This is a genomic window from Serratia sp. (in: enterobacteria), assembly GCF_051654945.1.
Lineage (GTDB): Bacteria > Pseudomonadota > Gammaproteobacteria > Enterobacterales > Enterobacteriaceae > Chania.
The window spans coordinates 1-57,671 of record NZ_JBOFZA010000091.1; the positions used below are offsets into that span (position 1 = coordinate 1).

General features: G+C 54.9%; 52 protein-coding genes and 1 tRNA gene (1 of these 53 running past the window's edge). 24 read left to right on the forward strand and 29 right to left on the reverse strand.

Annotated elements, in window-relative coordinates; all coding sequences use genetic code 11:
- The 9 genes from ACRDCA_RS20900 to ompC all read right to left on the reverse strand — a co-directional run.
- Positions 1–958, reverse strand: a 958-nt coding sequence (locus ACRDCA_RS20900; protein WP_438691247.1) for a beta-ketoacyl-[acyl-carrier-protein] synthase family protein, incomplete at its 3' end; no start/stop codon positions are given.
- A gap of 4 nt (positions 959–962) precedes the next feature.
- A complete protein-coding gene (locus tag ACRDCA_RS20905; RefSeq protein ID WP_438691248.1) occupies positions 963–2,360 on the reverse strand; it encodes an efflux transporter outer membrane subunit in 1,398 nt (465 codons plus the stop codon).
- The gene (locus tag ACRDCA_RS20910; protein ID WP_438691249.1) at positions 2,357–4,312 is read right to left on the reverse strand and encodes an ABC transporter permease; all 1,956 of its coding nucleotides are present in this window, start codon (positions 4,310–4,312) and stop codon (positions 2,357–2,359) included. Before ACRDCA_RS20910 ends, ACRDCA_RS20905 begins: the two co-directional genes overlap by 4 nt.
- Entirely contained in the window at positions 4,305–5,408 is a 1,104-nt protein-coding gene (locus ACRDCA_RS20915) for an efflux RND transporter periplasmic adaptor subunit (protein ID WP_438691563.1), read from the reverse strand. Before ACRDCA_RS20915 ends, ACRDCA_RS20910 begins: the two co-directional genes overlap by 8 nt.
- Before the next feature lie 68 nt (positions 5,409–5,476).
- Positions 5,477–7,627, reverse strand: coding sequence for a peptidase domain-containing ABC transporter (locus ACRDCA_RS20920; protein WP_438691250.1), 2,151 nt, complete (start codon positions 7,625–7,627; stop codon positions 5,477–5,479).
- Positions 7,628–7,651: 24 nt separating this feature from the next.
- On the reverse strand, positions 7,652–8,599 hold the full coding sequence (locus tag ACRDCA_RS20925; protein WP_438691251.1) for an ABC transporter: 948 nt from the start codon (positions 8,597–8,599) through the stop codon (positions 7,652–7,654).
- Positions 8,599–9,273: a DsbA family protein gene (locus ACRDCA_RS20930; protein WP_438691252.1), complete on the reverse strand. Its 675-nt coding sequence runs from the start codon at positions 9,271–9,273 to the stop codon at positions 8,599–8,601. Before ACRDCA_RS20930 ends, ACRDCA_RS20925 begins: the two co-directional genes overlap by 1 nt.
- A gap of 193 nt (positions 9,274–9,466) precedes the next feature.
- Positions 9,467–9,658 (reverse strand): hypothetical protein, encoded by a 192-nt coding sequence (locus ACRDCA_RS20935; protein WP_438691253.1) that lies wholly within the window; start codon positions 9,656–9,658, stop codon positions 9,467–9,469.
- A 464-nt stretch (positions 9,659–10,122) separates the two neighbouring features.
- Complete coding sequence (gene ompC / locus ACRDCA_RS20940; RefSeq protein WP_438691254.1) at positions 10,123–11,232, reverse strand: porin OmpC; 1,110 nt, start codon at positions 11,230–11,232, stop codon at positions 10,123–10,125.
- A 1,211-nt stretch (positions 11,233–12,443) separates the two neighbouring features.
- Here ompC and ACRDCA_RS20945 point away from each other — a divergent pair.
- The 3 genes from ACRDCA_RS20945 to ACRDCA_RS20955 all read left to right on the forward strand — a co-directional run bounded on the left by ACRDCA_RS20945 (position 12,444) and on the right by ACRDCA_RS20955 (position 17,115).
- The gene (locus ACRDCA_RS20945) at positions 12,444–13,529 is read left to right on the forward strand and encodes an efflux RND transporter periplasmic adaptor subunit (RefSeq protein ID WP_438691255.1); all 1,086 of its coding nucleotides are present in this window, start codon (positions 12,444–12,446) and stop codon (positions 13,527–13,529) included.
- Entirely contained in the window at positions 13,529–16,609 is a 3,081-nt protein-coding gene (locus ACRDCA_RS20950) for an efflux RND transporter permease subunit (RefSeq protein ID WP_438691256.1), read from the forward strand. Before ACRDCA_RS20945 ends, ACRDCA_RS20950 begins: the two co-directional genes overlap by 1 nt.
- 131 nt (positions 16,610–16,740) lie before the next feature.
- Positions 16,741–17,115: a lysozyme inhibitor LprI family protein gene (locus ACRDCA_RS20955; protein ID WP_438691257.1), complete on the forward strand. Its 375-nt coding sequence runs from the start codon at positions 16,741–16,743 to the stop codon at positions 17,113–17,115.
- Between the two features lie 42 nt (positions 17,116–17,157).
- Here ACRDCA_RS20955 and ACRDCA_RS20960 read toward each other — a convergent pair whose 3' ends face one another.
- Entirely contained in the window at positions 17,158–17,379 is a 222-nt protein-coding gene (locus ACRDCA_RS20960) for a hypothetical protein (RefSeq protein ID WP_438691258.1), read from the reverse strand.
- A 235-nt stretch (positions 17,380–17,614) separates the two neighbouring features.
- On the reverse strand, positions 17,615–18,529 hold the full coding sequence (locus tag ACRDCA_RS20965) for an EamA family transporter (protein WP_438691564.1): 915 nt from the start codon (positions 18,527–18,529) through the stop codon (positions 17,615–17,617).
- A 172-nt stretch (positions 18,530–18,701) separates the two neighbouring features.
- On the opposite strand from ACRDCA_RS20965, the gene ACRDCA_RS20970 reads away from it, so the two are divergent.
- Both ACRDCA_RS20970 and ACRDCA_RS20975 read left to right on the forward strand, forming a co-directional pair.
- Positions 18,702–18,920, forward strand: a complete 219-nt coding sequence (locus tag ACRDCA_RS20970; protein ID WP_438691259.1) for a hypothetical protein — start codon at positions 18,702–18,704, stop codon at positions 18,918–18,920.
- Between the two features lie 2 nt (positions 18,921–18,922).
- Positions 18,923–19,246, forward strand: coding sequence for a low molecular weight protein tyrosine phosphatase family protein (locus tag ACRDCA_RS20975; protein WP_438691260.1), 324 nt, complete (start codon positions 18,923–18,925; stop codon positions 19,244–19,246).
- A gap of 13 nt (positions 19,247–19,259) precedes the next feature.
- On the opposite strand, the gene ACRDCA_RS20980 is transcribed toward ACRDCA_RS20975, so the two are convergent.
- The 5 genes from ACRDCA_RS20980 to ACRDCA_RS21000 all read right to left on the reverse strand — a co-directional run bounded on the left by ACRDCA_RS20980 (position 19,260) and on the right by ACRDCA_RS21000 (position 25,490).
- Positions 19,260–20,567, reverse strand: a complete 1,308-nt coding sequence (locus ACRDCA_RS20980) for an amidase (protein ID WP_438691261.1) — start codon at positions 20,565–20,567, stop codon at positions 19,260–19,262.
- Positions 20,568–20,799: 232 nt separating this feature from the next.
- Positions 20,800–22,110, reverse strand: a complete 1,311-nt coding sequence (gene hisD, locus ACRDCA_RS20985) for a histidinol dehydrogenase (protein WP_438691262.1) — start codon at positions 22,108–22,110, stop codon at positions 20,800–20,802.
- A gap of 3 nt (positions 22,111–22,113) precedes the next feature.
- Positions 22,114–23,253, reverse strand: coding sequence for an ester cyclase (locus ACRDCA_RS20990; RefSeq protein ID WP_438691263.1), 1,140 nt, complete (start codon positions 23,251–23,253; stop codon positions 22,114–22,116).
- Between the two features lie 198 nt (positions 23,254–23,451).
- The gene (locus ACRDCA_RS20995; RefSeq protein WP_438691264.1) at positions 23,452–24,423 is read right to left on the reverse strand and encodes a nuclear transport factor 2 family protein; all 972 of its coding nucleotides are present in this window, start codon (positions 24,421–24,423) and stop codon (positions 23,452–23,454) included.
- On the reverse strand, positions 24,420–25,490 hold the full coding sequence (locus ACRDCA_RS21000) for a LacI family DNA-binding transcriptional regulator (RefSeq protein WP_438691265.1): 1,071 nt from the start codon (positions 25,488–25,490) through the stop codon (positions 24,420–24,422). Before ACRDCA_RS21000 ends, ACRDCA_RS20995 begins: the two co-directional genes overlap by 4 nt.
- A 403-nt stretch (positions 25,491–25,893) precedes the next feature.
- Between ACRDCA_RS21000 and ACRDCA_RS21005 the strand changes: the two genes are divergently transcribed.
- The 16 genes from ACRDCA_RS21005 to ACRDCA_RS21080 all read left to right on the forward strand — a co-directional run bounded on the left by ACRDCA_RS21005 (position 25,894) and on the right by ACRDCA_RS21080 (position 42,802).
- On the forward strand, positions 25,894–27,093 hold the full coding sequence (locus ACRDCA_RS21005) for an MFS transporter (protein WP_438691266.1): 1,200 nt from the start codon (positions 25,894–25,896) through the stop codon (positions 27,091–27,093).
- Positions 27,094–27,188: 95 nt separating this feature from the next.
- Positions 27,189–28,517: a histidinol dehydrogenase gene (gene hisD / locus ACRDCA_RS21010; protein WP_438691267.1), complete on the forward strand. Its 1,329-nt coding sequence runs from the start codon at positions 27,189–27,191 to the stop codon at positions 28,515–28,517.
- A 5-nt stretch (positions 28,518–28,522) separates the two neighbouring features.
- On the forward strand, positions 28,523–29,287 hold the full coding sequence (locus ACRDCA_RS21015; RefSeq protein WP_438691268.1) for an SDR family NAD(P)-dependent oxidoreductase: 765 nt from the start codon (positions 28,523–28,525) through the stop codon (positions 29,285–29,287).
- Positions 29,284–30,012: an alpha/beta fold hydrolase gene (locus ACRDCA_RS21020; RefSeq protein ID WP_438691269.1), complete on the forward strand. Its 729-nt coding sequence runs from the start codon at positions 29,284–29,286 to the stop codon at positions 30,010–30,012. The genes ACRDCA_RS21015 and ACRDCA_RS21020 overlap by 4 nt, the downstream gene beginning before the upstream one ends.
- Entirely contained in the window at positions 30,009–30,800 is a 792-nt protein-coding gene (locus ACRDCA_RS21025) for an HpcH/HpaI aldolase family protein (protein ID WP_438691270.1), read from the forward strand. Before ACRDCA_RS21020 ends, ACRDCA_RS21025 begins: the two co-directional genes overlap by 4 nt.
- Before the next feature lie 14 nt (positions 30,801–30,814).
- A complete protein-coding gene (locus ACRDCA_RS21030) occupies positions 30,815–31,993 on the forward strand; it encodes a cupin (protein WP_438691271.1) in 1,179 nt (392 codons plus the stop codon).
- 165 nt (positions 31,994–32,158) lie between these two features.
- Positions 32,159–32,890, forward strand: coding sequence for a FadR/GntR family transcriptional regulator (locus tag ACRDCA_RS21035; protein ID WP_438691272.1), 732 nt, complete (start codon positions 32,159–32,161; stop codon positions 32,888–32,890).
- A gap of 98 nt (positions 32,891–32,988) precedes the next feature.
- Positions 32,989–33,876: a 2-dehydro-3-deoxygalactonokinase gene (locus tag ACRDCA_RS21040; RefSeq protein WP_438691273.1), complete on the forward strand. Its 888-nt coding sequence runs from the start codon at positions 32,989–32,991 to the stop codon at positions 33,874–33,876.
- A gap of 11 nt (positions 33,877–33,887) precedes the next feature.
- The gene (locus tag ACRDCA_RS21045; RefSeq protein ID WP_438691274.1) at positions 33,888–34,535 is read left to right on the forward strand and encodes a 2-dehydro-3-deoxy-6-phosphogalactonate aldolase; all 648 of its coding nucleotides are present in this window, start codon (positions 33,888–33,890) and stop codon (positions 34,533–34,535) included.
- A gap of 4 nt (positions 34,536–34,539) precedes the next feature.
- Complete coding sequence (locus ACRDCA_RS21050) at positions 34,540–35,412, forward strand: SMP-30/gluconolactonase/LRE family protein (RefSeq protein WP_438691275.1); 873 nt, start codon at positions 34,540–34,542, stop codon at positions 35,410–35,412.
- Positions 35,413–35,438: 26 nt separating this feature from the next.
- Positions 35,439–36,863 (forward strand): sugar porter family MFS transporter, encoded by a 1,425-nt coding sequence (locus ACRDCA_RS21055; RefSeq protein WP_438691276.1) that lies wholly within the window; start codon positions 35,439–35,441, stop codon positions 36,861–36,863.
- A gap of 57 nt (positions 36,864–36,920) precedes the next feature.
- Complete coding sequence (locus ACRDCA_RS21060; protein ID WP_438691277.1) at positions 36,921–38,321, forward strand: MFS transporter; 1,401 nt, start codon at positions 36,921–36,923, stop codon at positions 38,319–38,321.
- 21 nt (positions 38,322–38,342) lie between these two features.
- Positions 38,343–40,052, forward strand: coding sequence for a dihydroxy-acid dehydratase (gene ilvD, locus ACRDCA_RS21065; RefSeq protein WP_438691278.1), 1,710 nt, complete (start codon positions 38,343–38,345; stop codon positions 40,050–40,052).
- Positions 40,049–40,954, forward strand: coding sequence for a dihydrodipicolinate synthase family protein (locus tag ACRDCA_RS21070; protein ID WP_438691279.1), 906 nt, complete (start codon positions 40,049–40,051; stop codon positions 40,952–40,954). Before ilvD ends, ACRDCA_RS21070 begins: the two co-directional genes overlap by 4 nt.
- A 42-nt stretch (positions 40,955–40,996) precedes the next feature.
- The gene (locus ACRDCA_RS21075) at positions 40,997–41,779 is read left to right on the forward strand and encodes an SDR family NAD(P)-dependent oxidoreductase (protein WP_438691280.1); all 783 of its coding nucleotides are present in this window, start codon (positions 40,997–40,999) and stop codon (positions 41,777–41,779) included.
- Between the two features lie 513 nt (positions 41,780–42,292).
- Entirely contained in the window at positions 42,293–42,802 is a 510-nt protein-coding gene (locus tag ACRDCA_RS21080; RefSeq protein WP_438691281.1) for a DUF3828 domain-containing protein, read from the forward strand.
- 242 nt (positions 42,803–43,044) lie between these two features.
- Here the strand turns inward: ACRDCA_RS21080 and ACRDCA_RS21085 are convergent.
- From ACRDCA_RS21085 to xerD, 6 genes are all read right to left on the reverse strand, one after another.
- Positions 43,045–43,118, reverse strand: a tRNA-Gly gene (locus tag ACRDCA_RS21085).
- A 160-nt stretch (positions 43,119–43,278) separates the two neighbouring features.
- Positions 43,279–44,796, reverse strand: coding sequence for a lysine--tRNA ligase (lysS, locus tag ACRDCA_RS21090; RefSeq protein WP_438691282.1), 1,518 nt, complete (start codon positions 44,794–44,796; stop codon positions 43,279–43,281).
- Between the two features lie 9 nt (positions 44,797–44,805).
- Positions 44,806–45,904 (reverse strand): peptide chain release factor 2 gene (gene prfB, locus ACRDCA_RS21095; protein WP_438691283.1). Its coding sequence is split into 2 segments (ribosomal slippage): positions 44,806–45,828 and positions 45,830–45,904, totalling 1,098 coding nucleotides; the frame shifts between segments, so codons are not numbered across the junction.
- 358 nt (positions 45,905–46,262) lie between these two features.
- Positions 46,263–47,996 (reverse strand): single-stranded-DNA-specific exonuclease RecJ, encoded by a 1,734-nt coding sequence (recJ, locus tag ACRDCA_RS21100; RefSeq protein WP_438691284.1) that lies wholly within the window; start codon positions 47,994–47,996, stop codon positions 46,263–46,265.
- A gap of 6 nt (positions 47,997–48,002) precedes the next feature.
- Positions 48,003–48,716, reverse strand: coding sequence for a bifunctional protein-disulfide isomerase/oxidoreductase DsbC (gene dsbC, locus ACRDCA_RS21105; protein ID WP_438691285.1), 714 nt, complete (start codon positions 48,714–48,716; stop codon positions 48,003–48,005).
- Between the two features lie 27 nt (positions 48,717–48,743).
- On the reverse strand, positions 48,744–49,643 hold the full coding sequence (gene xerD / locus ACRDCA_RS21110; protein WP_438691286.1) for a site-specific tyrosine recombinase XerD: 900 nt from the start codon (positions 49,641–49,643) through the stop codon (positions 48,744–48,746).
- A gap of 93 nt (positions 49,644–49,736) precedes the next feature.
- Between xerD and fldB the strand changes: the two genes are divergently transcribed.
- On the forward strand, positions 49,737–50,255 hold the full coding sequence (fldB, locus tag ACRDCA_RS21115) for a flavodoxin FldB (RefSeq protein ID WP_021179810.1): 519 nt from the start codon (positions 49,737–49,739) through the stop codon (positions 50,253–50,255).
- Between the two features lie 37 nt (positions 50,256–50,292).
- Here fldB and creD read toward each other — a convergent pair whose 3' ends face one another.
- From creD to sdhE, 5 genes are all read right to left on the reverse strand, one after another.
- Positions 50,293–51,681, reverse strand: a complete 1,389-nt coding sequence (gene creD, locus ACRDCA_RS21120; protein WP_438691287.1) for a cell envelope integrity protein CreD — start codon at positions 51,679–51,681, stop codon at positions 50,293–50,295.
- Between the two features lie 103 nt (positions 51,682–51,784).
- Positions 51,785–53,203: a two-component system sensor histidine kinase CreC gene (gene creC, locus ACRDCA_RS21125; RefSeq protein ID WP_438691288.1), complete on the reverse strand. Its 1,419-nt coding sequence runs from the start codon at positions 53,201–53,203 to the stop codon at positions 51,785–51,787.
- Positions 53,200–53,895, reverse strand: coding sequence for a two-component system response regulator CreB (gene creB, locus ACRDCA_RS21130; RefSeq protein WP_438691289.1), 696 nt, complete (start codon positions 53,893–53,895; stop codon positions 53,200–53,202). Before creB ends, creC begins: the two co-directional genes overlap by 4 nt.
- A complete protein-coding gene (locus tag ACRDCA_RS21135) occupies positions 53,892–54,317 on the reverse strand; it encodes a protein YgfX (RefSeq protein WP_438691290.1) in 426 nt (141 codons plus the stop codon). The genes creB and ACRDCA_RS21135 overlap by 4 nt, the downstream gene beginning before the upstream one ends.
- On the reverse strand, positions 54,298–54,564 hold the full coding sequence (gene sdhE, locus ACRDCA_RS21140) for an FAD assembly factor SdhE (protein ID WP_438691291.1): 267 nt from the start codon (positions 54,562–54,564) through the stop codon (positions 54,298–54,300). Before sdhE ends, ACRDCA_RS21135 begins: the two co-directional genes overlap by 20 nt.
- Positions 54,565–54,864: 300 nt before the next feature.
- Between sdhE and ygfZ the strand changes: the two genes are divergently transcribed.
- Positions 54,865–55,857 (forward strand): tRNA-modifying protein YgfZ, encoded by a 993-nt coding sequence (gene ygfZ / locus ACRDCA_RS21145; protein ID WP_438691565.1) that lies wholly within the window; start codon positions 54,865–54,867, stop codon positions 55,855–55,857.
- A 42-nt stretch (positions 55,858–55,899) separates the two neighbouring features.
- Here ygfZ and ACRDCA_RS21150 read toward each other — a convergent pair whose 3' ends face one another.
- Together ACRDCA_RS21150 and trhA are read right to left on the reverse strand one after the other, a co-directional pair.
- Entirely contained in the window at positions 55,900–56,397 is a 498-nt protein-coding gene (locus tag ACRDCA_RS21150; RefSeq protein WP_438691292.1) for a DUF2165 family protein, read from the reverse strand.
- Positions 56,398–56,628: 231 nt separating this feature from the next.
- Positions 56,629–57,303 carry a PAQR family membrane homeostasis protein TrhA gene (gene trhA / locus ACRDCA_RS21155; RefSeq protein ID WP_025122084.1) on the reverse strand — a complete coding sequence of 225 codons (675 nt, stop codon included), beginning with the start codon at positions 57,301–57,303 and terminating at the stop codon, positions 56,629–56,631.
- Between the two features lie 236 nt (positions 57,304–57,539).
- Here trhA and ACRDCA_RS21160 point away from each other — a divergent pair, with 236 nt between their 5' ends.
- A protein-coding gene (locus ACRDCA_RS21160; RefSeq protein WP_438691293.1) for an HD domain-containing protein crosses the window boundary here: on the forward strand, positions 57,540–57,671 show its 5' portion. The gene runs 477 nt beyond the window's last position; the window shows 132 of its 609 coding nt (coding positions 1–132); the start codon lies at positions 57,540–57,542; the stop codon falls past the right edge of the window.

Here is a 57,671-nt window from a genome sequence, read left to right on the forward strand (position 1 = left end):
TTTCATTCAGATCGTTGAGCGGCGTGGACGTGCCATGGGCATTGATATAATCGATATCTTCCGCCGTCACCCCGGCCTGCTGCAACGCATGCTGGATGGTTTTCACCCGGGCAATCTTGTCTTCCGCTGGCGCGGTAAAGTCGAAGGCATCGGAGTAATTGCCGTAGCCCTTGATCTCGCCGAAAATCGTCGCGCCACGCGCCAGTGCGGCTTCGCGCTCTTCCAGGCACAGTACCGCAGCCCCTTCGGACAGCACAAAGCCGTTGCGATCGAGGCTGAAGGGGCAGCAGGCCTTGCTGATGTCCTCCTGCTCGCTCGCCAAGGCGCGCAGCACGTCGATATTCCACACGGCGTTGTCGCTGCGTAGCGACTCACCGGCCCCGGCCAGCATCATCGACGCACGGCCGCTGCGGATCACCTCGGCCGCATCGCCAATGGCGATCGTTCCGGTGGCACAGGCGGCAATCGGGCTATTTTGATAACCGCGCAGCCCCCAGAACAGGCTGCAGGCTGCGGTGGCAGCATTGGGCATCGAAAGGAAGCAGCCAAACGGTGAGGCCAGCCCGGAGCTCAGGAAATCCGCATGGTTCTGATGGGTTTCATCCTGACCTGCCCAGCCGCTGCCGATGATGGTGCCACAGTCCAGCAGATCGTAATACGCCGCCGGGCTTTCCTCATGAAAGGCCATCTCCATTGCTTCGCGAGCCGCCCCCAACACCAGGCGGGCAAAACGTGGCAGGCGGCGGCGGATAGCCGCTGGGACGCCTTTCAGACTGGGTTCATCGTCGATCACCCCGAGGAAACGCGACTGGATCCCCACGGCGGACATATCGAAGTAGCGGTAGCCCAGTTGATAATCCATGATCGCCGCCCAGCTTTGCTCGGCATTCATCCCTAATGGCGTGACCGCACCGAAACCGGTAACCACCACGCGACGTGGCAAAGCATCTTTATTCATGATTTCATCCTTTTATCTCACCGTCTTGTTCCACACCGCCGCCCAACGCCAGCCACAGTTTCATGGTGGCATTGAGGTAGTTGTATTGCAGGTCTGACAAATCACTTTCAATCGTCAGTAACGCATCCTCGGCATCCAGCAGGGTCTGGAGAGACACAGAGCCAGCCTGATATTGGCTGTGAGCCAAAGCTAAACGCTGCTGGCTCAGTTGCAGATTCTGTTGCTGATTGATTTTTTGCTGCTGATAATTCAGACGCTGCGTCATGGCGTTATCCACGTCGGATAGCGCGCTATAAACCTTGCTGCGAAAGACGATCGCTGCCTGCTTGACGTCCAGACTGGATTTTTCGATGGTCAGTTGAACGGTATTCCAATTCAGGAACGGCAGTGCGACGCTGCTTCCCAAGGTTCTGGTTGGGTGGTTGAACCATTGCTGAAACAGGCTGCTGCCCGTACCAAGTGAAGCACTTAGCGACAACGTCGGATAGAAGTTCAAACGTTCCACGTCCGACCCCGCCAGCGCAGCCCGCAGGCTCTTTTCTGCCGACTGTACATCTGGACGGCGGGCAATAACCTCTACCGGTAAAGTGTTGGCTATGGGTACGGTTTGGTTAATATCCAAAGCACTGCGTTCCACCTGACGATCGGTAGGCGAACGGTTAAACAGGATCGCCAGTGCATTACGCGCCTCTTCCCGTTGCTGTTGCTTAGTGCGGTAACTATTTTCCCGGCCGATCACCGATTGCCGTGCTTGTAGCAGATCCAACTGGCTGACAGCGCCGGCATCATAGCGGGATTGCACCAGAGCCAGCGTCTGTTGGCTAATTTCCAGCCCCGCCTGTTGCTGTCTGATTTGCTGGTTAAGATTGGCAATCTGCCAATAATACTGCGCCGTGCTGCCAATTAGCGTTAGCGCGGTGTTTTGCCGATCCTGCTCCGTGGCTTCGACCTGCCACTGCGCCTGCTCCCTGGCTCGCGCCAATTTCCCCCACAGATCCAGCTCATAACTCAGATTCAGACTACTGTTGTAACTATCGGAGGAGCTTTCCCCCTGACGCAGTTTCTTACTATTGCTGAATCCGCCGGTGGCCGAGGTTACGGTTGGCGTCAGGTTGGTATTTTTCAACCCGGCAGTCAGCCGTGCCTGCTGGAGCTTCAGGCCAGCAATGGCCAGGTCGTTGTTATTGGTCAGCACACGCCCAATCAACATCGAGAGCTGTGGATCGTCGAAGTTATCCCACCAGTGGTCAGTGTGTTGCAGGTAGCCGGAGCCGGTATCCTGCACTCGCCACTCGGTGGGCACCGACAGCATCGGCCGCTGATATTCACTTTTCGTCAAGGAGCCACAGCCGCTCAACAGCAGGGGCAACAGCAGGGCCACAGGGAGTTTGTTGAAAGTCATTCGCGCGCCAGCGCCTCCGTTGGATGCAGGCGCGCCGCATTGCGCGCAGGGAAAAAGCCAAAACACAGACCGATCAGTGCCGAGAACCCACAGGCGAGCACCAACGGTGGCCAGGTAAAGATCATGGTGAACTCGTTGGTCACCAGGGAGAAAATGACCCCGGCCAACCCCGAGCCAATAATGCCAATCAGCCCGCCCAGCGAGCAGATCACCATCGCTTCAATCAGGAACTGACGCATAATGTCCGCTGGCCGTGCGCCAACCGACAGGCGAATACCAATCTCATGGGTACGTTCGGTGACCGAAACCAGCATGATGTTCATCACACCCACCCCGCCTACCAGCAGCGAAATCCCGGCAATCGCGGTGATCAGCAGCGTCATGGAGTCCGACGCCTTTTGGATAGCCTTGGTCATCTGATCGTTGGTCTGGGTAAAGAAATCGATCCGTCCGTGCGCCTGTTCCAACAGCCGTTCAACACGCTCCTGTGCTTGCTGAAGTGAAATTCCTTCGCTCACACGTAGCATGATCGATTCGATCGGCATATTGCCGGACATACGCTCCATTACTGCGGTATAGGGCATCCACGCTCCCAGGCCCATGCCGCTGTATTTACCGCCTTTACGCTCGGCAATGCCGATCACCCGATACGGTGTCCCCGCAAGCTGGACGATGCCACCTTCAGCCACCTCATCGGAATCAAACAGCGTGTCGCGTAATTCCGGATCGATGATCACTACCGGTTCCCGCTCGTCCAGATCGCGCTGGGTAAAGCCGTTACCGGAGATAAAATGCAAACCCTGCACGCGGAAATAGGCGTTGCTGATACCGGAAATCGACACCATCACCTCTTTGCCACCACGCACCGCGACCACGGTTTTGCTGACCACTGGCGATACGCTATCGACATAAGGCTGACGATCCAATAGTGCTACATCGGCCACCGTCAACGATCGGGCCAGGTCCGGGCGCGGTTTATCCCACCCCAAACCAGGGCGGATCTCCAACGTGCTACTGCCCAGTTGGCTAATTTCATTGAGGATATTTTGCCGAGCCCCCTCACCAACCGCCATTGATGACACCACAGAAGAGACGCCGATAATGATGCCTAACATCGACAGGAAGGCTCTGGCTCGATGCCCCATCAGCGCGCGCCAGGCCATCTTGATCGCCTCCTGCACGCTCTGCCAGAACGGGTTACGCCCGGTAGCGGCGGCAACCGGCGGCGCAGGCTTGGTCTCCGGTGGGACTCTCGCTTCGTTATGTTTATCGGCCACGATCTCACCGTCGCTGATTTCGATAATACGCTGTGCCTGATTGGCGACATCCCGATCGTGGGTGACGATAATGATGGTATGCCCCGAACGGTGCAGGGAGTGCAGGATCCCCATCAGTTCCTGCCCACTGGCACGATCGAGTGCGCCGGTCGGTTCATCGGCCAGAATAATTTCGGCCCCGTTCATCAACGCACGGGCAATACTTACCCGCTGCTGCTGCCCGCCGGAGAGTTGCGCCGGTTTGTAGTCCATCCGCTGTTGCAGCCCAAGCCGGGTGAGCAGGTATTCAGCCCGCGTCTGGCGCTCTGCGGCGGGCATCGCGGTATACAGGGCAGGAATGGCGACGTTTTCGCTGGCGCTCAGGTACGGCATCAGGTGGTAACGCTGGAAGATAAACCCGATGTACTGGCTGCGTAACTGGGCCAGTTGCTCACTGCTGGCAAGTTGGGTGGAGATACCCTTAATCTGCATCTCACCCTCGGTGGGCTTGTCCAGGCAACCAATGATATTCATCAGCGTGGATTTGCCCGAACCAGAAGCACCGATGATCGCCACCATTTCGCCACGCTCAATGGTGAGGGAAATGTTCTTCAACACCGCCACCGTCTGCAACCCGGAGACAAAATGGCGGGAAATACCGCGCAGTGAGATCAACGCAGGGGCTGGGTTAACCATTGCTACCGCTCCCGGTGGCATGCTGCGCCAACACCACGCGGTCGCCCTCTTTCAACCCTTCTTTCACTTCAGCAAACTGACGGTCGTTCAGGCCGATGCGTACCCAGCGTGACTCAAGCTGATTGCCGTTCATCACCTGCACCTGATAGCGATCTTTGCCCTGCTGTTCCCCAAAAGCGGCTACTGGCACGCGCAAAGCGTTCTTCGCCTGTTCGGTAATGATAAATACCTGAGCGGTCATCGAGGTACGCAGCAGACGCTTACCGTTGGCAATGGCAAACACGCCGCTGTAATACACCGCCGAGGCCTGCTGATTAGCAGAGCTGGATGAGCTACCGTCCTGCAAAGCTTCGCTTGGGGCTTCCTGGATCGAGCCCATCACGCTTTCGTAGCGCTGTTTCGGATCGGCCACCACGTAAAACCACAGCGGTTGCCCCACGCGCACCTTCAGGATATCGGTCTCCGAGATGCGGGTATGCACCGTCATGGTATCCACATCCGCCAGCACCAGAATGGTCGGGACGGTTTGTGACGATACGATGGTCTGCCCTTCTTTGGTGACGATCCCCAGCACTTCACCGTCGATCGGCGCAACGATGCGGGTAAAGCCCAGATTGGCCTTGGCGGTTTCCAACTCCATCTGTGCCTGGACGATCTGTGCGTCGTTGACCTTCAACTGGGCAACCTGGGTTTGGAACTGCGCCTGCGCCTTCTCCAGATCGCTTTTGACGCCGGAACCCGCACGATCCAACTTCAGCTGACGTGCCAGCTCCTGTTGATACTGTTTAAGCGTCGCCTGAGTCACCTGTTTTTGCGCCTGAGCGCTCTGCAGGGCAGCTTGCGATTTACGCAATGCGTTCTGTTGCAAGGTAGGGTCGATTTCCGCCAACAGTTGCCCACGGGTGACTCGGTCGCCCTGTTTCACATACAGCTTTTGCAATTGCCCGTTAACCTGAGCACCCACGCTGACCTGCAGCGCCGGTTTGAGGATACCGGTAGCCAACACGGTTTTTTCGATATCACCACGGGTGATTTCTTCGATGTCATAAGCCTTATTTTGCTTGGGTATAGCGAGATACCAGACGATCGCTACCATCAATACCACCAGACATAGCAAGACCATCGGTACCAGTCTGCGCTTATTGATGCCCATCAGTTTCAGCTTCATCCGCACACCGCCGTGGTCAGTGCCGGTTGTTCTGCAAGCGCCGTAGCAACGCTGGCCACATGGCCGTTGCTCACGCGGAATACCCGATCGAACATCGGTAATACACTTTCGCTGTGCGTGACGGTGATCAGCGTTTTATGTCGTTCACGGCAATGTGCCAGCAAGGTGGTCATTACCTGGTGCGCCGTTTCCTCATCCAGGTTGGCCGTGGGTTCATCCAGCACCAGCACCGGCCGATCGCTGTACATGGCCCGCGCCAGCAACAGACGCTGACGTTGCCCCAGAGACAGCCCGGCATGGCTTTCACGGATCAGGGCATTCAGGCCGCCCGGCAGTTTCTCGATCACCGGGGTGAGATTGAGCCCCTCCAGTGAGCGCTCAATCTGCTGATGTTTCTGCGCATTGAAGTCCTCATCAAACAGCGTGATGTTCTTCAACACCGAAGCGTTGAACAAGATGTCCTCCTGGCTTTGCAGGAAGAACAACGCGTGCACCTGTTGATAATCGAGCGGCTGGCCATCCACTATGACGTCCCCTTGCTGTGGCGGCATCAGGCCGGTCATCACCTTCAGCAAGGTACTTTTGCCCGCGCCGGATTCACCAACAATGGCAATGCTTTGCCCCGGCTTGAGCGACAGCGAAAGATCGTGCAGTACCGGCTGCTGGGCGTCATAGGCAAAGGCGATATGGTGGTAACGCAACTGCGTGGTAAACGCCGGAATGGGCGCAGGAACCGCATCGTTGCCCAGCTCCGGTGCAGAGCGTGGCGGAAACAGATCCCGGGCGCGGGTATCGATCACGTGCAGTTGGTTCTTCTGCAGGATGGAATAGAAGATTTTAGTGATGTAGGAGGTGAAAATTTCCCGCACAAAGCTATAGGCAAAGAACTCCCCCAGCGTAAGGGTGCCATTTTTCAACAGCGGCAGCGCCAGGAACATAAACAGCACCATCTCCAGGCTACCAATCATCTGATACAGGCTGTTTTTGACCTGCTCGTACATTCTCTGCTGCTGGCGGCAGGTAAACAGCGCCAGGGCGTACTTGGCAAACAGGTTCTTGCGCTGACTGGCCAGCCCGGCTGACTTGATGGTGGAAAAGCCTTGAATACTCTCCAGGATAAAGTCGCTCTGATCGGCCGTTTTGACCTGCATCTGCTGGGTATAATAACGGTCACGATAGATGGCCCAGACGCTGATCAATCCCATTAGGGTCACGCTGATACCGGACACCATCGCCAACAGCGGACTCATGTAACACATCACCGCCAAGGCAATGGCACCAATGATCCAGTTGGTTCGCAGGCCGTTATCCAGCTCGATTTTCGTCCCGGAGGCCATCTGCCAGTTGGCAAAACGGCTAAACACGTCACCCGGCGCACGTTTATCAAAGAAGTTCAGTGAATTACTGAGCAAGCGCGAGAAGCCCGCCACGCTGTTGACCACCACAAAGCGTTTGATAAAGCGCTCGGTGATCCATCGCACGCCAAAAGCGAGCAACGTCGAAACGACAAACGCCAGCAGGAAATAAAAGTAGGGGAAATCGGCTTCCCCAGGGGTGGAAAAGACCTGGTTGATGGCGCTGCTGACCATCGTCGGCATGATAAACAGGGTTAATGAGATCAGAAACGCCAGTATCATCAACCGGTAAATACCGGGAATACGTGCCGTTTCTTTCAGGCTCATGGTCTCGAACGCACGGAAACGTTTACTGCGCTGCACGCTAGCCTGTACCTGCGGATCGGGCTGGGTTTCATTGTCCAGCACCAGCGCATAACCGCTGATCTCCAGCTTTAACGCATCGATAGGCAGCAGTTGCTGACCAATTCCCGGATTCATCACGCAGACATGGTTGCCCTTGCGGTAGGCCAGCACCACATAATGGTTAGCCCCGTAATGCAAAATGGCGGGCAGCGGTATTTCCGCCAGTTCATCATGCTCAAACGCGACGGGATAAGCAGGCATCGCCAATTCGCCCATGATATCGCACAGTTTGGCCAGCGAGGTGCCATGCTGTGAGGCCGGATAACGTTCACGCAGGCTTTCCAGCGAGGCATCGATCCCCTGGGTTTCCGCCATCATGGCGATGCAGGCCAGCCCACACTCATTCGTTTCGCCTTGAAACACCAGCGTCGGGATTATCTTTTCCATGATCTGACTTCTTCAATTTCCAGTTTATTCATTGATAAAAAATAACGAATGTGAGTGCCACAGCAGCCAGTCCTCGGGGTGACGGGCGATCGACGTTTCAACTATTTCCGGCAATTTGGTTTTCACGCTGCGCGCCGGGATCGGCGGATCAATGTGGATTTTTATCTCTTTGTCGTAATACAGGTAATAAAACACCACCTGCGCAGACAGCGCCCGGGCAATGCGGATCACGCCGCTGTGCAAATTGGCCGGGCGATCAAACAGACGGCAACTGAGCTTCGCCGTTTGCGCCGTATTGGTATTGACGGTGTAATCCGGCGAGATATCCGGGAAAATCATGATATTGCGTTGATGATCGGCCGCTTCCATGATTGCACTGGTCAGATTGCCAGCAATTTCCCGGTTATCATCATGGATCGAGCAATAGGACAGGTTGACGCCCCCGAGTTCCCGTGCCCTGGCGTGATACACCTCTGCGCTCACAGAAACAATTGCCGTTGCCTGTCCTGGAAACACCCCTGCCCCCACCATGCCGGCCAGCACATCAGACACCATATGCAGCGGTGCCAACACCACCGGGTGCCCTGCCTGATGCAAAGGTTCGACGACCGCATTAAGCTCTGCCTGGCAACGTGCCAGTTGGGCTGCGACCTGAGGGCTCTTGCCATAGGTCGCGGCCAGTTCCAATATGCGGCGGCGCTGAGTGGTGCGGGCAAAACTCCCGTGGTAGTCAGCTCCGAGCAGGCATTGCTTGTTGGCCTCGGCCACGCAGGCCCGCCGACGATCGCCCCGGTTTATCAGACGCAACCCACGGACAATCGCCCCCAACCCGAGGAACCAGCGGTAATTACCGTGGCGTAACAGCCAACAGATGGCCCTGCCGTGTACTCTGCGTAACGGCACCCCACTGCGTGTAATGTTGCTGAGTGCCTCTCTCCACGCCAGATATACCCACACGGCAAAGAAACGCATTATTGCTCCAGCGGTTTGTCATGCTGTAGCAGTGACAGCAGATGATCGCCAAACTGGGTAAAATCGCGATCCTGCAGGGCCAGCCACTTCTTGTTAACGATAAACGTCGGAGTCGCGTTGATGTCGTAATGATCGGTCACTTTGGTCATATAGCTCAGCAACTCTGCCACTTCTTGTGACTGGCTGGCGGCGTTATAAGCCGTGAGATCGATACCATTTTCCGCTAACCATTTATCGCGGTTTTCAGATTTGCTCAGATCGATTTTTTCTTTGATCACGGTGTTATAAGCACTCGCACGGTGCTGTGGCTCGATACCCATTACCGTCAGGGTAGCGAACAGCGGAGCGAAACTTGCCAGACCATTGCTTTGTGAATTACTCAGATGCAGGCGGATAAATTGGGTCCCGGCTGGCATACGCGCTTCCAGCTTGGTCACGTTCTCTTCATTAACCGCACAAAAATGGCAGCCATATGAGAATATTTCGATAATGGTATTGTTTTCGGTAATCGGGCTGGATTTAACTTTTTCCTCGTCTACGGCCATCAGGGCTTGCTGCTCACTAGCCTGGTTCTGATTCAAGACGAAATAGTGGAAGTAGGCGGTGGTGACCAATGAGGAAATAACGATGATCGCCAGAGTATAAATGACAAGAAACAGAGGTTTTTTGAACATAAACCATGCGTCCTAAAAAGGCATATCAGTTTGCTCTTATAACGCAGGGATAGTGATTGTCTTATTTAGCACGTTTGCACAACTGGGAAACCAGCGGCTATTACATCCCTGTCCATCAAAAAGCACAAAACTCAAGCAGGCTGATGCGAACATCCTATCGCATCAGCCTGAAATTCATAAGCCTAGAAGGCTATTATGGCTTACCGTTGCAAAGACTTGATGCTACCTTAACAGAGGTCTTGCTGACCTCCGCACCAAACTTGTCTTCACAGGTAGTAGTTTCCATGCAAGCACCTGTATCTAACTGACCATACTTAACAATACAAGTTTTTGGGATGGTGCCGCCAACGATGGCATTTGCTTCAGCAGTATTGATCTGTTTCATAATATTATCCCTTAATATAAAGTGGTGTAAAACTGAATCTAGCCATGCCTACAGATAAGGCATAGAACAGTTCTACGCTCAATATAAAGACACAGGAAATCGTGCCTTTATTAAAACGCAGAATCAGTTTGACTGGCTTCCTAATTTCTCAGTAGTGGGCTAAGGATAGCCTGACGTTTAAAACAGATCAATAATAATTTTCAGCGCAACCAATGCCAAGTCATTAAAATGAAGGGATATTTATGCAGGATTTTTCTTTATATTAAACAAGAATGTCATTATATATATAATCTAATCGTGGAATAACCACGCTCAGACAGGGCCACAAGTACAGGATAATCCCCCATTAATAGACACAGGCATCGCGAATAAGGGAAAACAGTCAATGAAAATTAAACTCGCTGAGCAAACAGCAAGCGCAACAAAGCCCGGCACACAACTGTACCGGGCTAAATAAAACTACCTTAGAACTGGTAAACGATACCGACCGAGGTCACGTTATCGGTGTTGAGGCCGGTCTTACCGGTAAAGTCGTTCTCATCCAGCAGGTTGATTTTGTGATCTACATAGGTGGACATGTTTTTATTGAAGGCATAGGTGGCGCCTAAATCAACATACTTCACCAGGTTCTGGCTGCCAAAGCCCTGGATGTCTTTGGCATTAGATTGTACGTAGGCCACCGATGGACGCAGGCCGAAGTCGAACTGGTACTGCGCCACCAGTTCAATATTCTGTGCCTTGTCGGCAAAACCGTACGCCTGGCTGTTGCGGGTACCGATGCGGTTAGCGTTATAAGACTGGGTATACATGGCCGCCAGATAGACATTATTGGCATCATATTTCAGACCGGCGCTATAAGCCTGTGCCTTATCGCCATTACCCAGGATAGCCGGGTTGTTGCGGCCGTTCTGGTCTGCAGTGCGATCGGCACTGAAGAACGCACCGGCTGCGCTGATGCCATAACCCAGATCGTAACTGACAGACATGCCGTAGCCGTTACCGTTCTGAGCCAGCACGTCGCGATAATTATTGGATTCGGAGGCGCTGCCGTTGGTGCCTTGATATTGCAGCGCGAAATTCAGGCCTTCGACCATGCCGAAGAAGTCGCTGTTACGGTAGGTCAATAAACCGTTGCCACGTTGGAACAGGAAGTTATCTGCGCCGTAAGTATCGCCACCAAACTCTGGCAGCACATCGGTCCATGCACCGATGTCATACATCACGCCGTAGTTGCGGCCATAATCCAGTGAACCATACTCGGCAAATTTCAAACCGGCAAAGCCCACACGGGTAAAGCTGTTGTTCGCTTCGCTCTCTGCCTGGTTGAGGTTAACCTGGTATTCCCACATCCCGTAACCGGTCAGGCTTTCGTTGATTTGGGTTTCGCCACGCAGGCCAAAACGCATATAGGACTGATCGCCATCAACCGAATCGTTACTGGAGAAGTAGCGCTGGCCGTCAATCTTGCCGAACAAATCCAGCTTGTTGCCGTCTTTGTTGAAGATCTCTGCTGCACCCGCTGTGCCTGCAACCAGTAAAGCTGGAACCAACAGTGAAAGTACGCGAATTTTCATAATAGCTCTCTATCTAAAGTTTATATAAAAGTGATTATCGAAATACGGCAACGTAGATAAGAACTGCGGCAATATTTAGTCTGCCGATGTTCATTTCTTACCCGTTCCTTTCTGGTGGTGGAAAGTATAGTGAGTAAAATCTTAATGCAATAGTTAAATACAAATAAATTCAATATATGTCCAAATATTACATCGTCATAATATTTACTTCGAAAAAATTAACATTCAAGTTAACAATAAAAAAAATAAACTTCGCAATTTAATAGTGTCCGTTATTTTTACGTAATAACATAAAACAAATACAACCATAAGTCATTACATTCAGCACACAGTTACCCATGTAAAATGTAGTAAAAATAAAATAAATTGTTTTATTACCTGGTTTTTAATGTTATTAAAATGCTGAAAATCGCTTTCACACAGAAATCACTGACACTTTACCCATGATTGAACACAGTACCTTGCGGCCATAAAAATTAATTATTTCAGTTAGATATGCAATAATCGCCATTTTATCAAGATCCTTTTCCTCAATGCGTTTCTAATCATCACACAATTTGTTCATTTTTTGCGCCAAATCATAAACCCCAAACAGACGGCATTTACAATTTCGCAATATATGTAAATAACACCCCATCACAGCAATGATACCCACAATCTCTATGGTGGGATATTTCCGGCAACATAGGATTATTTACCTGATGATAAAAAAACCGTTTCTTAAACGAAACCTAAATAAGGTAGGAATTAATTTAAAATAGCGAATGGTATAACAAAAAAAATGACCAGGATCATAACCAGGAATCATCTCAATCCGTACCATCATTGACCTTCGGCTAGCATTAATTAGCGTCTATTCATCATCTTGGTCGGGCCATCATTAACGGTGATTTATCCGTCATAGCCAAAACCGGGTCAACGGCATGAAATGAAGATAATTTCCTCACGTTGGCGCACGGCATACTAAGCTTTAAGAGTCTGCGAGTGGTTGAAACTGAAGGAAACAACGGAGGTATCACTACCTGCTGGCGGGCAAAGGAAATAGCTGTAACCCAATGTGCTGGTGGCCCAAGGCCACAGTAACAAGATTTCGTTCCCGTTACGACGTGAACACAGGCCGGAGTTGGCCTAGACGAGCGGTAAGGCGTGATGCATATGGTCAACGAGTTAACTCATCGCTCCCCTAAAATCCGATCCCAAGAGATTGCATCGTGAATATAAAACTGGTTGCCGTGATACTTTGCACACTTTTTCTTACCGCCTGCGACAGAGAGGCGCCTAAAGAAACCACCAGCGTCCGTCCCGTGAACATCTTTGAGGTGAGTAACAACGCCCAGCAAGGAGTACGGATCTTCCCCGCCAGAATTGTCGCGGGTGACCGCACCGAGTTGGCCTTCAAGCGTTCTGGCCAACTGCAACAGTTGCTGGTACGTGAAGGAGAACGGGTCAACCAGGGGCAGGTGATTGCCGAACTAAACGGCAATGACGCACGGCTGCGGCTACGTGACCGCCAAGCTAGCTTCGATCTGGCGCAGGCACAGTTCAACCGTTTCTCGACCCTCAGCGCACGTAATGTCATTCCTCGTGCCGAACTGGATGTCCATCGCGCAGCACGCGATTCGGCTCAGGCCGCCTTGAAGCTGGCCAGAGAAGAAGTCAATGATATGCAAATCCGCGCCCCCTTTACTGGCGTGATCGCCACGCTCACCGCCCGTAACCATCAGGTGATCGCAGCCGGCCAGCCGATAGCCACCCTGAACTCGCTGGACTCGCTGGATGTGGTATTCAGTATCCCCGAAAATCTGTTTATTCTTATTGATGAAAACAATGCACAGTACCAACCTGTTGTTCGGTTGAATAACTTGCCTGGCCGCGAATTTACCGCCCGCTATAAAGAACACACCACCAATACCACCGCAGGTTCCCTGACCTATCAAATGACCCTGACCATGCCACGCCCGCAGGATCTGCCGCTGCTCTCGGGGATGAGCGGCAGCGTGAAAATCAACCTCGGTAACCTGGCCGGGGCCGATCAGACCTCCAGCGTTATTGTGCCCGTCGAGGCGGTATTTAACCCGGATAACAGCCCACGCAATCAGCCCCACGTTTGGGTGATCAAGGAACGTGATGGCAAACTGTTTGTGGAATCTCGCCAGGTTGAAACCGGGCAACTGACCGCCAATGGCATTCAGATCGTCTCAGGTCTATCCGACGGTGAGCGGATTGTCGCCGCCGGTACCCGCGAATTGCGCCCCGATCAGGAAGTGCGCGCCTGGGTCCGTGAGCGAGGTCTGTAATGAAACTGACAGAAAACTTTATCAACAACGGTACCCGAATCTGGTTGGCGATCCTGCTGCTAGGCATCGGCGGCGTACTGGCGTTTCTGAATATCGGCAGGCTGGAAGATCCGGCCTTTACCATCAAAACGGCGGTGGTGGTCACCCGTTATGACGGTGCTTCGGCCCAACAGGTGGAGGAAGAAGTTACCCTGCCGCTGGAAAATGCCATTCAGCAGCTGCCTTATATTGATAACGTCACCTCGATCTCCAGCGTCGGTTTGTCGCAGATCACCATTAATATCCGCGCCGAATACGGGGCTGCCGAATTACCGCAGATCTGGGATGTACTGCGTCGGCGTATTGGCGATGCGGCGATGCGTTTACCCCCCGGAGCCAGCCCGCCGATAGTGAATGATGATTTTGGTGACGTATACGGCTTCTTCTTCTCACTGTATGGCGATGGTTTTACCAATCAGGAGCTGCGTAACTTTGCCGAGCTGTTACGCCGTGAATTGGTGGTGGTGCCCGGCGTGGGCAAGGTGGCCATTGTCGGGGTGGTACCGGAAGAGGTGCAGATTGAAATTTCCCGCGCCCAGATGACCGCCGCCAATATTATCCCCCAACGGCTTTACGACCTGCTGAGCCGGCAGAACGTGGTGTCCAACGCCGGAGATTTACTGGTAGGCAGCGAGTCGATCAGGCTACACCCCACCGGGGAATTTGCCAGCGTGCAGGAGTTGGGTAACCTGCTGATTAGCGAGCCGGGCAGCCCGCGCAGCGTTTATCTGCGTGATATCGCCACCATCACTCAGGGCGTGACGCATTCCCCCAATAATATTTACCGCGCCAACGGGCGGCCAGCGCTTTCCGTCGGCGTGTCTTTTGCCCCGAACGTAAATGTGATCGTGGTGGGCGAGGCGGTCAAGGCCCGGTTAGCCCAGTTACAAGCCGAGCGCCCCGCCGGGATGGACATCAGCGTATTCTACGATCAGTCCCACGAAGTGGAAGGCGCAGTAAACGGCTTTATCATGAACTTCTTGCTGGCGCTGCTAATCGTAGTCGGCACCTTGTTGATCTTCATGGGGGTGCGCAGCGGGTTGGTGATCGCCGCCTCGTTGGCGTTGAACGTGCTTGGCACCTTGTTGATCATGAAGCTGTTCAATATTGAGCTACAGCGCGTTTCACTCGGTGCGCTGGTGATCGCCTTGAGTATGTTGGTCGATAACGCCATCGTGATCGTCGAGGGTGTGCTGGTTGGACGCCAACAGGGCGAGAAAACCCTGCAGGCGATTAATAACGTGGTCAAGCGCACCATGTTCCCGCTGTTGGGGGCGACGGTCATTGCCATTCTGGCGTTTGCGCCGATCGGTTTATCCAACGATGCCACCGGGGAATACTGTAAGTCGCTATTCCAGGTGCTACTGATTTCGTTGATGCTGAGCTGGTTTACCGCCTTGACTCTGACGCCGGTGTTTACCAAATGGGCATTCGAAAAACAGAAAATCGCCGAACCGAAGCCCAATGAACCCGTCAAATCACCCTACGATGGTTGGCTGTTCCGCGTCTATCGCAATCTATTGGGCAAACTGCTGCGTCAGCGCACCATTACGTTGGGGGTGCTGGCGGCGTTGATGGTGGCATCGGTGATTGGTTTTGGCAACGTGCGTCAAAGCTTCTTCCCGCCGTCCAATACGCCGATCTTCTTTGTCGATCTTTGGTTGCCGTATGGCACCGATATCGCCTATACCGAAAAGATTGCCGCCGAGATCGAACAGCATATCCAGACGCAAGAAGGCGTCAGCGATACCATGGTCACCATCGGCCAGGGGGCGATGCGCTTTATGCTCACCTACAACGCGCAGCGGCAATATTCCAACTACGCGCAGATCATGGTGCGGGCCAAGCAGCTCAACCAGATCCCCGGCATGATCGGCCAGATAGAGGGCTACGTTCGCAACAATTTCCCTCAGGTGAACGCCCAGGCCAAGCGCATCATGTTCGGGCCTTCGAATAACAGCTCCATCGAAGCGCGCTTTATCGGCCCGGATCCGAACGTGCTGCGCACGCTGGCGGCCAAAGCGGAAACCATCGCCAGCGCCGATGCTAATGCCGACGGCGTGATGCACGACTGGCAGCAGCGTAGCAAAGTCATTCGCCCGCAGTTCTCGGATTATCTCGGCCGCGAATTAGGGGTGGATAAACGTGAAATAGACAGTGCGCTACGCATGAGTTTTGGTGGGATAACCGTGGGCTTGTACCGCGATGGCACCAGGCTAATGCCGATCGTATTAAGAACGCCGGACTCGGAGCGGCTGAATGCCGAGCGACTGAACGATGTGATGATCTGGAGCCAGGCGCGGCAGGCGTTTATTCCCATCGATAACGTGGTCAACGGCTTTACGACCGAGTGGGAAGATCCGCTGATCATGCGCCGGGATCGCAAACGCACCCTGACGGTTCAGGCCGATCCTAGCTCCCAGAGCGGTGAAACCTCTGCCGAGCTGTTGCAACGCATCAAACCGGGCATTGATGCCATCCCACTGCCACACGGTTATGAACTGAATTGGGGCGGGGATTATGAAAGCACCAAGGAAGCCCAGGCCGGATTGTTCACCAGCCTGCCGGTGGCCTTTGTGATCATGTTTATCATCACCGTGCTGATGTTCAGCTCACTGAAAAACGCCGTTGCAATCTGGCTGACCATTCCGTTAGCCCTGATAGGGGTCACACTAGGCTTCTTGCTAACCGGTATTCCGTTTGGCTTTATGGCGCTAATTGGCCTGCTGAGCCTGAGCGGGATGCTGATCCGTAACGGTATTGTATTGGTAGAAGAGATAGGGCTACAGCGGCAGGAAAAACCGATCCTGGCAGCGATTATCGACGCCTCCACCTCGCGTTTGCGCCCAATCCTGCTGACGGCCTTTACCACCGTTCTCGGTCTGGCTCCGCTGCTTAGCGATGCCTTCTTCCAGAGCATGGCGGTGGTGATCATGTTCGGCCTGGGCTTTGCTACCGTGCTGACGCTATTGGTTCTGCCAGTGATCTACAGCTGTATGAACTCCGACAAACCCAAGGTAGCGCCACAAACCGAGGCTTGAGATCGTCGGCCTTCCCAACCGGGCGCGGCATACGGCGCCCGGTTGAATATTTGTCTTCAATCGGGCTATGGCAAAATGCTGCATTGGTTTACTGTGTTGGCAGTTCAAGACAAAACACGGAGAAGTGCAAAGTGATTAAAGAAACAATCCTGGGATGTTCGCTACTGTTGCTCTCTGCCACTGCGCTGGCCGGTGGCTGTGATAACCCACGTACCCCCTATGACGTGACCTACTGCGCGGCTTTGGAAATGGTGCAGTTGGATCAAGAGATCAATGTGCAATACAAAAAGGTAATGGGGCTGCTGACTCAACCACAGAAACAGACGCTGAAGCAGTCACAGATCGAATGGCTTAAAAATCGGGACAGTCAATGTAGCGACGATTCGATGATCAATGTGGGTTGCTCAAACAAGACCATGCAAAGCCGTATCGAGTTTCTGAAAAGCGTAGAACGTGAGTGCAAAAGCACGGGTTGTGACAGTAACAAGCTGGCTCAACAGCAGTAATGCCATCGGGGCGCAGCATGCTGCGCCCCGACTAAAAAATCACTATTTGGTTAACGCGATAATGCCCAATGTCAGGCCAGCCACCGCGGCTGCACCGCCTGCGATAGCTCCGGCGGTTTCCCAGTTATCCTGAGTGGTGCCTTTCATGCAGGTATTGGTATGCACCAGACGGCCCTGATCGTCATAGACCGGAACGCAAGGCGACTCGGTGGCACACCCGGACAGTAAAACGGCCAACAGGCCCACGGCAATAAACTTACTCATACTCACACCTCGGCGTTCAACGGCCCAAAAACAGCAAAATAAATGAAAATCGAGCCACTTTACCACCTATGCCTGCAGCGACGGATCCGGAATAGTCGCAAAATGTGTGAGGATGAAACAATTAAATTCGGGCTTCTGCGAGAGCTGAAAAAGTTCAGCATCGCTACGTACACCCAACTTGCGCATGCAGCTACACTTATATGCGGTGGGGGTTTCGTCAGCCCTAAAGCCGCCATTAAGGTTTACTGCGGATTTTACTAAGGATAGGCTGCCACACCCCACCAAATACGTTCACCAGCAAACCGACAATCACCACCAATGCACCGATCATTTGTTGCGGTGACAGTCTTTCCCCCAATAGCCAGGCGGCGCTGAGGATCCCGATCACCGGCACCAGCAACGTCAACGGCGCAACGCGCCAGGTTTCATAACGACTCAACAGACTGCCCCAGATGCCATAGCCCATGATGCTGGCCACGAGCGCCAGATAAATCAGTGCCAGAATGGTGGAGCCTTGAATATGCACCAGGTTGTCAATCAACTGCGTTTGCCCCTCGAACAGCCATGAGCAAATGAAGAACAACACCACCGGCACCGGCGTACTCCATACCACCAGCGACATAATCGAAACCTGGTTATCACGCATGATCACCTTGTTGCTGATATTACCCAGCCCCCAAGATAACGCAGCGGCCAGCGTTAACATCATGGTGGTCAACGTGATGCCCGCCGTCGTTTGCCCCTCCATGCCTGCACTGGCCAATATAAACATGCCGCAAAAGGCAATCATCATGCCGGCAATATGGTGCCATTTGAGCTTTTCGGCCAGAAACAGCGCGCCGAGCAACAGGGTAAAGAAAGCCTGAGCCTGCAACACCAGCGATGCCAGTCCTGCGGGCATACCAAGCTTGATCGCCGTAAACAGGAAAGCGAACTGGCCAAAACTGATGGAGAGACCGTACGCCAGCAGCCAGCGGAACGGGAGCTTGGGAGGTTTGACAAACAGCATGGCGGGGAACAACACCAGCGCAAAACGCAGGCCCGCGAGTAAAAATGGCGGCATGCCATACAGCCCAACTTTAATCACCACAAAGTTCAGCCCCCAGGCCACCACGACGAAAAGCGCCAACAGCATATCTTTCACTGACATCATGCATTCCTTGTTATTTGCCGCAGCGAGAGCGGTGACGGCCATCAGGTTCAAGACGATTTATTGTTTATAGTCGAAATGTTAATATCACCGGGCGGCATAAAATGCTGCTGCACGACCTCTGAGTATTATCGCGGCTGCTGAACCCCGATAACACCGTTGAGGCATGAATATGAATGACACACGTGGCCGGGCCTGGCGCCTGGTAAACAACAAAATTAACAAACACCGTGAAATGGGCGACTTTCAACCCAAATTCACCAAAGAGAAAAAGTGGAAAATGCTCTATACCCGCTCGCATAAAGTGACCCGGGCGAAGCAACTAGGCATTGAGTATCCACAAGTTTCCCGCGCCGTATCCCGGCGTAACGCACTCGATGAGATAGAATAATCATGAATGTGCTGTTTGTCTGCAGCCGTAATCAATGGCGCAGCCCTACCGCAGAACGTATCTGGCAACGGACTCCCGGCCTGACCACCAGGTCGGCCGGGACCAGCCGCCATGCCAAAAAAACGGTAACGCCGGAGTTATTGCACTGGGCGGATATGATATTTGTCATGGAGCAAAAACATAAGAACCGGCTGGTTGCCGAGTATCAACGCCTGTTGCAGCACAAGCCCCTGCACGTTCTCGATATCCCTGACGACTATCAATATATGGATCCCGAGCTGATCGCTGTGCTTGAGCAATCTGTCGAGCCATTCTTGTCGCGCTAACGCCACATTTTGATTAGCTAAAAACCCCTTCACAAGCCAACCCCAGCGACAGTAATAAATCCTCTTGCGGCTGAGCGCATAATATCTCCAGCCCAACCGGTAGTCCCGTTGCGCTAACACCGCAGGGTAAAGTCAACGCGGGCCAACCACTGATGGCGGAAAGTTCAGGGGCACAGCCCGGCGGCATTTTTTCCAGGCTTTCCGGCTGGCGGCTCACGGTGGGGTAAATAACGCCATGCAACCGCTGAGTATGAACAAGTTGGTAGATAGCCTCGCGGAGTTTACGTTGGAACCGACGTGAACTGCGCCACTGTTCAGTTTTTAACGTCTTATGTGATAGCAACTGGGCAATAAACGGCGAGAATTCGGGTAAAAACTGGCCTGATTGATACAACTCGCTCAGGCTAGCCGGGGCCGGCGGGTGCATGGCCAACCACGCATTGATGGCAACGTGAAACTCATAAAGGCTCAGGCATGGCGCACTCGCCACCTCAGCCAGGATGGGTAATGTCACATCGATTAACTCCACGCCACTGTTACGCAGCGTGTTTAGCGCTGCATGCCAAACCCGCAATTGCTGTGGAGAATCCCCTGCCAGTTCAGTCAATACTCCCAGGCGCATGCTTTTCAGAGGCGCTGGCCGTAACGGGCGCAGCGGTTTTCCTGCCATGATTGCATTAAGCAGGGCAGCATCCTGCACGCTTTTCACCATCGGCCCCACACAGTCTTTGCTGGGAGATAGAGGTGCAACACCTTGCAATAGCTCATGCCGATGATGAGGACGCAACCCTACCAAACCGGTATAGCTACAGGGGATACGTATTGAGCCACCGGTGTCGGTGCCGATGGCGGCCACGGCCATATCTGCCGCCACCGCTGCCGCACAACCCCCGCTTGATCCTCCGGCGGTAACACCTGGCATAAGAGGATTAAGCACATCTCCAGCAAGAGAGCTGCGCGAGCGAACATCAAAAGCGAACTCCGACAAATTGGCTTTCGCAATAATAATGGCTCCAGCGCTTCGCAGACGCTGGACCACCAAGGCATCACGTTGTGCCTTGGCGTTGGCCAGCGCTATACACCCCAATGTGGTAGGCAGAGGTGAGATATCAATATTGTCTTTAATCACGATCGGAATGCCCTGCAACGGAGCTATTGGCTGGCCCTGTTGTCTGGCTTGGTGCCAATATTCAGCCTCGGCGGCGGCCAACGGATTGACCTGCAAGATGGCGTTCAACGCCTTGTGATCGCTGATGGTTTGCAGCCGACGGTAAACGTCTTCCCGGCATTCCAGCGGAGGGATAAGTAAAGGAAGCTTCATGTAATATCTCTGTATTGCAATGTGTTACGTGTTTTTTTGCCAAGTAGGATTAAGAATTTTTAGTTTGGCAATCGGCCCCTCACCCTAACCCTCTCCCACAGGGAGAGGGGACTGAACGTGCCACAGATTAACCTCTGCGCCTTACCTCAACGCCGAATACAACCAACACCGACACCTGACCTCTGCACCATTGCAGCTCCCTCTCCCTGTGGGAGTGTTGGGGTGAGGGGTGCTAGTCACGTTCGCCGCGGGTAATGGCGTCAATAGCTTCCGGGTGCAAACGGATCTCTGCGGCCCGGCGGTGAGCCTGCATCCCTTCGGTTCTGCTCTGACGAATGGCCGGTTGAGCTATCGCCGGGATCCCCTGCTCATCGATCCACTGATGGGTGCAGGTTTTCACATAAGCCCCCACCCATAACCCACCGGTATAGCGCGCGGCGGCCATCGTCGGCAGCGTATGGTTGGTGCCACAACACTTGTCCGAGAACACCACGCTGGCATTCTGGCCGATAAATACCGAGCCATAGTTGCGGATTTTACTGGCGGTGCCATGCGGGTCCCGCGTATGCACCTGTAAATGCTCAGTCGCCATATGATCCGCATAAGCGATCAACTGTGCTTCATCCTCACAGACGGCAATTTCACCCTGCAAACGCCAAGCCTCACCCGCGGTGATTGCCGTAGGTAGATTACCGAGTTGGCGCTCTATTTCAGCCAGGGTTTGCTGCGCGATCTCCAGGCTGGTGGTCGCCAGCCCCACGCGGGTACGCACGTCATGTTCGGCCTGGGCAAGCAAGTCCGCTGCCAGAATACGTGGGTCGGCACTGTCATCGGCAATAATGAAAATCTCGCTTGGGCCTGCCAATGCGTCAATACCCACCTTGCCAAAGACCTGACGTTTCGCTTCGTTTACGAACGCGTTGCCCGGCCCGACAATTTTATCGACCACCGGTATGCTCTCAGTTCCCCAAGCCATTGCCGCAATTGCCTGAGCACCACCGACTTTGAAAATACGGTGCGCCCCCGCCAGATGGCAAATGGCGATCATTGCCGGATGAGCCCCCGGCGGCAGGCAAGCGACAATCTCGTCACACCCGGCCACCTTCGCCGGAACAATCGACATCACCGGCGCAGATAAAATCGGGTAGCGGCCACCAGGGACATAGCAACCTACGGTTTGGATCGGGATAATGCGATGGCCAAGATGCACACCCGGCAACACCTCAACCTCCAACGGCTTAATGGTGGCCAGTTGCGCCTCGGCGAAACGCTTGACCTGGCTGATGGCAAACTCACTATCGAGCCGAGTTTGAGGATCCAGCTCCGCCAGCGCCTGTTCAATTTCATGCGCAGTCACTTCAAAACTTGTGGGGATCACCTGGTCAAATTTCTGTGAGTATTCGCGCAAGGCCGCATCGCCGCGCTGGCGAACCTGGCTGATAATATCGCTGACGGTCTCGCCCAATGAGCGGTCTGCTACCACGTCCTGCCCTTGTGGCTGCTTCAGATACTGCACGCTTGCAAAGCTATCGCTGCTGCTCATCGATTACTTCTCCATTTGTCCAAGTTTGATTTGTGCCAGCAATGCCAGGTGGTCATACACCACCCATTCGTCGACGATTTTGCCGTTGATAATGTGGTAGTGAGACATGCCCATCACGAACAGACGTTCTCCGGTCGGTTTGCCCAACTCGCCATAGCCCAGGTGATGCCCTTCCATAATCCAGCGCACGGCTACTTTGGTGCCGCCCTCTTCGCAAGGGTTGGAGCAGATATGCTGCGGCATCCAGGCACCATCCGGGATCATGCCGATCAGCGCCAGCGTCTGGTGGATCACCGCTGCCTGACCATACAGCTCTTTCATCAGCGGGCCATGCCATTGCACGTTGGTCGCATAGACGTCTTTGATTTTGCCAAGCATTCTGCGGTTATAGATCTCATGCAGCCAGCGCAGGCATTGCTCTTCAATGTCGGTATGGGCGATGGAGGTATCGCACTCGGTTTCGGGTGGATACTGCCCCAGCAGCCGGCGGTTTTCACCGATATCGGTCACCCGGAAGCCTTTATCAAACTGCTCCTTTGCCATGTCGTGGGCCACGGCATGCGTATCCAGGCCGATCTGCTTCATCAGCGCCATGTTGTCGCTCACCACCCACTCCCGGTAAATCTTGTTTTCGTGGATCATGCAGTCGGCGACGGTACGGGTGACAAAGGTACGATTGGTCGGTTTGCCCAGATGGCTGAATTGCGTGTGGCGACCGCTACCGGTGACCAGGTGCGAAGTATAAAAACCGTCGACGTCATTGCCATTCCAGATAACCTGCGTCGCCATGCCACGCCGCTCCGGGAAAGCCACGAGGCGTTGCAACGTATCCTGCACGACCTGTTCACGGTTATACATGGTTCCCAAGGCATTATATAAAATGCAGTTGTGCGTATAGTGGGTGTAAATTAATCCCACGTCACGTTCGTCCCATATTTTATGCGTACAGCGAACGATGTAATCAACGATATCGGTATAGCAATCATCGAAGCCGCGTAATGATTGCACGCGCGGGCGTTTCTCTGGCACTAAATCAATAAAGTCACGGCGTTCAACTTGCAATACCGGTTCTTCACGCGCGGCCTTGGAAGTGATTTTTTCAGGTGCTACTGGCGCTTTATTAGTAGTTTCAGTGGAAGACATACTATCTCCTGTATTTTCTTTTAAGTGCGCACGTAGAATACGCCGCACGCCTGAGACTCACTCCCACGGGCATAAATTTAGAGTGAAGACTCTTTCGCTGATAATACCTTGACCTTATTTAGGGCAATAGTCAGCCATGATAAATACCCGAGCATTTATCGTTTAACTGGCTGATTATTGTCTGGGGCCACACCCCGATTAATTAAAGATCTGTGACCATATGGCTAGTTCATCGATACCTAAATATTCACGCATAATTAATCCATCCCGTAATTCAAGCTGGCTGATGCCCGAAATCGACACCGGTCGCCGTGTGGGAATACCAAATTTGCCATAGCCGTCGTGCCAGGTAAGTAATGACCAGCGCAGCGACAGACGAACCGGCTCATTGGCATCCTTGCGGACGATCAGATGATGCAACTGCGTTTCACTGTCGGCAAAGGAAGCGCGATAGCCAGAAAGGAAGCTGCCAATATCCTGCTCGCCGGTGCAAAGCACATGACCAGGGCCGTTCAACGTGGCGGCTGGGTGATACAAACCGGGCACGACACCGCTGTTGCCACCCGCCCACATAGATAAATAACGTTCGACCAATCCAGCCAGCGGACCTTCGACATCATCACCATCCGGCCCCCCGGCCCAACGGGCATCCAGTTCTTCTGCCGTGGTTTGCTCAAGGCCCAGTTCACGACGCGTTGCCGCCAGTTGGCTGGCAAAATCACGCACGTCTAGCCCGATTTGCGAGACGATGGCGGCCCGATCCTGCAACAGCCATTCCTGGCGTACCGCACCTTCGGCACAAATACGATCGGCCCAGGTTCGCACCCACAAGGTTTTCCCACTCGGCTTGCCGAAGAAACCCTCCCCCTGATGGCGGATACAGGCCACCGCCCGCTGCGCCGCGTAATACTCAGCTTCGTTATTTTGGCTACACAAAATATCCTCGGTCAGCACGGAACGCTGAGGGAAACTGTGCATAGCCTCCAACGTCAGCCGCATAAACTGCGACAGATCGGTCAGGCGCTTCTCGGGGGTATGGAACACCACCGGCGTGGCATAAAAATCGGCCAGTTGCCCAATGTCTTTCTGCTCCCACACCACGTGGGTCAGGGTCAGAATAAATTGCTGAATAGAATCAAACTGCGGGCTAAAGCCGGGTAAGCGAGTCATTCAACCTCCTGGGGCTGGAACAGGGATAATCCCTCTTTTTCTATAATGCCGAGGCTTGGGCGTCTGGCTGAATGCCGCACGATCAACGCGCCGGGTACAATCACCTGCTCGGGTTCGATGTTGCCGCTGTCAATTTGCTTCATCAATAGCTCGACCGTGGCCGTCACCATGGCATCAACCGGCTGTGATGCGGAGGTCAAGGCATAGGACGGCCAGCCCGAAGGCCCGGTATCGTCGTAACCCACCACCGAAACATCCTGCGGGATGCGTAGCCCGAATTCATAGCGCGCTACATCCATCACGGTCAGTGCCATGTGATCATTAGCCGCAAATATGGCATCCGGTGGCTGCGGGCTGGAAAAAAGTTCCCGTGCGGCCTTGGCCGTTTGCTCGGCATCGTAGTTGCCGAACACCACCTGGATATCCTTCACCCCTCTGGCTTGCAGGGCTGCCACGTAACCCTGCTGCCGCGCAAGGTTCACCGAGGACTCCGCGATCCCGGCCACGTAGGCAAAATGGCGATGATCCCCGGCCAATAAAAATTCGGCAATTTGCCGAGCGGCCTTGGCGTTGTCGGTATTGACGCTTGAAGCGGTGCCATTTTCTGCATTGCGGTTAAACAGCACCACCGGGATCCCCGCAGCCAGGCACTCCTCAGACAGCTCAATCGATAACGACACCGAGGCCAGCACAATGCCATCCACCCGGTATTGCATGATCTGATCGAAGATCCTGTCGACGTTACCGTCCTTGTCGCCCACAAACAGCAACAGGTGATAGTTCAGCTCATCCAGTTTCTGTGCCAGCGCCTCCAGCACCTGTGGATAGAACTGGTTATCAAAATAAGACATCACCACGCCAACAATTCGCGAGCGTGCGGTGTTCAGCGAACGGGCGATGGCGTTCGGGCGGTAGCCCAGCTCACGCGCTGCCTGCAACACTTTCTCACGGGTCGCAGGCGAAATGCTGGCCCCCGGCGTGAAGGTGCGCGATACCGCCGATTGCGACACGCCGGCAACCTGCGCGACCTGCTGCGATGTCACAGGTCCAAACGTCTTACGTTTCATTGCTGTCTCTTCCTTTTTAACATTCCCGCCATGAATTCTGGCCCGATGCTCATGGTGTCTTCCAGTGTAACGGACCGCTCGCGGAACGCCACGTCAAGGGCACTTCACCACCTGCAGGAATGTGTGTTTTTAATACATAGCGCATTTTTGCATGCGTATGCAAGCAGTGTTGTAGTATTTTTTAATTTTTCATTAACACCATTTACAAACGCGAAATCTTTTCGTAACTTCATTCTTTGAATACGTATGCAAGCACACCGAAGGCCGTCAATTTTACCGGGGACACCGCGTCAAACTGATTGGACAAAACCCGTTAATGCCGTACTTGATTGGTTATAAACCACTAATAATAAAGAGGTTCACCACCATGTTTCGTGCACTTTTCAGTCGTCCTGAGCTCCGTTTGTTTTTTTCTATCAGCGTGCTGTTTTTTATCTGTATCCACAGCATCGATGCCTTTCTCGCGCCGATGATGATTAACCAGGGGATGGAGCCGCAGATTGTGGGCATGATCATGGGGGCCAGCGGGCTGGCCACCTTATGTATCCGCTTCCCGCTGGGCATCATTTCCGACGTGGTCAAAAGCCGCAAAATATTCATTCAAGGGGCATTGTTGCTACCGATTATCGCCTGGCCGATCGCCTACATTGAGCCTAGTGCGCTAACGCTGTATCTGGCAAAGGCTGCCGACGGCTTTACCGCCGCCACCTGGGTGCTCTATAACATCCTGTTTATTCGTTATTTCGATCGCAAGGATGCTCCGGCCGCAGTGGCGCTGCTGGCGTTGGCTGGCCCACTTGGGGTGTTTCTGGGGAACTGCATCGGCGGCATTCTGATCCACTACTTTACGCCAAGCATTGGCTATTTCGTTTCCTGCGTTTCGGCCATACTGGCCTTGATCCTGACGACCCGAATCAAGGACATACACGATCCGGCCAAGGCGCCGACCCTGAAAGCCTGCATTACCAGTGCACGCCGCCAGCTGGTTGATCCTTCGGTCTGGTTGATTGGCGTGCTCGCCACCATTGTGGTGCTGGTGCCGTTTGCCACACGCGATACCTTGACGCCAATCTACGCTCAGCAGCTCGGGGCCAAGGCCGGTATCCTGACCCTACTGAGCAATATTCATCTGCTGAGCTACGCCTTGGCGGTTGCGATGTGCAGTTCGGTGTTCTACAAACGGCTGGGGTTAGTCAAAACCGCTTTTATTGGCATTATGCTGCAGGTGCTTTCCAGCGTCGGTATTCCCTTTACCAGCAATATCAACCTGATCTATTTCTTGCAGGCGCTGGCCGGTTTCTCCTTCGGCATGGCATTCGCCGTCTTTATGTCACTGAGCGTGGTTAACACGGTGGAAGAAGAACAGTCTACCCGTATGGGATTGTTTCAGACCATCTACTCCTGCGGCATGTTTGCCGGGCCGGTGGTGATGGGCGTCATGCTCCAGCATATCAATCTGTCATCGGGTTATTTGCTGATCGGTGCCCTGTCGTTTGTGGCTGCCCTGTTAACGCCTTTAGCGGCGCGCAGCGTATATCAACGTCAATCAAAATTGGCAAAGAATAAAGATGAGGTTTCATCGCTGACCGCGCTACAGGACTGATTCATTAGTAACAACCAACCGCTATAAATTTACCACCTCGCACCTGATGCCGTTTTCGGCCGGGTATTGCCTGCGCAGAATAAAGGAAAAGAGTTATGGCTCATTATTTAAAAACCGGTAAGTCGCTGTCCGAGCGCCAGCAAAATAATAAACAAGTCAGTATCACGGTGGAAAACATCCTCGCTGATATTGAATTACGTGGCGATCTGGCGATCCGTGAATTATCCAACAAGTTTGATCACTACGATCGCAGCGATTATCGACTTTCGCAAAATGAAATCAATGCCTGTCTCAAGCAATTAACTCGCCAAGATATCAAAGATATTGAGTTTGCTCAGGAGCAGGTATTCAACTTTGCCAGCCAACAAAAGAAATGTCTGTTGGATCTGGAAGTGGAAACGCGCCCCGGCATTATTCTCGGCCATAAAAATATCCCGATTAATGCGGTGGGTTGTTACGTGCCAGGGGGCAAATACCCGCTGCTCGCCTCGGCGCACATGTCCATCATCACTGCCAAAGTTGCGGGATGTTCGCGTATCGTCAGCTGCGCCCCTCCTTTCCATGGCCAACCGGCTCCAGCCATTGTCGCCGCCCAGGCGATGGCCGGAGCCGATGAAATTTATGCCTTAGGCGGCATTCAGGCGATTGGAGCCATGGCGCTGGGTACCGGCTCTATCAGTCCGGTCGATATGCTGGTCGGTCCCGGCAATGCCTTCGTGGCGGAGGCCAAACGTCAGCTGTTTGGCCGTGTCGGGATCGATCTGTTCGCCGGCCCCACCGAAACGCTGGTGATCGCCGATGAGACGGTAGATGCGGAAATCTGCGCCACCGATCTGCTCGGCCAGGCAGAGCACGGCGTGACCACACCTGCCATTTTGCTGACCAATTCCATGGCGCTCGCCAAGGCGACCCTGCAAGAGGTCGAGCGGCTGCTCACGCAACTGCCAACCGCAGAGATAGCTCGTCAGGCCTGGCATGACTACGGCGAAGTGATCGTCTGCGACAGCTACGAAGAGATGTTGCAGGAAGCCGACCGCATTGCCTCCGAGCATGTCCAGGTGATGACCTCCCGTGACGACTGGTTCCTGAGCAATATGACCAACTACGGCGCGCTGTTCCTGGGGCCAAGAACCAACGTGGCCTATGGCGACAAAGTGATCGGCACCAACCATACCCTGCCAACGCAGAAAGCGGCACGTTATACCGGCGGGTTGTGGGTAGGTAAATTCATGAAAACCTGTACCTGGCAGAAAGTGCTCAGCGACGAAGCCTCCTCTGAGATCGGCGGCTATTGTTCACGCCTGTCGTTGTTGGAAGGTTTCTCCGGCCATGCGGAGCAGGCAAACATTCGCGTGCGGCGCTACGGCCAGCGCGACGTGCCCTACGCCAGCCCGGTGGCGGTTACGGATAACGACAGGGCCTGAACATGATGACGGTTCCCCATACACCCAGCTTTAGGGTCGACAACCAGCGGGCGCTGGTAACCGGCGGCTCACGCGGCATCGGTTTTGCGGCAGCCGTTGCCCTTGCCGCAGCCGGAGCCGAAGTCTGGATTGCCGCTCGCGACGAGCAACAGCTGCAACTGGCCGTCACGCTCGCCGCCGAGCAAAACATCCAACTGCACCCCGTCGTTCTGGACATTACGGATAGTCAGGCGGTAGCTACGGTGCTGGCTGAGTTGCCAAGCTTTAGCATTTTAGTCAACAGCGCGGGCCTGGCACGCCACCAGCCTTTTACCGAGGTCAGCGAGGAGAATTACGACGCGGTGATGGCGCTTAATCTGCGTGCCACCTTCTTTATCAGCCAGCATATCGCCCGTTCCATGCTGGCAAAGGGCGTGGGCGGTTCCATCATCCACATCTCGTCGCAGATGGGCCACGTTGGCGGCCCTAATCGCAGCGTCTACTGCGCCTCAAAGTTCGCGCTGGAAGGGCTCACCAAAACCATGGCGCTGGAGTTGGGAGAGGCGGGGATCAGAGTCAACACCCTCTGTCCCACCTTTATAGCAACCGAGCTTTCGCGGGCATCGCTTGCCGATCCTGCGTTCAAACGCTACGTGATGGAAAACATCAAGCTGCAACGGTTGGGAACCCTAGAGGACATCATGGGGCCGGTGGTGTTTCTGGCCTCCCCCGCCGCCGCGTTGATCACCGGATCGTCGCTCATGGTGGATGGAGGCTGGACCGCCACATGAAAGGATCAAGCCTGTTGGATACTACGGCGCTGCCACTGGTGCTGCTCGGCGGCACGCTGTGTACTGCGCGGCTATGGCAGCCGGTGATCAATCACATCAATGTCAGCACGGTCATCTGCGTGACGTTGACGGGATCGGATTCTGCCGAGGCACAGTCGCAACGCTTATTGGCCATGCTGCCTGCGCGTTTTTGCCTGGTGGGGTTTTCACTGGGCGCGATCGTGGCTTTACAGATATTGGCAGATGCCCCTCAACGGCTGGCAGGGCTGGCACTGATTTCGGCCAACCCTTTCACTGCCCCGCCAGAGTCTGCCGTCCCCCGGCGTGCGGCGGTGGCAGACGCCGCACAGCAAGGATTAGCCTCCTGGTTAACCGCGACGCTCTGGCCGCATTATGTAGCTGCTGAGCGCCTAGACGACGCCAACCTGCATGGCACCATCGTGCAGATGGCGCAGGAGTGCGGCCTCGCCACGTTTGCTCAACAAACGGAGATCGCCATTACGCGCCGCGACCATCGGGCTGCCCTGGCCAACTTTTCACACCCGGTGCTGATCCTCAACGGTGCTCAGGATGTGATTTGTACCGCACAGCATCATCAGGCCATTGCCACAGCCGCACCGGCGGCCCACTGGCACACCCAGCCCAACTGCGGGCACTTTCTTCCCCTTGAAGCACCGGAGTTTACCGCCGCTGCTCTTCGCCACTGGATATTGGAGCTTTTATGAGAATGAACCGCCTCAAAGAGGCATTTCGTCAGCAACTCCCCGTCGTCAACGGTTGGCTGGCTATCCCGTCGGGTTACAGCGCCGAAATTGCCGGGCATCAAGGATACGACGCCGTCACTGTCGATATGCAACACGGTATGATCGACTTTTCCAACGCGTTATCCATGCTGCAAGCCCTCTCCTCCACGCCTGCCGTCCCACTCGCCAGGGTGGCCTGCAACGATCCGGCGCAGATCATGCGGCTGCTGGATGCAGGGGCCTGGGGCATCATTTGCCCGATGATCTCCAGCGCCGAGCAGGCGCGGCAGTTTGTCTCCGCCTGCCGCTATCCCCCATTAGGTACCCGTTCATTTGGCCCTGCGCGGGCACTGCTGTATGGCGGTAAGGATTACCCGCAGTACGCCAATAGCGAAATTCTGACGCTGGCGATGATTGAAACCCGTGAGGGGCTGGCCAACCTTGACGCCATTCTGGACACCGCAGGGCTGGACGGCGTGTTTATCGGCCCGAACGACCTCTCGTTGACGTTAACCGGCAGCGCCAGCGCCGAATCTCAACACCCTGACATGCTGGCGGCTATCGAATTGGTGCTGGCCCGCAGCCGCGCACACGGCAAAGTGGCCGGGATTTTCTGTACCTCCGGTGAGGCCGCCGCTGCCCGTCTGGCACAGGGATTCCAGTTGGTGACGCCCGCCAATGACGTCATGCAGCTAGGCCGTGCCGCCCGTGAGGCCATTGCCGCCACCCATAGCAAACCTGCGCCCACCAGCGGTGCATCGGGTTATTAACAGGAGTCATCAACATGAAAACAGTAACGTTGAACCAGCAAGAAGCCGAATGCCGCCTGGTGCGTCCACAAGATATGGTGTCGTGCAGCGTGGCCTTTATCGACTGCAAGTTGCCGGGTTCCCACCTCAAACAAAACTACTCTTTTATTGGGCCGGGCGTGACGCAGTCTGCCTCTCAGGTGGTGAATATCCCCGAAGCCCACGGGTTTAACATCGGCGCGGCGGCCATGCCAAAAGGGGTGACCAATAACCTGCATTTACACTTCACCGCCGAGGTGTTCCTGATCCACGAAGGCACCTGGCGTTTTCGCTGGGGAGCCAACGGTGAACATCAGGCCGAATTCAGCGCTCCGGCAATACTGTCGATCCCCACCTGGATCTTCCGTGGCTTCACCAACGTCAGCCCCGAAGATACCTGCGGCATGGTGTACACGGTGTTGGGGGGTGACAGCACCGGCGGGATCATCTGGCATCCTTCTATCCTGGACGCGGCTAAAGAGTACGGGCTGTACCTGAGCCGGGACAACATGCTGATTGATGTCAACGCAGGAGATCCGCAGCCCGCGGCCGCCGATCTGTTGCCGCCATTAGACGAAGACAGCATCCGGGAATTACGTGATTACTCCATCGAGGAGATGGCGCGAAGGGCGGTGACTGGCGAACAACGCCAATGGTCATCTGATGCCTTGCTGGATGCCGTTCTGCCAGGGCACGGCGGTGAAATGGCACCGGTGATTGGCTTTGGTATCTCGCAGGATCGCAACGCCGCGCCACCGATTGTTAACCCTCATGGCTTCTCGGTGGAATGGCTACGTTTAGCCGATTCGCGCAAAGTGGGGCGTCATCTTTGTGAAAGCGTGCAGGTGCTGATGGTCTTTAAGGGGACGCTGGCAGTGACTTATAACCAGCAGGGAGAGGAAGTGACCATTGTGGCCCCCGAGCGCTCGGTGATTTCGGTTCCAGCCGGTTGCTGGCGCAGCTATCGGGCGTTGGACGGAGATATGGAGGCCACGCTGACCACTCAGGGGGATCAACGCAAACGCCTTTACTGGGATGAAACTATCCTTGAGGAGGCACGTAAGCTTAACCGCTGCCTGGATCCCGATGGCTATGTGACTAAAGCCAATATTCTGCCTGCAACCGCTCGCCGGGCTGGGGCGAGAATAGAGCGTCTTCCTGGTACTGTGCTTTAAGCTACTGAGGCCCTGCCCCCATGCAGGGCCTTGCATTATTTTCAGCCCCATCGTTATTATCATCCTGGCACGTTACCTCGAACAGGAAGCGTGACATAATTAGCTCTATACCAAGACCTTAGCGTACTATGTAGCCATAGTTCGGCCGCGTGTAATGAGACAGCAATGAAACTTCCCCAGTCTACAATTTCCGAATCCGTCACCCAGCATCTGGCTCGCCGTATCATGCATGGCGATCTTAAGCCGGGGCTTTCTTTACCTGGGGAAAATGAACTGGCCGTCGAGTATGAAGTGTCAAGAACCTCGGTGCGCAACGCGCTGCAGGTGCTGGCGGCCAAAGGGCTGATTTCGATTCAGGCCAAAAAGCGCAGTACGGTCAATCATCGCGATCAATGGAGCCTGCTGGATGTCGACGTGCTTGGTTGGCTGGCAGAAGGCGAGGTCGACCCCAAATTGGTCGAACAGTTGATGGTGACACGCCTGATATTCGAACCCAATATGGCGACACTGGCGGCGATCAACGCCAACGGGCATGACCTGGCAGCCATGGAAGATGCGCTCAATCTGATGCGTAACGGGCAGCTACAGGCCGAGCGATCGCTGTTTGAAGAAGGCGATCTGGCCTTTCATCAGGCGCTATTACGCGCGACGCATAACCCCTTCCTGATTGCACTGGGTAACGCCCTTTCTGCCGCGATGGTACTTTCTTTTAACCAAACGCTGGAAAAAGACGTGCGCCAAACCAAAGCTGCCGTTGACGAACACTTCGATCTGTATGAGGCCATTCGCCTCAAACGGGTAGATAGCGCCCGCCAGCAAATGCGTGTCATCCTGCTCAACGCCGCCAGAAAGCGTATCTGGCAGGATAATCCCGAACTGCTCAATCACATCATTTAAACCTCAGCTTAGTTAATTTCGATCTGGCTCACAGTTAACGCCTGCTTTTTGCTCTAGCATTCTTGTATTACAAGATTGCATTGGTTGTATTACTTGATATGAGCAAACATTGGATCGCCATAGACTGGGGCACCACCAACTTCCGTGCTTTTCTGATGCAGGAAGGGGAACAGCTCGAGCACATTAACCAAGCCTGCGGGCTGCTGTCCGTCGAGGATGGGCAGTTTGCCACCACGCTTCACCACCTGCTGCAACCGTGGCTTGAGCACCATGGGGCCCTGCCGATAGTGATGGCTGGCATGGTCGGTTCACAGCAAGGCTGGCATGACGTTGCCTATGCCCCGCTCCCCTGCGAGGCGGAAGATTTACTGTCACGCACGCTGTCATTTACCACTCCCTGGGGCAGCCCGGCGTGGATTATCCCCGGCGTCAACGGCATGAGCCAGTATCTACAGCCTGATGTGATGCGCGGTGAGGAAGTTCAGTTACTGGGCCTGGCTGCATTGCACCCTGCCGATGAGCAAACCGTTCTGCTACCTGGCACGCACAGCAAGCACGTGCTGATGAAGCACGGCCAGATCGCCAGCTTCTCAACCTTTATGACCGGTGAACTGTTCTCGCTACTAAGCCAGCACTCCATTCTGGGCAGAGCTTTACCACAACAGATCGAAAGCGAAGGCGCATTTTTACTCGGCGTTGCCACCGCACAGCGAGGAGCCCCGTTCTCTCACCTGATCTTCTCTGCGCGCACCCGCCGCCTGGCCGGGGAGATAGCTGCAGCCGAGATCCACAGCTATCTCTCCGGCTTGTTGATTGGCTACGAACTCCTGGCGTTATCACCAGGGCTGCAAGCCTGGATTGTCGGTTCGAATTCGCTGACCACACGCTATCAACTGGCAGCCAATCAAATGGGGCGGGATCTGCTTATCGCCAATGGCGATGACTGCTTTATTCATGGCCTCAGCCACCTCTTCAGCCAGCTTTAAGGAATACCACTATGAACTCGACACAGTTTATTGCCCAGTGGCGGCAGGAACCTTTGCCACTCGTCGCCATCTTGCGAGGGATCACGCCGGATCAAGCCGTGTCTGCCGCCGAAGTCCTGCTGGAGTGCGGTTTTCGTTATCTGGAAGTACCGCTAAATAGCCCCTCACCGCTGGAGTCGATTCGCCTGATGCGCGATGTCGTTGGCGAACGTGGCTACGTGGGTGCAGGAACCGTGTTGCAGCCTGCACAGGTGGAACAGGTCGCCGAATGCGGCGGGCAATTGATTATCGCCCCAAACTGCAATCCAGCCGTGATTGTTCGCGCCAGCCAACTGGGTTTAATCAGCATGCCCGGCGTGATGACCCCGAGCGAAGCGTTCAGCGCCATTGATAGCGGTGCCAGCGCGTTGAAGCTGTTCCCGGCCGAACATGTCACGCCGGAAATCACCAAAGCCTTCCGCGCCGTGGTACCGCTCGATGTCGCCTGCTTGCCGGTCGGCGGTATTCGGCCTGATGCAGTGCAAATGCGCAGCTATATCCAGGCCGGAGCTAACGGATTTGGTCTGGGCGGCGGTTTGTATCAGGCGGGCATGAGTATGGAAACGCTGCGGGCACGGGCAAAAGCCTATCAGTTAGCCTGGCGTGAATGCGCGGAATAATCAGATGAACAACACCTTCAGCAGCAACCTCAAAGCCATTGGGCAATATCGGGCACAGCTGGGTGAAACACCGGTGTGGTGTGCCCGCAGCCAGTCGCTGCTGTGGGTAGATATTTTGCAGCAACGGTTGCTGCGCTACTGGCCTGAGCAGGACGCCCGCATCGAAGTGCATAGCATGCCGCCTTTCACCAGCGCGGTACTGCTGACCAGCCAGCAAGAGACCTTTCTGGTCGTCAGCCACAACGGCATTGAGCTGTATGACTATGCACGCCGACGGTTTACCGCCCGGCTTTGCGCTTATCCGGACGAGGCCAGTGGTACGCGGCCCAATGAAGCCGCCATTGCGCCAGACGGATCCGTATGGTTCAGCACCATGCATCCCACGGCTGAACAGGCTATCGGCGGTTGGTTCCGCTTTGCCGCAGGCGACGTAGCGCCACAGTCCTTACTCAAGGGGCAACTCGTCCCCAATACCTTGCACTGGCATGCAGGAAATGTGTGGTTCGCGGATTCACTACGGCAGCGTTTTTACTGCACGGGTAAGTTCACTGCAAACCTCCGTGAGTTAATTGAACATGGCGTCGACGGCCTGCCGGATGGTTCCGCACTCAGCGTTTGCGGGCAGTTAATCAATGCACGCTGGGGCCAGTCACGACTGGTGCGCTATCAGCTATCCGGCATGCAGATGACAGAACTGGGGCAACTGCCCTTACCAGTGGTTCAACCCAGCAGTTGCACCTTCGGTGGCCCAACACTTTCCGACCTGTATATCACCTCCGCTCGAGACGGGCTGTTGCGGCCAACGGCGATGGATGGAGCACTACTTACTATGGCGACAACACTTACTGGTCAGCCAGCCGGGTTGTTTAACCTTTAGAATATTATAAATATCAAGGTGTTATTATGGACAACGCATCTAGCCCTACCAAGACCAACCCGCAAACGATCCTCGTTTGCTTTCTGGCAGCCCTCGCAGGACTGCTGTTTGGTCTTGATATGGGAGTCATCGCCGGTGCCCTGCCTTTTATTGCCAATGAATTTGGTTTAACTAGCCATCAGCAAGAGATTGTCGTCAGCATCATGATGTTTGGTGCCGCACTGGGTGCCCTGTGTAGCGGCCCGATGTCCTCATCGCTCGGCCGCAAAAAATGCCTGTTGCTGGGAGCCGTGCTGTTTGTGATCGGTTCCGTTGGCTGTGCGCTTGCCCACAGCACGGAAATCCTCGCGGTTTCCCGCTTTATATTAGGGCTGGCCGTGGGGGTTGCTTCCTTTACTGCGCCACTTTATCTGTCTGAGATTGCTCCGGAGCGGATCCGCGGCAGCATGATTTCGCTGTATCAATTGATGATCACCATCGGCATTCTGGCCGCCTTCCTGTCCGATACCGCGCTGAGTGCGGGCGGCCACTGGCGCTGGATGCTTGGCGTGATCACCTTCCCGGCGCTGGTGCTGTTTATCGGGGTACTGACGCTGCCGGAAAGCCCGCGCTGGCTGGCGATGAAAGATCGTCACGAACTGGCAGCCAAAGTCCTCCAACTGTTGCGTAACTCAGATAAAGAAGCCACCGATGAACTGAATCAGATCCGTGACAGTTTGAAGATGAAGCAGCGTGGCTGGCAGCTATTCCGTCATAGCTCTGATTTTCGCCGTTCGACCTACCTGGGTGTGTTGCTCCAGTTCATGCAGCAGTTTACCGGCATGACGGTGATCATGTATTACGCGCCTAAAATCTTCGAAATTGCCGGGTTCTCCACCACTAAAGAGCAAATGTGGGGCACGGTGATTGCCGGGCTAACCAACGTGCTGGCCACCTTTATCGCCATCGGCCTGGTCGATCGCTGGGGGCGTAAACCGATCCTGAAGCTGGGCTTTTCCGTCATGGCCATCTGCATGGGCATGCTTGGCTACATGTTCTACAGCGGCATTGCCAATCCAACGGAACAATACACCGCCGTGATCGTGCTGCTGGTGTTTATTACCGGCTTTGCCATGAGCGCTGGCCCGTTGATTTGGGTGCTGTGTTCCGAGATCCAACCGCTCGCGGGCCGTGATTTTGGCGTCACCTGCTCCACCATGGCGAACTGGATTGCCAACATGATCATTGGCGCAACCTTCCTGACGCTCATCGACACCATCGGCAGCCATAACACGTTTTGGCTGTACGGCGTGTTGAACGTGATTTGTATCGTGCTGACTCTGCTGTTCGTCCCTGAGACTAAAAACATTTCGCTGGAACATATCGAGAACAACCTGATGCGTGGCAAGCCGTTGCGTGATATCGGCCAACCACAAAACAGCCCGGTAGGGCAAACCGCCGCCGCAGAATAAAAAATAACAACCAAACCCACATCTTACTGCTTAGAAACCCGATTGCTGGAGATAAAAATGAATACACCAGTAGTGAAAAAAACACAGGAACCCACCGCAGAATCGCGGGTGTATAGCAAGGTCACTCGGCGGCTGATCCCGTTTCTGATTTTGTGTTATTTCTTCGCCTATCTTGACCGCGTCAACGTCGGGTTCGCCAAGCTGCATATGCAGGATGCGCTGAACTTCAGCGATACGGTTTATGGCCTGGGAGCCGGTATTTTCTTCATTGGCTACTTTCTGTTTGAGATGCCCAGTAACCTGCTGATGCAACGTTTCGGTCCCCGTTTCTGGATCGCCCGCATCATGGTGACCTGGGCGGTGCTTTCCGCCGGGATGATGTTTGTCACCACGCCAACCCAGTTTTATACCGTGCGTTTTTTACTCGGCGTGGCGGAAGCCGGTTTCTTCCCGGGTATCGTATTTTATCTCACGCTTTGGTTCCCATCGTGGCGTTCGGCCCGCACCCTGGGGCTGTTTATTCTGGTCACGCCGTTATCGACCATTATCGGTAGCCCGCTTTCCGGTGCGATCCTCAAGTTTTTCGAAAACGTCGATGGCCTGCATAACTGGCAGTGGCTGTTCCTGGTGGAGGCTGTCCCGTCATTCTTGCTGGCTTTCGTGGTGCTGCGCTATCTGGATAACGATGTAAAATCGGCCAAATGGTTGAGCGATGGTGAAAAACAGCTGATCGTCAACGATCTGGCCAAGGATGCCGCCAACCGTGAGCTGGCCAACCAGGGCAAAGTGGATAGCAGCCTGAAAGGTATGCTGTCGAACGGCTATGTCTGGCTGCTGGCGCTGGTGTTCTTTAGCTTCAATATCGGCTACTACGGCATCAACTTCTGGCTGCCTTCGATTATCAAAAGCTCTGGGGTGAGTGATGACCTCCATATCGGGCTGCTGGCTGCCGTACCTTATATTTTTGGTGCCTGCTTTATGGTGTGGAACAGCCGCCACTCCGACCTGAAACAGGAACGCCGCTGGCATATCGCCATCCCGGCGATGATCGGCTGCGTGGGGCTGGCTCTCAGCGCTTATTGCAGCGGTTCCACCTTCTGGATGATGACGTGGATCTGCGTGGCGATGTCCGGCACCTTGGCACTGATCCCAACCTATATCAGCCTGCCTGGCGCGTTGCTGTCTGGCACTGCCGCCGCCGCAGGGATCGCCTTCGTCAACTCGATCGGTAACCTTGCCGGCTTCTTTGGCCCCACGGTTCTCGGCTGGCTGAAGGATACCACCGGGCGTACCGATACCGGCTTGTATATCCTGGCGGGCTTCCTGCTGCTTTGTGCCCCACTGATCCTGGCCCTGCCTGCCCGGCTGGCGAATCCAAGAAAAACTCTCGTGTTACCTGAACAGAGCAGTACGCCTTCCAGCACTGCCCATAACATTAACGCGGCACCTCGTCGCTAACGTCACAAAGAGATTGAAACTATGAGTGCATGTGGAGGATGTGCCAGCTGTGGCACGCATTTCAACCCGATCCTCGAAGGGGACAATGGCGCGCTGAAACGTGCGTTGTATAAATCCATGGGGCATACCGACGAGCAATTACGCCGCCCGGTCATTGCCGTAGTAAACAGCTACACCAACGCCACGGCAGGTCACGCCAATCTGAACGAACTGACGGCCAAGGTGCTTGAAGGCATTGAGGAGGCTGGCGGTATCGGCATGGTCTTTGGCACTATCGCCCCTTGCGATGGCATCGCCGAAGGGCACCTTGGCATGCGCTATATTCTTGCCGCCCGTGAAGTGATCACCGCCTCGATTGAGGTCATGATGCGCGCTCATCGCTTCGATGGCATGGTGCTGTTGGGATCCTGTGACAAGATCGTGCCAGCCATGCTGATGGCCGCGGCCCGGCTGGATATTCCGGCGATCATGGTCAACGGCGGGCCTATGTATCCGGCAGAATATAAAGGTAAGCACTGGGACGGCAATATCGTTACCGAGGCTATCGGCTGGAAAATGCGCGGTGAGATCAGCGAAGAAGAGTTCGCGCATATCGAAAACATCGCCGAACCGGGGCCGGGTTCCTGCACCATGTACGGCACGGCCAATACCATGTGCTGTATCGGCGAAGTGTTGGGAATGAGCTTACCGGGCAGCAGCACTCTGCCAGCCGTCTCCAAAGCCCGCCGTGAATGTGCGGTAGAAACGGGCCGCCAGGCGGTAAGGCTGGTTTATGACGGCGTCAACGCCCGCCAGATTATTACTGCTGAGTCGATACGTAACGCGATTGTCTACCTGCTGGCCACCGGCGGTTCAACCAACGCCATTTTGCACCTGCAGGCCATTCACTACGAAGCCGAGCTAGGGCATTTACCGCTCTCCACCTTTGACGAGTTAAGCCACCATGTGCCGCTGGTTGCCGCCCTCTACCCGGCTTCTGAACATGACATGATCGATTTCTGGGAAGCGGGCGGGGTGCCGGCCGTCGAGTACGAAATCCGTAAGCTGATGGATCTGGATGCGTTAACCGTTACCGGCAAAACCAAAGGTGAACTGATTGCACAAGTGAAGCCAAGCTGCCGCCCAGAAGTGATCCATACTTTGGCTATCCCAGTGCGTAACGAGGCAGGTGTAGCTGTACTGCACGGTAACCTTTCCCCACTTGGCTGCGTGGTAAAACCTGCTGCGGTGCCAGAAAACCTGATGGTATTCCGTGGCCCGGCGGTGGTGTTTAACAGCGAACAGGAATCGGTTGACGCGATTATGTCAGCCAGTATCCAGCCCGGTAGCGTGCTGGTATTACGTTACGAAGGCCCGAAAGGCGGCCCCGGCATGCCTGAAATGTACAAGCCAATGAAGTCGCTGGAAGGTATGGGCCTGTCTGATAGCTGTGCGCTGATCACCGATGGCCGCTTCTCCGGCTCCAACCGCGGGCTGTTCGTCGGGCACATTTCCCCGGAAGCGGTGGATGGCGGTGAACTTGCGCTGGTAGAAGACGGTGACGAAATCTCCATTGATATCCCAACCCGTACGCTGACATTGCACGTCAGCGAAGACATCCTGGCCGCCAGGCGCGCAACATGGCAGCCGGTGAATAAAGAAGTCCCGCGTGGTTTCCTGCGTCTTTACCGCCGTTGGGCGCTACCGGCAGCACAGGGCGCCGTGTTGGCAGACCGGGAGGACGAGCAATGAACAAGCATTATGCCGCACTGGACATCTGCGGGGTCAATCCCATCGTGGCCATGCCGTTTACCTCCAGCGGCGAGCTTGATGAAGGCAGTTTCGTCCGCTTGCTGGAACATCTTGCCACCACCCAGGTGCAGGGAGCTACGCTGTTTGGCATCGCCAGCGAGTTCCCAAAGCTTGACGATCGGGAACGCGATCGTTTAGCGCAGTTGTTCGTCAGTACGCTGGCTGGCAGCCCGCTGTATCGTGCTATGTCGGTCACCGATCACAGCACCGAAGTGGCGGTGAAACGTGCACGCTTCTACGCCTCGCTGGGGGTGGATGCACTGATGTTGCTGCCGCCCTTCTTCCTGCAACCTTCGCCACAGGCGATCCAGGAGCATATCTTCGCGGTGCTGGAGGCCGTGGATATTCCGGTGATGGTTCAGTACGCCCCCGGCGAGACCGGTCTGTCAATTTCGCCGGAGCAACTGGCCGCCGTGGCAACCCGCTACCCGCATGCGGTATTTAAAATCGAATGCAATCCGCCGGTTGAATACACCCGTGAATTCCTGGCCCATGCCCCACAGGCCTGCGTGCTGAATGGCTATGCCGGGCTGTATATGCTGCAAATGCTGGCCGCGGGGGGGAAAGGAGTCATGCCAGGCTGCTCATTTAGCGAAATCTACGTGCGGATCTATCGCCACTGGCAGCGCGGTGAGCAAGCGTTGGCCGAGGCGCTGCACCTGACGTTGTTGCCCTATATCCAACGCTGGATGGGCCATTGCGAATACATTATTCAGGTGGAAAAAACCATTTTACAGCGGCGCAATATCATCGCCAGCGATTACTGCCGCCACCCCGGCTGGGCGTTGACCGCCGAAGACAACAAGCTGATCGACACCTTTATCGCCGACTTCCAACTCTAACTGCCGGGCTGTGATGCAGTCGCAGCCCGCAAGAGGCTTACCATGACGAGTTTAAAACCTGCTCGCGTTGTTATTATCACCGGGACCAGCCAGGGCATTGGCCATGCGATTGCGCACACCTATCTTAACAATGGCGATATAGTTATTGGCTGCGCCTTCTCTACGTTGGAGCGCGCGCGCCAAGCCAGAAAAATGCTGGCCGACTTTCCCGATCGCTTTTTCTATTTCTCCGTCGACGTGACCCAAACCGAGCAAATCAAACAGTTCGTGACGGATGCCGAAACGCTGTTTGGGCGCATCGATGTGGTGGTGTCCAACGCTGGGAAAAACGTATTTAAAGGCATTGATTGTGAAGAGAGCGATTGGGAGCATAACTTCGATCTGAACCTGCGTTCCCACTGGTACCTGGCGAAGTGCGCTCGCCCTGCCCTGCAAAAAAGTAAAGGCACGATCCTGGTGATCACCTCCAACCATGCGTTCTCGACCATGCCGGGTTGTGCGCCATACAACATCAGCAAACGCGCCCTGCTGTCGTTGGTGCAAAGCCTGACCATTGAGTGGGGGCCGGAAATTCGTACCGTGGGCATTGCCCCCGGCTTTATTGATACCGATGGCAATCAGGCCTGGTTTGATTCGCACCCGGATGCACGCCTCGCACGTGAAAGAACCATCAGAAAACATCCTGTTGGCCGCATAGGCCGCCCGGAAGAGGTCGGCGAGCTTTGTCTGTTCCTCTCCAGCGATCAAGCGGGTTTTATTGCGGGCACCACAATAGTGATGGATGGCGGACGCAGCGCAATTATGCAAGACGAGGACATCGCTTAATTCTGAATTACGAGTTCAATCTATAAATGACCGGTAACGCCTTACCGCCAAGATGTTCTATATTATCGCCGCTATCATTAGCCAAGCTACAGCATGCACAATGATAGCGGCAGGATGGGTGGTAACGACATGGCCAACAGATTGAATTTTGGCTAAATGAATAAACTCAGCAACCAGCCTAACAACTTATAGCCCTCTAATAATTTACACTATTGAATGGTAAGTGGATGCTCGACTCACAGGTTTTGAACCGCAACCACCATCCGATAGAGGGCATAATAAATTTTCCACCCGGCCCGTTTCCAGCGATGAACAAAAAAATCCGATCGCAATCTAGAACCTCATCGCACACTCTCAACCGTGGTGCTGATGCACGGCAAGCACGATCCGGTTAGTGGGCGTATTACCGAGCTGAAGAAGTATTCAGATAGAGATAAAAGCGCTAAGGTAACCCTTCGGCTAGCGCCGCATCGGTTGGTTTAAGGGATATAGACCTATTAAGGGATGATAACTATGCGTGTTTTGGCTTTGTTTTGCTTTTCTCTCCTTTCGTTTGCTGCATTCTCGCAGCCCACGTTGGCCGTTGAAAATCCGAGTGTTTTTTTACAACGGATCTACGACACCTATCGCAATGATGATCTCTCAACCCCACACTTAGGTGGACACGGCCCGCAGCGGATTGCCTCACAGGCATTCATCGCGGTATTGGACGAGGATCAGGCGTTAACTTTACCTGGCGATATGGGATTTCTTGGTGCCGATCCGATCTGCCAGTGTCAGGATTACCAGAACCTGGTAGTGACGAAGATAGCGGTTCTCGCCAACGATAATCAAAAAGCTCATGCCACAGTCACCTTTCGCGCTTTTAGCGATGACAGTAGCACTATCACCACCGGGTTTAATTTGGTGGCTGAAAATGGGCAGTGGTTTATTGACGATATTTTTGATACCGACCAAAACAGCGTTCGTAATGCCGTTGATAACAATAATAAATCCCTGCGTGCCAAGGGGGAAACTAATTGAGCCCCACTCTGCCTGATGTCATCGGTTTTGGTTAATTACCTGCTACGGGGCACATCTAGACACGTCATTCGCGATGTTAGCGTGGGTCATCTCTACCGAGTACTGGTTGAGGCTCATCAAAAACAGATGGCTAAACAGGAAACAGATAAAACTCGATGACTAGAGTCGGTAAGGTAACGGGCTATTACAGAAAGGGTAACTTAGATAAATTTGGAAGAACTTGAGAGAACGTAGGAAGTTATTGGAGCGGGTGAAGGGAATCGAACCCTCGTATGCAGCTTGGGAAGCTGCCGTTCTACCATTGAACTACACCCGCTTAGGTGTGCGATTGGCATTATAACCGGTTATGCGCGCCGGGCAAGCGAAGATAACGCGTAACTGCCGATGTTTTAAGCGGTTAGCAACAACCGACTCGCTTCAGGCGAAAAAAAACCGGCACAGTCACCCGCACCGGTTTAATCACTTACCGCAGAACGTTACTTGCTCGGGCGCATGGCCGGGAACAGGATCACGTCACGGATGGTGTGGCTGTTGGTCAACAACATCACCATACGGTCGATACCGATGCCCAGGCCAGCCGTTGGCGGCAGGCCGTGCTCCAGCGCGGTGACGTAGTCTTCGTCGTAGAACATCGCTTCGTCATCACCGGCATCTTTCGCGTTAACCTGATCGGCAAAGCGCTGCGCCTGGTCTTCTGCGTCATTCAGCTCCGAGAAGCCGTTACCGATTTCACGCCCGCCGATGAAGAATTCGAAACGGTCGGTGATTTCCGGGTTCTCATCGTTACGACGTGCCAGCGGAGAAACCTCTGCCGGGTATTCGGTAATGAAGGTTGGCTGGATCAGATGGCTTTCCGCAGTCTCTTCGAAGATCTCGGTAACCACACGGCCCAGGCCCCAGCTCTTCTCAACCTTGATGCCGATGGATTCGGCAATCGCTACCGCGCTAGCCATCTCGTTCAGATCGTCGAGGTTGGTTTCCGGGCGGTATTTCTTGATCGCTTCACGCATGGTCAGCTTTTCAAACGGCTTGCCGAAGTCGAACACTTCATCGCCATAAGGCACCTTGGCATCGCCCAGCACGTCCTGCGCCAGCGTACGGAACAGCGACTCGGTCAGTTCGATCAGGTCTTTATAATCCGCATACGCCATATAGAGTTCCATCATGGTGAACTCTGGGTTATGACGTGGGGAAACGCCTTCGTTACGGAAGTTACGGTTGATTTCGAACACGCGCTCGAAGCCACCCACCACCAAACGCTTCAGATACAGCTCTGGCGCGATACGCAGGTACATGTCGATGTCCAGCGCGTTGTGGTGCGTAACGAACGGACGAGCAGACGCACCACCAGGGATCACCTGCATCATCGGGGTTTCGACTTCCATAAAGCCTCTGCCCACCATGAAGTTACGGATCGCTGCCATCACCTGAGAACGGATCTTGAAGGTGTTGCGCGATTCTTCGTTGGCGATCAGATCCAGATAACGCTGGCGATAACGGGTTTCCTGATCGGCCAGGCCGTGGAACTTGTCTGGCAACGGACGCAGTGCTTTGGTCAGCAGACGCAGTTCGGTGCAGTGAATAGACAGCTCGCCGGTCTTGGTTCTGAACAGCTTACCGCGTGCGCCGAGGATATCGCCCAGGTCCCACTTCTTGAACTGCTCGTTGTAAAGGCCTTCAGGCAGATCGTCGCGCGCTACGTAGAGCTGAATACGACCGCCCATGTCCTGCAGCGTCACGAAGGAAGCTTTACCCATGATACGGCGGGTCATCATACGGCCAGCCACGGTCACTTCGATACCCAGTGATTCCAGTTCTTCGTTTTCTTTGCTGCCGTATTCGGCATGCAGCTGGTCGGAAGTGGTATCGCGACGGAAGTCGTTCGGGAACGCAATGCCGTTCTCGCGCAGCGCGGCCAGTTTTTCACGGCGTGACTGCAGCTCGTTGTTGAGATCCAACGCCTGTTCGGCGCCTTGTGCTTGTTGCTCAGACATTTCTGTTCCTCATAACCCGGCTTTCAAACTTGCCTCAATGAATTTATCCAGGTCGCCATCCAGTACGGCCTGCGTGTTACGCGTTTCTACGTTGGTGCGCAAATCCTTGATGCGGGAATCGTCCAGCACGTAAGAACGGATCTGGCTGCCCCAGCCGATATCGGACTTGTTGTCTTCCAGCATTTGCTTGTCAGCATTTTTCTTTTGCATCTCGTATTCATACAGCTTGGCGCGCAGCTGTTTGAATGCCTGATCCTTGTTCTTATGCTGAGAGCGATCGTTCTGGCACTGCACCACAATGTTGGTTGGCAAGTGGGTAATACGCACCGCCGACTCGGTTTTGTTGACGTGCTGACCACCGGCACCGGAGGCGCGGTAAACGTCAATGCGCAGATCCGCCGGGTTGATGTCGATATCGATATCGTCATCCACTTCCGGATAGATAAATACCGAGCTGAAAGAGGTATGGCGGCGACCGCCGGAGTCGAATGGGCTCTTGCGTACCAGGCGATGCACGCCGGTTTCAGTACGTAACCAGCCAAACGCGTAATCGCCGATAATCTTGATGGTGGCCGATTTCAGGCCCGCGACGTCGCCGTCGGACTCTTCAATCACTTCAGTCTTAAAGCCTTTGGATTCCGCCCAACGCAGGTACATGCGCAGCAGCATGCTGGCCCAGTCCTGTGCTTCGGTGCCGCCGGAGCCGGCCTGGATATCCAGGTAGCAGTCCGCGCTGTCGTATTCACCAGAGAACATACGACGGAATTCTAGCTGCTCCAGCTTGGCGCTCAGTTGATCGAGCTCAACCACTGTCTCATTAAAGGTGTCTTCGTCTTCCGCCTCGACTGCCAGTTCCAGCAGGCCGGTGACGTCTTCACAGCCCTGTTCCAGTTGATCGATGGTTTCGACAATGGCTTCCAGCGCCGAGCGCTCTTTGCCTAGTGCCTGTGCACGTTCAGGTTCGTTCCAAACGTCCGGCTGTTCCAGCTCGGCGTTGACTTCTTCTAAGCGTTCTTTCTTGGCATCATAGTCAAAGATACCCCCTGAGAACGGCCGTCCGCTCGGACAGATCCTGAATGCGGTTTTTTACCGGATTAATTTCAAACATGATTTTTTGCGTTCTTACGTTGATGTCGTCGATGGCGAAATGCCATTGGAACCGGTAATTCTAGCGGATCCAGCGGCCAGTTTATAGCGAGTTGGTTAGTTTTTGTGGGGATGAGTGATTAGGGGGCCGCAGGTTAATGCTTTCCCCTCAACCCTCACACAGGGAGTAATGCTTGTCAGTTAAGGTATCCGTCGCCCCTCACCCCCAGCCCTCTCCCGATATAGCGTCCAGGGACGCCCTAGGTACAGTGATAGGGAGAGGGGGCGAGTCCGAGGCCGCAGGTAGGCGCAGATGTCAATTTGTAGCACGTTAAGTCCCCTCTCCCTATGGGAGAGGGCTAGGGTGAGGGGCTGGTGGATTAACGCGGCCAGAGGTGTTGGATCAGCAACTGCACGTTACGATTACCACGGAACTCGTTGACGTCCAGCTTGTACGCCAATTCGACTTCCTTGATGCTGCTGTCCGGCCACTGCGTGGTGTCGACGTTGAAGGCGATACCGTCCAACAGCGGGCCGCCGCCGAGCGGCTCGATCATCAGCTTCAGATGTTTTTCACCCACCAACCGCTGTTGCAGGATGCGGAACTTGCCGTCAAAGGTGGGTTCAGGAAACGCCTGCCCCCACGGCCCGCCCTCACGCAGCAGTTCTGCGGTGGTCAGGGTCAGCTCTTGCATCATCAGCTCGCCGTCAGACCAGATCACCCCTTCCAGCATCGCCGGATCGAGCCATTCGCCCACCAGATCGCCAAAGCGTTGGCGGAACTCGTCAAACTTGGCCTCTTCCAGCGACAGACCCGCCGCCATGGCGTGGCCGCCGAACTTCATCATCAGCCCTGGGTTCAGGGTATCGAGCCGTTCGAGCGCATCACGCATGTGCAAGCCGGCCACCGAACGGCCAGAGCCTTTCAGGATGCCATCACCCGCCGGGGCAAAAGCGATCACCGGGCGATGAAAACGCTCTTTGATACGCGAAGCCAGAATGCCCACCACGCCCTGATGCCACTCTGGGTGGTACATCGCCAACCCATAAGGCAGTTCGGTGGTAGTACGTTCCAGCCGATCGCACAGCTCCAACGCTTCCACCTGCATACCCTGCTCAATCTCACGCCGGGTCTGATTGAGGGCATCGAGATCGTTGGCCAGCATACGTGCCTGGGCAATGTCATCGCTCAACAACATGGCAACACCGATCGACATATCGTCCAACCGCCCTGCCGCGTTCAGCCGTGGCCCAAGGGCAAAGCCAAGATCGCTGGCGGCCAATTGCCGTGCATCACGGTTAGCCACTTCCAGCAGAGCACGAATGCCTGGCCGACATTTGCCAGCCCGGATACGGTTCAGCCCCTGATACACCAGAATACGGTTGTTGGCATCCAGCGGAACCACGTCCGCCACCGTGCCCAGCGCCACCAGATCCAACAGTTCGGCCAGGTTTGGCATGGCCAACCCGCGTTGTTCGAACCAGCCGGTATCACGCAGCTTGGCACGCAGCGCCAGCATCAGATAGAAGGCAACGCCCACACCGGCCAGGGATTTGGAAGGGAAATCGCAGTCACGCAGGTTCGGGTTAACGATCGCTTCCGCTGCGGGCAGGGTTTCCCCCGGCAGGTGGTGATCGGTAACCAGCACCTGCATCCCCAAGCCATGCGCAACATCCACGCCAGCATGAGAGGAAATGCCGTTATCAACCGTGAGGATCAGTTCGGCACCGCGTACCGCCACCTGCTCTACCACTTCCGGGCTCAGGCCATAGCCATCTTCAAAACGGTTAGGCACCAGGTAATCGACCGAGCGACAGCCCATGCTGCGCAGGGCCAGCACCGTCAGCGCGGTACTGGTGGCTCCATCGGCGTCAAAGTCACCCACCACCATAATACGGCGGCCGTCGGCCAACGCCTGCTGCAATATCTCTACTGCGGCATCGATACCGCTCAGTTGCTGCCAAGGCAGCATGCCCTTGACGCTGCGCTCCAGCTCCTGCTCGCCCTGCACCCCACGCAACGCATATAAACGGCGCAGCAACGGTGGCAGACTGGCGGGTAAATGGCTGGCATCTGCCGCCTCGCGGCGGCGTAATTGGGTTTTGATACTCACCGTAACTTATTTCTTGGCTGCGGAGGCTGCATGCGCATCCAACATCGCGGCCATCTCTTTCGGCCCCTGATAACCTGGGATGACCGTGCCATTTTTCAGCACGATGGCTGGCGTGCCGCCAATGCCGAACTGGACGCCCAGCGCGTAATGCTGGCTGATGTCGGTTTTACAGGTCGCTGGAGATACTGCGTCGCCCTTCATGGCGGCATCGAAGGCTTTAGCCCGGTCAGCGCTACACCAGATAGAACGCATGTCTTTCTCTGCCTGAGACTCCAACCCCTGACGCGGGAACGCCAGATAGCGTACGGTGATCCCCAGATCGTTGTAATCTTTCATCTGCTCGTGCAGCTTGTGGCAATAGCCGCAGGTGATATCGGTAAACACGGTGATCACGTGTTTCTCTTGCGCCGCTTTGTAGACGATCATCTGATCTTTCAGCGCTTCTAGGCGGGTCATCAACAGTTGGTTAGTCACATTGATTGGCTCACTGCCGCTGACGTCATACAACGGCCCTTGCAACACGTGTTTGCCATCTTCCGTCACGTACAGCGTGCCGCCTTCGGTCAGCACGGTTTTCAAACCGGCAACCGGTGAGTCTTGCACGTCCGCCTGCTTGATGCCCAGGCTACCGAGCGCTTTGTGAATAGCTGCATCGTCAGCATGAGCCGCGCCGGTAACCGAAGCCACCAGCAGGGAGAGCAGCATTAAACCTTTTTTCATTCTTCCAATCCTTTCGATCCCTGCGCGTCAGCCGCGCGGGTGATGCTGTTGATGTAGCTGTTTCAATCTTTCAGTGGCTACATGGGTATAAATTTGTGTGGTTGAGAGGTCGCTATGCCCCAATAACATCTGTACGACACGAAGATCGGCCCCATGGTTCAGTAAATGGGTGGCGAAAGCGTGGCGTAGCACATGCGGAGACAGTCGTTCGCTGTCGATACCGGCTAGGATCGCATAGTGTTTAATCCGATGCCAGAACGTCTGTCGGGTCATTTGCTGGCTACGGTTGCTGGGAAACAGCACGTCCAACGTCTGGCCGTTCAGCATCCACGGCCTGCCGTGTTCCAGATAATTTTCGATCCAGTACACCGCCTCTTCCCCCAGCGGTACCAGGCGCTCTTTGTTGCCTTTACCGATCACCCGCACCACCCCCTGGCGCAGGCTAACGTCGCTGATGGTCAACCCTACCAGCTCCGACACGCGCAAACCGGTGGCATACAACACTTCCAGCATCGCCTTGTCGCGCAACTCCAACGGCTGATCGACACAGGGAGCCTGTAACAAAGCCTCCACCTGCGCTTCGCTCAGATCCTTGGGTAACCGCTGCGGTAATTTGGGCGAGGCTAATAGCGCGGTGGGATCATCCGCCCGCATTTTTTCACGGTTGAGATATTGGAACAGGCGGCGCATCGCGCTGAGCAACCGGGCGGAGCTGGTCGCTTTATATCCACCCTCTACCCGCTCGGCGAGAAAGGCCTGTAGATCCAGCGCTTCGGCCTGTAACAGGTTGCGATTGTTGGGGGCCAGCCAGCCGGCCAATGCCTGCAAATCGAGCCGATAAGAGGCCAGCGTATTCTCTGCCAGATTGCGTTCGAGCCACAATGCATCCAGGAATTGCTCAATCAGCGCACTATCTTGCTGTTGCACGTGGTCCTCTCTTGGTTGCGTTTTTACCACAGGCATTATGCCTTAAGGTATACTCGATGCAATTCTACACTCGGCATTATAAATGGTTTAAACATGAAGATTGGTCTGTTTTACGGCTCCAGCACCTGCTACACCGAGATGGCAGCAGAAAAAATCCGTGAGATTCTGGGTGAAGACCTGGTTGACCTGCACAACCTGAAAGACGTTTCCCCCAAGCTGATGGAAGACTACTCCATCCTGATCCTGGGTATTCCAACCTGGGATTTTGGTGAGCTGCAAGAGGATTGGGAAGCGATTTGGCCGCAACTGACTGAACTAGACCTGAAAGGCAAGATAGTCGCCATGTATGGGATGGGCGATCAGTTGGGTTATGGCGAATGGTTCCTGGATGCGCTGGGGATGTTGCACGACCAGCTTGCCCCGCAGGGCGTACAGTTTATCGGTTTCTGGCCAATTGACGGCTTTGAATTCACCAGCCCCAAACCGCTCAGCGCCGACGGCAAACACTTTGTTGGCCTGGCGCTGGATGAGGTGAATCAATACGACTTGAGCGAAGAGCGTCTGCAACAGTGGTGTGAACAGATCCTGCTGGAGATGGAACCTCTGCTGTAAAAAGAAAATGGGCGCGATATCGCGCCCAACAAAGTCCTTATTTCCACAACCTGAAGCGGCTCTCGCCATTACTGGCCGGTGTCTCAGCGGTTTCTGGTTCAGCGATATGGCCCTTCAAACGAGCCGGGTCGGCCACCTGATACCAGTCCAGCTTGCGTGTCAGCAGCATGATGCCCGCCAGAATGCCGAACAGCAGCACCGACCCTAATACCAACGCGTTATCTTCCGACTGCAACAGCATATACAGGATGCCATACAACAGTAGCAAGCTGGCGGCAAACAGCATGCCACGCTTGATCCCACGCAGCACCGCACTGAGGTAGAAGGCAATCAGTCCACTACAGGCCACGCTCGCCAGCAAATACGCCACGTCGAACCCCAGATGCTCCGAGAAGGCCAGCAGGATCAGATAGAACAACACTAGCGCCGCGCCGACCAACAGATATTGGATCGGGTGCACACGCAGCCCAGTCAGGGTTTCGAACAGGAAGAACGCCATAAACGTCAGCCCCAGGAACAGCACCGCATACTTCACCGCCCGTTCAGTCAGTTGATAATGATCGACCGGCTCAATCAGGCTGGTGGTGAAGGTCGGTAACTTTTCCTCTTCCATGATGCCGTTGTCATACATGAAGGCGCTGTTGATGTTGTTGGCAAACCAGGTGCTGCGCCAGCGGGCAGTGAAACCTCTATCGGTCACCTTGCGCTCGTCCGGCAGGAAGTTGCCGAGGAAGTTCGGGTGCGGCCAGTTGCTTTGCAATAACAGCTCGGAGCTGCGCCCCACCGGCACCAGAGACAAGCTGCTGGTCCCCGCCAGGTTCAGCGTAAAATCGGCTGTTAGCCCTTCTTTCTGCAACGAGGCCAAGGCCAGCGGCGCATGGATCCCCTGAGAAAGCCCACTTATCAAGGTGCCCGGCTCAAACTTGGCCTGCTGTTGAATCCCGTTGAGGGCAGAAATGCTTTTGATACCTCGGGAGTCACTCAGCGATACTGCCAGGAAGGGTTGGCCGATCGTGATGCTGCTGTGTTGCAGATCTGCCAGATCGGGTTGGGCGAATTTCACCTGGAAATCCAATGGTCCCTGGTAAACCTGAGTCTGATAGATACCCAGCTTGCGAATTTCAACGTTAGGTTTGCCGTTGACCACCAGAGACTCCGGCAAAGCAAAGCGTTGGTAGCGTTTGATCTGTACCTCAACCTCGCCTTTTTCGTTCTTCTTCTCTTCACGCAAGGTGTACGGGATCACGATCAGCGGCCCAAGAATGCGCTGCGCCCGGCTGGTGCTCTCGCTCACTTGCCCCACCACGCTCTGGCGATAGCCGCTGCGCTCCTGTACCACATCCATTAGCTGACCCACCGGGATCATCATCAGGATCATCAATCCCAGCAGGGTGGTTATTTTCCAAAACAGTACCGATTTAAACATCGTCGCAGACTCCTTGTAGGTAATGACGCTACGATAGAGCCGGCAAGTGAAATCAGAATGTGGTTGTGTGAAGGGAAGGTGAAGTGTGGGCAATAAATGGCATTCAGAGTGGTAAAGTGAAGATTGCCTGCGCGCCAGTGGGTTGATTGTTTTGCAAACGAATGGTGCCACGATGCAGGCGCGCCACTTCCTGCACGAAGTTCAGACCCAGGCCGCTGCTCTTGGGTTTATCTTCCCGCGCCAGCGAATAGAAGCGTTCAAACACCTTATCCAGCGCATAGTCAGGAATGCCGCTACCGGTATCACAAAGGGTAATCTGGTAATGATGATCCGAGCGTTCGCTGTCAATGCTGACCGTACCGCCCGCCGGGGTGAAATCCAGGGCGTTATCCAGCAGATTGCTTAGCGCCTGCCCCAGCAAGAAGGCATCGCCGACCAAGGTCGCCTCCGCCAGTTCACCCAGTTTGATCGTCACGCCACGCTGTGCTGCCTGAGCCTCTTTACCCGCGACGATCTGCCGCAGCAAAGGCACCAACGCCACCGGAGCCAATTCCAATCCGGGCCGGCTTTCCAGCTGTGCCTGAACCAGCAGCTTGTCGACCAATTGTTGGATGCGCGCGCTCTGCTGTTCGATGTTGGTCAGAAAACGTTTTGCCGTCGCCGGAGGGGGTGATTCCTGGAGGAGTTCCGCCGCACCACGGATCGCCGCCAATGGGCTTTTCAATTCGTGAGTCAGCGTATGCACATACTGTTCAATATAGGCTTTGCCTTCCAGCTTCATGCGCATGCTTTCCAGCGCCTGCGCCAGTTGAGTCAGCTCTACGCTGCCCATACGTGGCAATGGCACCGCCTCGCCGTGTGCTACCCCGTCGGCATAGCGCACCAGGCGGTTGATCGAACGGTTAATCCACCAGACAAACCCCAGGCCGATAGCCAGCGCAATCCCCAGCAACACCGCGCCCGCCAGCAAAATACGCCGCTCGCTGCGGCGGATCACCGGAGCCATCGAGCTGTTGGGTTTACCCACGCTCAGTACGCCGATAATCTGCCCTTGATCGATCACCGGAGCGGCCACGTACATCACCGAGCTGCTCTCATCATCGGCAATCGTCCGGGTACTGCGCGCACCGTACTGGCCGCGTAATGTCAGATAGACATCGTTCCAGCGGGAGTAATCCTGCCCCAGCGCCTGACCCGATGAATCAAAAATCACCTTGCCGCGCCCATCGGTAACATAGACGCGGTATTCGTTGCGATCTTTACGGATCCCGGCGATATTGGCCCCGATAGGCCGCTGATTAAGCTGGGCGATGGCCTGCGCCAATTGGCCTTTGGCCGCATCCCCGCGCCTCATATCCAGCCGCGCCACCTGTGCCAGCAGGTTGGCAGTATCCACCAGCGTACCTTCGGTGGCACGCCGTACACCGGGTTTCACCTCTTGTACAAAGATGCTCAACACGAAATAGCCCGCCACTGCCACAATCAGGAAATAGCCCAGCAGCAGGCGCAGGCCAATCCTCATGGCTGGCGGCTCACGCTGTAGCCTAAACCACGATGGGTATGGATCGGCGGCTCTGCGGCATCAATCGCCCGCAGTTTGGCACGCAGTGTTTTGATATGGGTATCGACGGTGCGATCCAGGCTCTCTTCCGCCTGGGCCCAGACGATGTCCATCAGTTGCTGGCGGGAGAACACCCGGCCAGGCGCCTGCAACAGGGTTTTCAACAGCAGGAATTCATAGCGAGTCAGCAACAGCGGCTGCTGGTGATAACAGATCGTAGCCCCCTCTTCATCCAGGCTGAAGGCACCAAAATGATACAAGGCTGGCTGCTGCAAGCGCTGCTGTTTGTGTAAACGCCGCAGGATGGTGCGCACGCGGGCGCTCACCTCGCGCGGGGAGAAGGGTTTGGCAACATAGTCATCGGCACCGATTTCCAGCCCGATCAGGCGATCGAGTTCGCCGCTGCGGGCGGTAAGAAACAGGATCGGTAAATCCACCGCCTGCGCCAGCAGCCGACGGCACAGCTCAAAACCGTTGATATCGGGCAGGCCGACGTCGAGGATCACCAACGCCGGCAGGCCCTGTTGCAAAGCCTGCAAAGCAGGCTCGCCACGTTCAAACCAACGCACCTGAAAGCCTTCGCTTTCCAGGGTATAAATCAGCGTATCCGCAATGCTGGGCTCGTCCTCTACCAGCCAAAGCAGCGGTTTCATTGTTGATCCTCGTCGGTAGCGGGTTGCACAAACAGCAGCCGCTGACGCAGTTGGCGCCAATCCGCTTTGCTCATGGCATCCGAAGCCAACCACAGCCGTTGGCGTTTTTTGCCGTTGAGCTGCTGTAGCGACAGAATAATACCGAACCCCGGCATCCAGGGCTTTTTCACCATCAGCCATTCCTGTCCATGCCACTCAATCCGGCGTTCAGCCAGCAACCGCAGTTCTCCCTGCCTGGATGCAATGCGCTTTTGGCTGCGAATGCACTCAAACACCACCAACGTCAACAGCACCAACCACATCAAACCATAGCCTTCCGGCCACGGGGCAATCAGGATCAGCAAGATCAGTAGGCCGTGGGTCAGCAGCGAGACTAACTGGGTACGCCAGGAAACGCGGACATCACATCGCCACTGGGCCACGGGCTTTATTTCGCGTTTGGATCAGGGATACCATTCTCTGCAGCTCTTGATCCTGCGGAGTACCATGATTCATCAGCCAGTTGAACAAATCGGGATCGTCACTTTCGAGCAAGCGGATGAATACGGCCTTGTCTGCATCACTCAGCGTATCGTATTCATGTTCGAAAAACGGCATGATCGAGATATCCAGCTCGCGCATGCCGCGACGGCAGGCCCAGTGAATACGTGCTTTATTGTTAATATCCATGTTGTTATGACTAACCTCTTTTCGGCATGGCTTGCCATGCTCTTGGGCAACCGACACTTGGTATGGCAACACGCGTGCAATTTAATTCCATCAGCCAACGATTTGGGTAACATTGGGTATCGTTGGCCGTAAGTGCCTAGAGTAACAATTTGACATACTCGCCGGGAAGGGCGTTCACTCAACAAAGCGAAAAATGTCAAAAAAAGCGCTGCCTGGTAATAACTGTTTGCAAAGCCAGCCACCTCTTTTACCATGGTAGCAACCCCAACAGGTATGCTAAACATGCAGCAGGAACCGATTATGGCGTGCAATATTCCTTTTTCATCCCGTCAACCTTCCGCCTCTTCCCATCTGCCACTGACGCTGATCTCACTGGAAGATTGGGCCTTGGTGCGGCTGAACGGGCCAGACACGGTGAAATATCTTCAAGGCCAGGTGACGGCCGACATCGATAAGCTGGCGGCCGATCAACACGTGCTGTGCGGCCATTGCGATGCCAAAGGCAAAATGTGGAGCAACCTGCGCTTATTCCACCACGGTGAAGGCTTTGCCTATCTTGAGCGCCGCAGCGTGCTGGATAGCCAACTGGCTGAAATAAAGAAATACGCGGTGTTCTCCAAGATCACCATCGCAGCAGACAGCGATGCGGTGCTGCTGGGTCTCGCCGGTCAGCAGGCGCGTGCCGCATTGGCGCAGGTGTTCACCACCCTGCCTGATGCGGAACATCAAGTTGTGCAGGACGGCGACACGACCTTGCTGCACTTTGCTCTGCCAGCGGAACGTTTTATGTTGATTACCACGGCAGAAACCGCCGCTCAACTCATCGCTAAACTGGATGGGCAGGCAGAGCTGAACGACAGCCGCCAATGGCTGGCGCTGGATATCGAAGCCGGTTACCCGGTGATTGATGCACCTAATAGCGCACAACTGATCCCGCAGGCTACCAATCTACAAGCGCTGGCAGGCATCAGTTTCAGTAAAGGCTGCTATACCGGGCAGGAAATGGTGGCTCGCGCCAAGTTCCGGGGAGCGAACAAGCGCGCCCTGTATTGGCTGGAAGGTACCGCCAGCCAGGTTCCACAGGCCGGTGACGATTTGGAGTTGAAGCTGGGTGACAACTGGCGCCGTACCGGTACCGTGCTGGCGGCCAGCGCACTGGCTGACGGAACGCTGTGGGTACAGGTGGTGATGAATAACGATCTGGAAGCGGATAGCGTGCTGCGTGTGCGCGATGACGTCAGCAGCCAGCTCGCCATCAAACCTCTGCCTTACTCACTGGCAGATGAGAAGTAATCGCTTTGGCCGCAGGCATCGCGCCTGCGGCCAAATGACGAGTTATTCGCCCAATTCCCCATCACGCGGCACCAGATAAATCAGCACCAGCAAAATGGTGACAAAGAAGCGGAACGCATCGGGCACTCCGTTCCACTGTTTTGACATCCACATGCCAAACCACTCACCGCCGACGGACATAAAGGCGACCTGCCAGGTAAGGAAGCCCAGTGTCAAACCCGCAATAGCCATCGCCTTGGCACGATTAAACCTCACCGCGGGCAATTTCAGGCCACACAGCAGGCGTATGCCACCAATCCAGCACAACACCGCGGTCAGGGTTTCCAATGCAATAATACCGATATACCCCACTTGATGCAGCCACGGCGACTGGATCGCACGATAGGTGATAGTGGCATCAGGGAATATCGTATCCATTAGAAAAACATGACGAACAAAAGCAAAGTTGGTGCCGTAATCGGTGATATTGCCAAAGGCCACCAGTGAGGCAAAGAGTGCGATAGCGCAGACCAGCAGCGCTTTGGAAAGGCGAACGATCATGGTAATGAGTCCTGGGTAATGTAAAAAGGCACCGGGAGGTGCAATCTACCCCATGGATCTCAAGATGCAGGTCAGGCAGCAAGCGCAGCCACCCCCTGTAGCTTGAAAACCAGGAGTATGGCGGGCTCAGAAATGGACAATCAGGCTTGCTGGATACCCGTAAGAAGCAAGCGCCTCTTTTTTAACTCAAAAGAAACGCTTTAGCAATATATCAACAACAAAATGAGCAAGTTAGACGTAAAGGTAGATCGCCATAAAGTGGCACACGCTGCCACCTAGCACAAAACCGTGCCAGATCGCATGGCCGAAGCGAAAACGTTTCGACGCGTAGAAAATCACCCCTAACGTATACACCACGCCGCCCACCGCCAACAACGTCACCCCGCCCACCTCCAGGCGCATTGCCAGTTGGTAGATAACGATCAACGAAAGCCAGCCCATGGTCAGGTAAGTCACCAGCGACAGCACCTCAAAACGGTGCGCGAACGCCAGTTTGAAAATCACCCCGAACAGTGCCAGCCCCCAAATCACCGCCATCAGCCCTCTCGCCAACGGTGAATCCAACCCCACCAGCAGAAACGGCGTATAGGTTCCGGCGATCAACAGGTAGATGGCACAGTGGTCAAATTTTTTCAGCCAGTGTTTGGCTCTCTGATGCGGAATGGCGTGATACAGCGTGGAGGCCAGGAACAGCAGGATCATGCTGCCGCCATACAGGCTGTAGCTGGTAATGGCCGTCACCCCGGCTCCGGCGTTTACCGCCTGGACCAATAACAACACCAAACCGACAATGCCAAACACCAATCCGATGCCGTGGCTGATACTGTTGGCAATTTCCTCTGCCCATGGATAAGCCGTGACTGGCAACTCGTCGGCCCCGGTTTTCACTTCATCCGTTCTTCCCATAACTCGCAACCTCTCAAAACTAACGCATATTGTGCGAAATAACCGCAGATGAGAGTAGCTGAGAATGATTCCAGTGTACACGTGTACGCTAAAATAAAACTGTGTACGCTTGTAACATCGCGCTAACATGATATCCCCAGCCCGATAGGCTACAATCGACAAGCTTTGCACCCTAAGTATTTCAGTTAGCTTGAAAGACAACGGGTTCTCCCATCATTCACCTCGAGGTTCGTACCATGTCATCCGCTGTACCCGCCTTAGACTTTGGCTCCATGACTCAAGTTATCCAATTTTTGATGGAAATCGATAAACTGAAAAGCGTTCAGCGCCGTACCAAGGTGTTGGGCACCCAGCGTCAGGAAAACTCG

What these genes read in the sequence shown, in the direction of transcription:
- hisD (WP_438691262.1), bottom strand. Translation starts at nt 22,110, where the DNA reads ATGAGCAGCAGCGATAGCTTTGCAAGCGTGCAGTATCTGAAGCAGCCA.
- ACRDCA_RS20905 (WP_438691248.1), bottom strand. Translation starts at nt 2,360, where the DNA reads ATGACTTTCAACAAACTCCCTGTGGCCCTGCTGTTGCCCCTGCTGTTG.
- creC (WP_438691288.1), bottom strand. Translation starts at nt 53,203, where the DNA reads ATGAGGATTGGCCTGCGCCTGCTGCTGGGCTATTTCCTGATTGTGGCA.
- ACRDCA_RS21020 (WP_438691269.1), top strand. Translation starts at nt 29,284, where the DNA reads ATGAAAGGATCAAGCCTGTTGGATACTACGGCGCTGCCACTGGTGCTG.
- ACRDCA_RS20920 (WP_438691250.1), bottom strand. Translation starts at nt 7,627, where the DNA reads ATGGAAAAGATAATCCCGACGCTGGTGTTTCAAGGCGAAACGAATGAG.
- ACRDCA_RS20970 (WP_438691259.1), top strand. Translation starts at nt 18,702, where the DNA reads ATGAATGACACACGTGGCCGGGCCTGGCGCCTGGTAAACAACAAAATT.
- ACRDCA_RS20960 (WP_438691258.1), bottom strand. Translation starts at nt 17,379, where the DNA reads ATGAGTAAGTTTATTGCCGTGGGCCTGTTGGCCGTTTTACTGTCCGGG.
- ACRDCA_RS20910 (WP_438691249.1), bottom strand. Translation starts at nt 4,312, where the DNA reads ATGGTTAACCCAGCCCCTGCGTTGATCTCACTGCGCGGTATTTCCCGC.
- ACRDCA_RS21150 (WP_438691292.1), bottom strand. Translation starts at nt 56,397, where the DNA reads ATGATCGTTCGCCTTTCCAAAGCGCTGCTGGTCTGCGCTATCGCACTC.
- ACRDCA_RS21050 (WP_438691275.1), top strand. Translation starts at nt 34,540, where the DNA reads ATGAACAACACCTTCAGCAGCAACCTCAAAGCCATTGGGCAATATCGG.
- ilvD (WP_438691278.1), top strand. Translation starts at nt 38,343, where the DNA reads ATGAGTGCATGTGGAGGATGTGCCAGCTGTGGCACGCATTTCAACCCG.
- ACRDCA_RS20930 (WP_438691252.1), bottom strand. Translation starts at nt 9,273, where the DNA reads ATGTTCAAAAAACCTCTGTTTCTTGTCATTTATACTCTGGCGATCATC.
- ACRDCA_RS21080 (WP_438691281.1), top strand. Translation starts at nt 42,293, where the DNA reads ATGCGTGTTTTGGCTTTGTTTTGCTTTTCTCTCCTTTCGTTTGCTGCA.
- ACRDCA_RS21025 (WP_438691270.1), top strand. Translation starts at nt 30,009, where the DNA reads ATGAGAATGAACCGCCTCAAAGAGGCATTTCGTCAGCAACTCCCCGTC.
- creB (WP_438691289.1), bottom strand. Translation starts at nt 53,895, where the DNA reads ATGAAACCGCTGCTTTGGCTGGTAGAGGACGAGCCCAGCATTGCGGAT.
- ACRDCA_RS20975 (WP_438691260.1), top strand. Translation starts at nt 18,923, where the DNA reads ATGAATGTGCTGTTTGTCTGCAGCCGTAATCAATGGCGCAGCCCTACC.
- trhA (WP_025122084.1), bottom strand. Translation starts at nt 57,303, where the DNA reads ATGGGAAGAACGGATGAAGTGAAAACCGGGGCCGACGAGTTGCCAGTC.
- ygfZ (WP_438691565.1), top strand. Translation starts at nt 54,865, where the DNA reads ATGGCGTGCAATATTCCTTTTTCATCCCGTCAACCTTCCGCCTCTTCC.
- ACRDCA_RS21075 (WP_438691280.1), top strand. Translation starts at nt 40,997, where the DNA reads ATGACGAGTTTAAAACCTGCTCGCGTTGTTATTATCACCGGGACCAGC.
- ACRDCA_RS21070 (WP_438691279.1), top strand. Translation starts at nt 40,049, where the DNA reads ATGAACAAGCATTATGCCGCACTGGACATCTGCGGGGTCAATCCCATC.
- ACRDCA_RS20915 (WP_438691563.1), bottom strand. Translation starts at nt 5,408, where the DNA reads ATGGTAGCGATCGTCTGGTATCTCGCTATACCCAAGCAAAATAAGGCT.
- sdhE (WP_438691291.1), bottom strand. Translation starts at nt 54,564, where the DNA reads ATGGATATTAACAATAAAGCACGTATTCACTGGGCCTGCCGTCGCGGC.
- creD (WP_438691287.1), bottom strand. Translation starts at nt 51,681, where the DNA reads ATGTTTAAATCGGTACTGTTTTGGAAAATAACCACCCTGCTGGGATTG.
- hisD (WP_438691267.1), top strand. Translation starts at nt 27,189, where the DNA reads ATGGCTCATTATTTAAAAACCGGTAAGTCGCTGTCCGAGCGCCAGCAA.
- ACRDCA_RS21060 (WP_438691277.1), top strand. Translation starts at nt 36,921, where the DNA reads ATGAATACACCAGTAGTGAAAAAAACACAGGAACCCACCGCAGAATCG.
- ACRDCA_RS20990 (WP_438691263.1), bottom strand. Translation starts at nt 23,253, where the DNA reads ATGTCTTCCACTGAAACTACTAATAAAGCGCCAGTAGCACCTGAAAAA.
- ACRDCA_RS21015 (WP_438691268.1), top strand. Translation starts at nt 28,523, where the DNA reads ATGACGGTTCCCCATACACCCAGCTTTAGGGTCGACAACCAGCGGGCG.
- ompC (WP_438691254.1), bottom strand. Translation starts at nt 11,232, where the DNA reads ATGAAAATTCGCGTACTTTCACTGTTGGTTCCAGCTTTACTGGTTGCA.
- ACRDCA_RS21035 (WP_438691272.1), top strand. Translation starts at nt 32,159, where the DNA reads ATGAAACTTCCCCAGTCTACAATTTCCGAATCCGTCACCCAGCATCTG.
- ACRDCA_RS20935 (WP_438691253.1), bottom strand. Translation starts at nt 9,658, where the DNA reads ATGAAACAGATCAATACTGCTGAAGCAAATGCCATCGTTGGCGGCACC.
- ACRDCA_RS20925 (WP_438691251.1), bottom strand. Translation starts at nt 8,599, where the DNA reads ATGCGTTTCTTTGCCGTGTGGGTATATCTGGCGTGGAGAGAGGCACTC.
- ACRDCA_RS21040 (WP_438691273.1), top strand. Translation starts at nt 32,989, where the DNA reads ATGAGCAAACATTGGATCGCCATAGACTGGGGCACCACCAACTTCCGT.
- ACRDCA_RS20980 (WP_438691261.1), bottom strand. Translation starts at nt 20,567, where the DNA reads ATGAAGCTTCCTTTACTTATCCCTCCGCTGGAATGCCGGGAAGACGTT.
- ACRDCA_RS20965 (WP_438691564.1), bottom strand. Translation starts at nt 18,529, where the DNA reads ATGTCAGTGAAAGATATGCTGTTGGCGCTTTTCGTCGTGGTGGCCTGG.
- ACRDCA_RS20950 (WP_438691256.1), top strand. Translation starts at nt 13,529, where the DNA reads ATGAAACTGACAGAAAACTTTATCAACAACGGTACCCGAATCTGGTTG.
- ACRDCA_RS21045 (WP_438691274.1), top strand. Translation starts at nt 33,888, where the DNA reads ATGAACTCGACACAGTTTATTGCCCAGTGGCGGCAGGAACCTTTGCCA.
- dsbC (WP_438691285.1), bottom strand. Translation starts at nt 48,716, where the DNA reads ATGAAAAAAGGTTTAATGCTGCTCTCCCTGCTGGTGGCTTCGGTTACC.
- ACRDCA_RS20995 (WP_438691264.1), bottom strand. Translation starts at nt 24,423, where the DNA reads ATGACTCGCTTACCCGGCTTTAGCCCGCAGTTTGATTCTATTCAGCAA.
- fldB (WP_021179810.1), top strand. Translation starts at nt 49,737, where the DNA reads ATGAAGATTGGTCTGTTTTACGGCTCCAGCACCTGCTACACCGAGATG.
- ACRDCA_RS21030 (WP_438691271.1), top strand. Translation starts at nt 30,815, where the DNA reads ATGAAAACAGTAACGTTGAACCAGCAAGAAGCCGAATGCCGCCTGGTG.
- ACRDCA_RS21055 (WP_438691276.1), top strand. Translation starts at nt 35,439, where the DNA reads ATGGACAACGCATCTAGCCCTACCAAGACCAACCCGCAAACGATCCTC.
- lysS (WP_438691282.1), bottom strand. Translation starts at nt 44,796, where the DNA reads ATGTCTGAGCAACAAGCACAAGGCGCCGAACAGGCGTTGGATCTCAAC.
- ACRDCA_RS21000 (WP_438691265.1), bottom strand. Translation starts at nt 25,490, where the DNA reads ATGAAACGTAAGACGTTTGGACCTGTGACATCGCAGCAGGTCGCGCAG.